Annotated in this window: 50 protein-coding genes and 2 pseudogenes; 17 read left to right on the forward strand and 35 right to left on the reverse strand. The window is 59.2% G+C overall.

What is annotated here, in order from left to right; translation table 11 throughout:
- Nucleotides 1-84: 84 nt before the first annotated feature.
- The 6 genes from QYH43_RS05485 to minC all read right to left on the reverse strand — a co-directional run bounded on the left by QYH43_RS05485 (nucleotide 85) and on the right by minC (nucleotide 5298).
- The gene (locus QYH43_RS05485) at nucleotides 85-1374 is read right to left on the reverse strand and encodes a M18 family aminopeptidase (RefSeq protein ID WP_301156597.1); all 1290 of its coding nucleotides are present in this window, start codon (nucleotides 1372-1374) and stop codon (nucleotides 85-87) included.
- An 86-nt stretch (nucleotides 1375-1460) separates the two neighbouring features.
- On the reverse strand, nucleotides 1461-2303 hold the full coding sequence (locus QYH43_RS05490) for a hypothetical protein (protein ID WP_095059361.1): 843 nt from the start codon (nucleotides 2301-2303) through the stop codon (nucleotides 1461-1463).
- A gap of 156 nt (nucleotides 2304-2459) precedes the next feature.
- Nucleotides 2460-3095 carry an RluA family pseudouridine synthase gene (locus QYH43_RS05495; protein WP_053156990.1) on the reverse strand — a complete coding sequence of 212 codons (636 nt, stop codon included), beginning with the start codon at nucleotides 3093-3095 and terminating at the stop codon, nucleotides 2460-2462.
- A 191-nt stretch (nucleotides 3096-3286) separates the two neighbouring features.
- On the reverse strand, nucleotides 3287-3541 hold the full coding sequence (gene minE, locus QYH43_RS05500; RefSeq protein ID WP_007974947.1) for a cell division topological specificity factor MinE: 255 nt from the start codon (nucleotides 3539-3541) through the stop codon (nucleotides 3287-3289).
- Nucleotides 3542-3544: 3 nt separating this feature from the next.
- Complete coding sequence (gene minD, locus QYH43_RS05505; RefSeq protein ID WP_090453967.1) at nucleotides 3545-4357, reverse strand: septum site-determining protein MinD; 813 nt, start codon at nucleotides 4355-4357, stop codon at nucleotides 3545-3547.
- Between the two features lie 203 nt (nucleotides 4358-4560).
- Nucleotides 4561-5298, reverse strand: coding sequence for a septum site-determining protein MinC (gene minC / locus QYH43_RS05510; RefSeq protein WP_301156598.1), 738 nt, complete (start codon nucleotides 5296-5298; stop codon nucleotides 4561-4563).
- 118 nt (nucleotides 5299-5416) lie between these two features.
- Between minC and QYH43_RS05515 the strand changes: the two genes are divergently transcribed.
- Together QYH43_RS05515 and QYH43_RS05520 are read left to right on the forward strand one after the other, a co-directional pair.
- The gene (locus tag QYH43_RS05515) at nucleotides 5417-6349 is read left to right on the forward strand and encodes a lipid A biosynthesis lauroyl acyltransferase (RefSeq protein WP_095059315.1); all 933 of its coding nucleotides are present in this window, start codon (nucleotides 5417-5419) and stop codon (nucleotides 6347-6349) included.
- 33 nt (nucleotides 6350-6382) lie between these two features.
- Nucleotides 6383-7537, forward strand: a complete 1155-nt coding sequence (locus tag QYH43_RS05520; protein WP_095059314.1) for a patatin-like phospholipase family protein — start codon at nucleotides 6383-6385, stop codon at nucleotides 7535-7537.
- 98 nt (nucleotides 7538-7635) lie between these two features.
- On the opposite strand, the gene QYH43_RS05525 is transcribed toward QYH43_RS05520, so the two are convergent.
- From QYH43_RS05525 to puuE, 8 genes are all read right to left on the reverse strand, one after another.
- A complete protein-coding gene (locus QYH43_RS05525; RefSeq protein WP_095059312.1) occupies nucleotides 7636-8421 on the reverse strand; it encodes an outer membrane protein OmpK in 786 nt (261 codons plus the stop codon).
- A gap of 377 nt (nucleotides 8422-8798) precedes the next feature.
- Nucleotides 8799-9584 (reverse strand): hypothetical protein, encoded by a 786-nt coding sequence (locus tag QYH43_RS05530; protein ID WP_095059357.1) that lies wholly within the window; start codon nucleotides 9582-9584, stop codon nucleotides 8799-8801.
- 156 nt (nucleotides 9585-9740) lie between these two features.
- The gene (locus tag QYH43_RS05535) at nucleotides 9741-11099 is read right to left on the reverse strand and encodes a nucleobase:cation symporter-2 family protein (RefSeq protein WP_095059309.1); all 1359 of its coding nucleotides are present in this window, start codon (nucleotides 11097-11099) and stop codon (nucleotides 9741-9743) included.
- A gap of 165 nt (nucleotides 11100-11264) precedes the next feature.
- Nucleotides 11265-12569 (reverse strand): urate hydroxylase PuuD, encoded by a 1305-nt coding sequence (locus QYH43_RS05540; RefSeq protein WP_095059307.1) that lies wholly within the window; start codon nucleotides 12567-12569, stop codon nucleotides 11265-11267.
- Between the two features lie 50 nt (nucleotides 12570-12619).
- On the reverse strand, nucleotides 12620-13123 hold the full coding sequence (locus QYH43_RS05545; RefSeq protein ID WP_095059305.1) for an ureidoglycolate lyase: 504 nt from the start codon (nucleotides 13121-13123) through the stop codon (nucleotides 12620-12622).
- A gap of 123 nt (nucleotides 13124-13246) precedes the next feature.
- The gene (alc, locus tag QYH43_RS05550; protein WP_095059303.1) at nucleotides 13247-14242 is read right to left on the reverse strand and encodes an allantoicase; all 996 of its coding nucleotides are present in this window, start codon (nucleotides 14240-14242) and stop codon (nucleotides 13247-13249) included.
- Nucleotides 14243-14328: 86 nt separating this feature from the next.
- Nucleotides 14329-14844: a 2-oxo-4-hydroxy-4-carboxy-5-ureidoimidazoline decarboxylase gene (gene uraD / locus QYH43_RS05555; RefSeq protein ID WP_095152555.1), complete on the reverse strand. Its 516-nt coding sequence runs from the start codon at nucleotides 14842-14844 to the stop codon at nucleotides 14329-14331.
- The gene (puuE, locus tag QYH43_RS05560; protein ID WP_095059299.1) at nucleotides 14841-15767 is read right to left on the reverse strand and encodes an allantoinase PuuE; all 927 of its coding nucleotides are present in this window, start codon (nucleotides 15765-15767) and stop codon (nucleotides 14841-14843) included. Before puuE ends, uraD begins: the two co-directional genes overlap by 4 nt.
- Nucleotides 15768-16201: 434 nt before the next feature.
- Here puuE and uraH point away from each other — a divergent pair, with 434 nt between their 5' ends.
- Nucleotides 16202-16555 carry a hydroxyisourate hydrolase gene (gene uraH / locus QYH43_RS05565; RefSeq protein ID WP_003223171.1) on the forward strand — a complete coding sequence of 118 codons (354 nt, stop codon included), beginning with the start codon at nucleotides 16202-16204 and terminating at the stop codon, nucleotides 16553-16555.
- A gap of 211 nt (nucleotides 16556-16766) precedes the next feature.
- Here uraH and QYH43_RS05570 read toward each other — a convergent pair whose 3' ends face one another.
- The 5 genes from QYH43_RS05570 to QYH43_RS05590 all read right to left on the reverse strand — a co-directional run bounded on the left by QYH43_RS05570 (nucleotide 16767) and on the right by QYH43_RS05590 (nucleotide 21466).
- Complete coding sequence (locus QYH43_RS05570) at nucleotides 16767-17393, reverse strand: LysE family translocator (protein WP_053157031.1); 627 nt, start codon at nucleotides 17391-17393, stop codon at nucleotides 16767-16769.
- Nucleotides 17394-17465: 72 nt separating this feature from the next.
- Complete coding sequence (locus tag QYH43_RS05575; protein ID WP_095059297.1) at nucleotides 17466-18815, reverse strand: NCS2 family permease; 1350 nt, start codon at nucleotides 18813-18815, stop codon at nucleotides 17466-17468.
- Between the two features lie 581 nt (nucleotides 18816-19396).
- Nucleotides 19397-19768 carry a glutathione S-transferase N-terminal domain-containing protein gene (locus tag QYH43_RS05580; protein ID WP_095059295.1) on the reverse strand — a complete coding sequence of 124 codons (372 nt, stop codon included), beginning with the start codon at nucleotides 19766-19768 and terminating at the stop codon, nucleotides 19397-19399.
- 104 nt (nucleotides 19769-19872) lie between these two features.
- Nucleotides 19873-20418: a GTP cyclohydrolase I FolE gene (gene folE, locus QYH43_RS05585; protein ID WP_095059293.1), complete on the reverse strand. Its 546-nt coding sequence runs from the start codon at nucleotides 20416-20418 to the stop codon at nucleotides 19873-19875.
- A gap of 22 nt (nucleotides 20419-20440) precedes the next feature.
- Entirely contained in the window at nucleotides 20441-21466 is a 1026-nt protein-coding gene (locus QYH43_RS05590) for a site-specific integrase (protein WP_301156599.1), read from the reverse strand.
- Nucleotides 21467-21557: 91 nt separating this feature from the next.
- On the opposite strand from QYH43_RS05590, the gene QYH43_RS05595 reads away from it, so the two are divergent.
- Nucleotides 21558-22592 carry a phage late control D family protein gene (locus tag QYH43_RS05595; protein WP_301156600.1) on the forward strand — a complete coding sequence of 345 codons (1035 nt, stop codon included), beginning with the start codon at nucleotides 21558-21560 and terminating at the stop codon, nucleotides 22590-22592.
- Between the two features lie 202 nt (nucleotides 22593-22794).
- Nucleotides 22795-23594: pseudogene (locus tag QYH43_RS05600) on the forward strand (DNA adenine methylase).
- Between the two features lie 246 nt (nucleotides 23595-23840).
- Here the strand turns inward: QYH43_RS05600 and xdhB are convergent.
- The 8 genes from xdhB to QYH43_RS05640 all read right to left on the reverse strand — a co-directional run bounded on the left by xdhB (nucleotide 23841) and on the right by QYH43_RS05640 (nucleotide 32487).
- On the reverse strand, nucleotides 23841-26165 hold the full coding sequence (xdhB, locus tag QYH43_RS05605) for a xanthine dehydrogenase molybdopterin binding subunit (protein WP_301156601.1): 2325 nt from the start codon (nucleotides 26163-26165) through the stop codon (nucleotides 23841-23843).
- Nucleotides 26162-27670: a xanthine dehydrogenase small subunit gene (xdhA, locus tag QYH43_RS05610; protein ID WP_301156602.1), complete on the reverse strand. Its 1509-nt coding sequence runs from the start codon at nucleotides 27668-27670 to the stop codon at nucleotides 26162-26164. The genes xdhB and xdhA overlap by 4 nt, the downstream gene beginning before the upstream one ends.
- 161 nt (nucleotides 27671-27831) lie before the next feature.
- On the reverse strand, nucleotides 27832-29301 hold the full coding sequence (locus tag QYH43_RS05615; protein ID WP_301156603.1) for a nucleobase:cation symporter-2 family protein: 1470 nt from the start codon (nucleotides 29299-29301) through the stop codon (nucleotides 27832-27834).
- Between the two features lie 390 nt (nucleotides 29302-29691).
- On the reverse strand, nucleotides 29692-29892 hold the full coding sequence (locus QYH43_RS05620; RefSeq protein ID WP_301156604.1) for a hypothetical protein: 201 nt from the start codon (nucleotides 29890-29892) through the stop codon (nucleotides 29692-29694).
- A 369-nt stretch (nucleotides 29893-30261) separates the two neighbouring features.
- Entirely contained in the window at nucleotides 30262-30540 is a 279-nt protein-coding gene (locus QYH43_RS05625) for a hypothetical protein (RefSeq protein WP_095059192.1), read from the reverse strand.
- A gap of 258 nt (nucleotides 30541-30798) precedes the next feature.
- On the reverse strand, nucleotides 30799-31356 hold the full coding sequence (locus QYH43_RS05630; protein WP_095059191.1) for a Smr/MutS family protein: 558 nt from the start codon (nucleotides 31354-31356) through the stop codon (nucleotides 30799-30801).
- An 88-nt stretch (nucleotides 31357-31444) separates the two neighbouring features.
- A complete protein-coding gene (locus tag QYH43_RS05635; RefSeq protein ID WP_095059189.1) occupies nucleotides 31445-31765 on the reverse strand; it encodes a hypothetical protein in 321 nt (106 codons plus the stop codon).
- A 131-nt stretch (nucleotides 31766-31896) separates the two neighbouring features.
- Complete coding sequence (locus QYH43_RS05640) at nucleotides 31897-32487, reverse strand: cysteine hydrolase family protein (RefSeq protein WP_095059188.1); 591 nt, start codon at nucleotides 32485-32487, stop codon at nucleotides 31897-31899.
- 239 nt (nucleotides 32488-32726) lie between these two features.
- Here QYH43_RS05640 and prmB point away from each other — a divergent pair, with 239 nt between their 5' ends.
- Complete coding sequence (prmB, locus tag QYH43_RS05645; protein ID WP_095059187.1) at nucleotides 32727-33635, forward strand: 50S ribosomal protein L3 N(5)-glutamine methyltransferase; 909 nt, start codon at nucleotides 32727-32729, stop codon at nucleotides 33633-33635.
- Nucleotides 33636-33701: 66 nt separating this feature from the next.
- Here prmB and QYH43_RS05650 read toward each other — a convergent pair.
- Nucleotides 33702-36369, reverse strand: a pseudogene (locus QYH43_RS05650) (autotransporter outer membrane beta-barrel domain-containing protein).
- A gap of 727 nt (nucleotides 36370-37096) precedes the next feature.
- Between QYH43_RS05650 and QYH43_RS05655 the strand changes: the two are divergent.
- The 3 genes from QYH43_RS05655 (at nucleotide 37097) to QYH43_RS05665 (ending at nucleotide 41248) form a co-directional block, all read left to right on the forward strand.
- Nucleotides 37097-37597 (forward strand): sigma-70 family RNA polymerase sigma factor, encoded by a 501-nt coding sequence (locus QYH43_RS05655; RefSeq protein ID WP_301156605.1) that lies wholly within the window; start codon nucleotides 37097-37099, stop codon nucleotides 37595-37597.
- Between the two features lie 145 nt (nucleotides 37598-37742).
- Nucleotides 37743-38726, forward strand: coding sequence for a FecR family protein (locus QYH43_RS05660; RefSeq protein ID WP_301156606.1), 984 nt, complete (start codon nucleotides 37743-37745; stop codon nucleotides 38724-38726).
- A gap of 98 nt (nucleotides 38727-38824) precedes the next feature.
- Nucleotides 38825-41248, forward strand: a complete 2424-nt coding sequence (locus QYH43_RS05665; protein ID WP_301156607.1) for a TonB-dependent receptor — start codon at nucleotides 38825-38827, stop codon at nucleotides 41246-41248.
- A 199-nt stretch (nucleotides 41249-41447) separates the two neighbouring features.
- On the opposite strand, the gene QYH43_RS05670 is transcribed toward QYH43_RS05665, so the two are convergent.
- A complete protein-coding gene (locus QYH43_RS05670; protein ID WP_301156608.1) occupies nucleotides 41448-42599 on the reverse strand; it encodes an MFS transporter in 1152 nt (383 codons plus the stop codon).
- Nucleotides 42600-42764: 165 nt separating this feature from the next.
- On the opposite strand from QYH43_RS05670, the gene QYH43_RS05675 reads away from it, so the two are divergent.
- Complete coding sequence (locus QYH43_RS05675) at nucleotides 42765-43751, forward strand: diaminopimelate epimerase (RefSeq protein WP_301156609.1); 987 nt, start codon at nucleotides 42765-42767, stop codon at nucleotides 43749-43751.
- 129 nt (nucleotides 43752-43880) lie between these two features.
- Here the strand turns inward: QYH43_RS05675 and codA are convergent, their stop codons facing one another.
- From codA to QYH43_RS05690, 3 genes are all read right to left on the reverse strand, one after another.
- Nucleotides 43881-45125, reverse strand: a complete 1245-nt coding sequence (gene codA / locus QYH43_RS05680) for a cytosine deaminase (RefSeq protein WP_095059177.1) — start codon at nucleotides 45123-45125, stop codon at nucleotides 43881-43883.
- A 201-nt stretch (nucleotides 45126-45326) separates the two neighbouring features.
- Entirely contained in the window at nucleotides 45327-45683 is a 357-nt protein-coding gene (queD, locus tag QYH43_RS05685) for a 6-carboxytetrahydropterin synthase QueD (protein WP_095059175.1), read from the reverse strand.
- 75 nt (nucleotides 45684-45758) lie between these two features.
- Nucleotides 45759-46838 (reverse strand): patatin-like phospholipase family protein, encoded by a 1080-nt coding sequence (locus QYH43_RS05690; RefSeq protein WP_301156610.1) that lies wholly within the window; start codon nucleotides 46836-46838, stop codon nucleotides 45759-45761.
- A gap of 153 nt (nucleotides 46839-46991) precedes the next feature.
- Between QYH43_RS05690 and QYH43_RS05695 the strand changes: the two genes are divergently transcribed.
- The 4 genes from QYH43_RS05695 to QYH43_RS05710 are packed head-to-tail and all read left to right on the forward strand — an operon-like array spanning nucleotide 46992 to nucleotide 49605.
- Complete coding sequence (locus QYH43_RS05695; protein ID WP_301156611.1) at nucleotides 46992-47300, forward strand: PepSY domain-containing protein; 309 nt, start codon at nucleotides 46992-46994, stop codon at nucleotides 47298-47300.
- Entirely contained in the window at nucleotides 47300-47620 is a 321-nt protein-coding gene (locus tag QYH43_RS05700; RefSeq protein WP_095059172.1) for a PepSY domain-containing protein, read from the forward strand. Before QYH43_RS05695 ends, QYH43_RS05700 begins: the two co-directional genes overlap by 1 nt.
- 3 nt (nucleotides 47621-47623) lie before the next feature.
- Entirely contained in the window at nucleotides 47624-48292 is a 669-nt protein-coding gene (locus QYH43_RS05705; protein ID WP_095059170.1) for a response regulator transcription factor, read from the forward strand.
- The gene (locus QYH43_RS05710; RefSeq protein ID WP_301156612.1) at nucleotides 48289-49605 is read left to right on the forward strand and encodes a sensor histidine kinase; all 1317 of its coding nucleotides are present in this window, start codon (nucleotides 48289-48291) and stop codon (nucleotides 49603-49605) included. The genes QYH43_RS05705 and QYH43_RS05710 overlap by 4 nt, the downstream gene beginning before the upstream one ends.
- A 128-nt stretch (nucleotides 49606-49733) precedes the next feature.
- Here QYH43_RS05710 and QYH43_RS05715 read toward each other — a convergent pair whose 3' ends face one another.
- Nucleotides 49734-51410, reverse strand: coding sequence for an MFS transporter (locus tag QYH43_RS05715; protein ID WP_095059167.1), 1677 nt, complete (start codon nucleotides 51408-51410; stop codon nucleotides 49734-49736).
- A gap of 326 nt (nucleotides 51411-51736) precedes the next feature.
- Entirely contained in the window at nucleotides 51737-53884 is a 2148-nt protein-coding gene (locus tag QYH43_RS05720) for a methyl-accepting chemotaxis protein (RefSeq protein ID WP_301156613.1), read from the reverse strand.
- Nucleotides 53885-54233: 349 nt separating this feature from the next.
- Between QYH43_RS05720 and QYH43_RS05725 the strand changes: the two genes are divergently transcribed.
- Nucleotides 54234-55550, forward strand: a complete 1317-nt coding sequence (locus QYH43_RS05725) for a Na+/H+ antiporter NhaC family protein (RefSeq protein ID WP_177408835.1) — start codon at nucleotides 54234-54236, stop codon at nucleotides 55548-55550.
- A 118-nt stretch (nucleotides 55551-55668) separates the two neighbouring features.
- Here the strand turns inward: QYH43_RS05725 and QYH43_RS05730 are convergent, their stop codons facing one another.
- Complete coding sequence (locus tag QYH43_RS05730) at nucleotides 55669-56601, reverse strand: LysR family transcriptional regulator (RefSeq protein ID WP_301156614.1); 933 nt, start codon at nucleotides 56599-56601, stop codon at nucleotides 55669-55671.
- A 112-nt stretch (nucleotides 56602-56713) separates the two neighbouring features.
- Between QYH43_RS05730 and QYH43_RS05735 the strand changes: the two genes are divergently transcribed.
- A complete protein-coding gene (locus tag QYH43_RS05735) occupies nucleotides 56714-57208 on the forward strand; it encodes a DMT family transporter (RefSeq protein WP_301156615.1) in 495 nt (164 codons plus the stop codon).
- On the forward strand, nucleotides 57208-57663 hold the full coding sequence (locus QYH43_RS05740) for a DMT family transporter (RefSeq protein WP_301156616.1): 456 nt from the start codon (nucleotides 57208-57210) through the stop codon (nucleotides 57661-57663). Before QYH43_RS05735 ends, QYH43_RS05740 begins: the two co-directional genes overlap by 1 nt.
- Nucleotides 57664-57671: the final 8 nt, after the last annotated feature.

Raw genomic sequence — 57671 nt, forward strand, 5'->3', positions numbered from 1 at the left:
GAACTCAAGGGCGCCGCGATTATTCAGGCAACCCCCGTCATCGTTCACGTCCATCGCGAGCTCGCTCGCTCCTACAGGGTATGGTTACGGCAACTCTCGGCAGGCGTAGAACGCGCTCAGCACTTTGACCAGGTGAGCCAGGTCGTGGCTGCCGCACAGTTCACGGATCGAGTGCATCGCAAACGTCGGCAAGCCGATATCCACGGTGCGTACGCCCAGGTGGCTGGCAGTGATTGGGCCGATGGTCGAGCCGCAACCCATGTCGCTGCGCACCACGAAGCTCTGCACCGGCACTTCTTCAGCCATGCACAGATGGCGGAAGAAACCGGCGGTTTCGCTGTTGGTGGCGTAGCGCTGGTTACTGTTGACCTTGATCACCGGGCCGGCGTTGAGTTTCGGGCCGTGGTTGGCGTCGTGCTTGTCGGCGTAATTAGGGTGCACACCGTGGGCGTTGTCGGCCGAGACCAGCAGGGATTTCTGAATGGTGCGTACGAATTCGTCACCTTCAGGCAACAGGCGACGCAGGGTTTGTTCGAGCATCGGGCCGTCGGCACCGCAGGCCGAGCACGAGCCGACTTCTTCGTGATCGTTGCAAACCAGCACGCAGGTTTCGTCGGTATCTGCCGTGAGCAGCGCTTGCAGGCCGGCGTAGCAGGACAACAGGTTGTCGAGGCGCGCACCGGCGATGAAGTCACCGTGCAAGCCAATGACCGCGGCGCTTTGGGTGTCGTAGAAACTCAGCTCGTAATCGAGCACCACGTCGGCGTTCAAACCGTGTTCGCGGGCAAGTTGATCCGTGAGCACGGCGCGGAAGTCCACGCGCTCGTCACCGGCAAATTGCGCGAGGATCGGTGGCAGCTCGGTCTGGGCATTGATCGGCCAACCCATGTTGGCTTCACGATTGAGGTGAATGGCCAGGTTCGGAATGATCGCGATGGGGGCCTTGAAATCGATCAACTGGCTCTCGACCTTGCCGTCACGGCGGAAGGTCACGCGGCCCGCCAGGGACAGGTCACGGTCGAACCACGGGGCCAACAGCGCACCGCCATACACTTCGACGCCCAGTTGCCAGAAACCCTGACGTTGCAGTTCCGGCTGTGGCTTGACCCGAAGGCAGGGACTGTCGGTGTGGGCGCCGACCAGGCGAATGCCGCCGTGCAGCGGCGAGTGACGGCCCATCTTGATCGCGACAATTGAAGAGTCGTTACGGGTGACGTAGTAGCGACCGTTGGTTTCGGTGTTCCACGGTTCGCGTTCGTCGAGGCGTTGATAGCCCGCCGCTTCGAGACGCTGAACCAGGCTGGCGGTGGCATGGAATGGGGTAGGGGAGGCCTTGAGGAAATCGATCAGGCCTTGGTTCAACTCTTCGCGCATAAGCAGCTCCAGACAGCAATGGCGCCAGTTTAACGCATTGGCCCCGCGCATTGGGCAAGTGCTTTCGCAATACCCGGGACCCTCTGTTAGCCGATGATCAGATTGCCATTAAGGAATATTTCGCGACGTTGTTTGCGGCCAATATGTTCATGCTTGCTCGCGTGGTAGACCTCGTCGAATTTCTGCCGCGATAGGTCCGGAAACTGTCGGATGTGCTCGTCTACAAGGCGATCGTAGTTCGCTTCGGTGATGAGTTTGTAGATGTCCCGGCGATAGAAGAAACCGAGCTGGAAGCCGAGTGTTTCGCTGAAATGATGGGTTTGGTCGGCGAAGCAGTTTTCAAAGTCGATGGCTTTTAGTGGTTGCTGCGGCATTTCGCCGATCATGATGTTGCCAGCCCAGAAATCCATGTGCGTGATGTTCTTTCGGGACAGGGACTGCAACAGCTCGAAGGCGTTCTGAATGAAGGTTTCAACGTCGCCCGGGTTGCGTTTTAGCCACTGCACGCCATCCACATAACCATCGAGCAGGTGCGTGAGAATGAAGTATTCCTGGGTCAATCCCAGTCGGTTTCTGGTGTACCCATAGCCTTGCAGCGGTGGCATTTGTATGCCTCGACGCTGCGCTTCATGGGTATTGATCAGCTCCTCCAGCGGCCAGTCGAATCGCCCATTGCGCTGCGGTTTACCCAGGCTTACCCGGAGTTTGGCCTTGAATGTGTCCAGCGGCTGGACCTTTGCAAACAATGGCGTTTTGCCCGAAACCAATGGTGCGCTTGCACGAGTGAGTTTTTGGGCGCGTCGTTTTTTGATGAGTTGTTCGAGGGCCTGACGTGCTTCGATGCTCAGCTGTTCACTCAGGTGAAGGGTCGTGCTGCCGAAAACAAAGGTCACGGGGTAGTCGCATTGGAGCGCTTTACTGCTGAGCACGGGGGCGGCCTGAATGATGTCGGAGTGCCACAATTTTACTTTTGTTTACATTTTTTTGACAATATTTTAACGCTGCTTTTATGTTGTGTTTTTTTGTAACTGAAAATGAAACGCCCTTCAAAGGAAGGGCGTTTTCAGGTGGGGCTCAGGTGTCACTCAAAAAGGTGCGGGACACTCGAAGCGTAAGCGTTCGCCACTTTGCGGGTGCGTGAAGCTGAGCATGCTTGCGTGCAGGCACAGGCGTGGCCAGGCCGCCAGCGCCTGCTCATGTGCATAGAGCCCGTCACCCAGCAGCGGATGGCCGATGGAAAGCATGTGCACGCGCAACTGGTGGGAGCGGCCAGTGATCGGGGTGAGCTCGACACGGCACCAGTCGCCGCACCGCTCCAGCACACGCCAGAACGTCAGGGCATGTTTGCCGAACTCATGATCGACCACGTGGCGTGGCTTGGTGGGCGGGTCGTAGCGCAGGGGCAGATCGATACTGCCGCTGTCCAGTTCCGGTTGACCCCAGCACAGGGCGGTGTAGGCCTTTTCGGTTTCACGATCGTGAAACTGCCGAGACAGCTCGCGATGGGTGTCCGGGTCACGGGCCAGCAAAATGATGCCGGAGGTTTCCCAGTCCAGTCGATGGACAATTCGTGCTTCCGGGTAGCCGTTTTCCTGCAGGCGGGTAATCAGGCAGTCCTTGTTGTCATCGGCCCGGCCAGGGACCGAGAGCAACAGGGTTGGCTTGTTCACCACCAGTACGGCAGCGTCCTCATGGAGGATGTGGATGTTGGACAGCGGCATTAAAACAGCCTCGTAACAAATGCCAACGGCGGCTCGATCATTTGACGCCCTGCCTGTAGGAGCTGGCTTGCCAGCGATGGCATCAATGCGTTGTAACAGTTACAACGCGCTGCTTGCATCGCCGGCAAGCCGGCTCCTACAAAAAAGGGGCGCCCAAATGATCGAGCCGCCGTGGCTCCTGTCGGATCGACTCAGCGATCTGGCAGGGTGATATTGAGTTCCAGAATCGAGCAGCTGCCCTGGCTTTCCAGAGCGACATGCACGTCATCGGACCCGATATTGACGTACTTGCGGATTACCTCGACCAGTTCCTTCTGCAAGGCCGGCAGGTAGTCCGGGGTACTGCGTTGGCCGCGTTCGTGCGCCACGATAATCTGTAGACGCTCTTTCGCTACCGACGCGGTGCTTTGCTTTTTGTTGGCACGAAAGAAGTCAAAAAGGTTCATTGCTTAGTTGCCTCCAAACAGGCGCTCGAAGAATCCCTTCTTCTGTACATCAAGGAATCGATGATCCACGGTCTTGCCCAGCAGGCGATCTACGGTGTCGCTGTAGGCCTGGCCGGCATCGCTCTGGTCGTCGAGAATCACTGGAACGCCCTGGTTGGATGCCTTGAGCACCGCCTGGGATTCAGGGATCACGCCGAGCAGGGTCACCGAGAGGATATCCTTGACGTCTTCTACGCCGAGCATTTCGCCTTTGCTCACACGTTCCGGGTGATAACGGGTAATCAGCAGGTGTTCCTTGATCGGGTCTTCGCCGCGTTCGGCGCGACGGGACTTGCTGGCCAGCAGGCCGAGCATGCGGTCGGAATCTCGAACCGAGGACACTTCCGGGTTGGTCACGACAATCGCTTCATCGGCGAAGTACATGGCCAGGTGGGCGCCTTTCTCGATGCCGGCCGGGGAGTCGCAGACCACGAACTCAAAGTCTTCCTTGAGTTGCATCAGGACTTTTTCCACGCCTTCGACGGTCAGCGCGTCTTTGTCGCGGGTCTGGCTGGCGGCCAGCACGTAGAGGTTTTCCAGGCGCTTGTCTTTGATCAGGGCCTGTTGCAGGTTGGCTTCGCCGTTGACCACGTTGACGAAGTCATACACTACGCGGCGCTCGCATCCCATGATCAGGTCAAGGTTACGCAAGCCCACGTCGAAGTCGACGATCACTGTTTTGTGGCCGCGCAGAGCGAGGCCGGTACCGATAGCGGCGCTGGTGGTGGTCTTACCCACACCACCCTTGCCGGATGTAACCACGAGAATCTTGGCCAAGGTGTTTCACCCCTAAGGAAAAAGGACTTTTTTAGCCCCTGAAAAACATCTCTTTAAAAACTACTGCAGTCGGACAGCCTTGGCTGGAATTCGGTTTTGAGCGATGCCTACCCCCGGTAAACACTGCTTTTGGCCTTTTTCCTACTTCGTTTGAGCCGTTTTCGCTACGTTTTCGAGATGCTTGGAAAATGCGGCAGTATCCGTTAAAGACGAATGATGTTCAACACATCGCCCGATAGGCTGACTTGCACGCCCGAACCCCACAGCGGGTCGCGGCGCAGGTCCTCGGAAACCTTGTAATGGCCTGCAATCGAGATCAATTCAGCGCTCATTTGCTGGCAGAAAATCCTTGCCTTCTTGTCACCCTTGACACCAGCCAGCACGCGACCACGCATCGGCCCGTATACATGGATGTTGCCATCGGCGAGAAGTTCCGCCCCCGGGCTGACCGAGGAGATCACCACCAGATCGCTGCCCTGGGCATAAATCTGCTGGCCACCGCGTACTGGCGAAGTGATGATTTTCGTCGGCTTGATGGTCGGCTCGGGCGGTTTTTCCGGTTTTTTCTTCGGTTCGCCTTCGATCAGGTCCAGGGGGCGTTCCCGGGCACCGGACGGTGGCAACACCGGCAAGTCGACCGCAATGGCGGCGGCGATGTCTTCGATGCGGCTGGCGCGGATCGCCAGGGTACGCAGGCCATGCTGGCGGCAAACGCGCATCAGCCCCGGCAGATCGACGGCACCTTCACTGGCCGGGAGTTTGTCCAGGGCCAGTACCAGCGGCGCGTTGCTGAAGAAGTTGGGTGCCTGGGCGACCTTGGCGGCCAGTTGCCGATCAAGGCTTTCGAGGTCGTTACGGGCCAGTTCCAGCACCGTAATGGCCAGCATGCTGCCCTTTAACTGGAACACGGGATCTTGGTCTAGCGGTTCGGTTTGGCTCATGGTCGGCATACAACGACTTGTCACTAAAAGTGCCGAGACTTATAACGAGAACGCCCGCAGGCCGCAAGCCGGGTCGAACGATGTAGAATGCGCGGCCATTGTCATTCCGGAAGCATTAATGGACCGCCCGCGTTTTCAAAAAGCATTTCTATCTCCACGTTTCTGGCCGCTGTGGTGTGGCTTGGGGCTGTTGTGGCTGATCGTCCAGTTGCCGTATCCGGCATTGCTGTGGACTGGTCGCGCCCTGGGTGCGTTGATGTATCGCGTGGCCGGCGACAGACGGCGCATTGCCAGGCGCAACCTGGAACTGTGTTTTCCTGAAATGACCGCTGCCGAGCGCAAACACCTGCTCAAGGAAAACTTCGCCTCGACCGGCATCGCTTTTTTTGAAATGGCGATGAGCTGGTGGTGGTCGCGCAAACGGCTGGCGAGCCTGGCACACATCGAAGGGCTGGAGCATTTGCAGCAGGCCCAGCGTGAGGGCCGGGGCGTGATTCTGATGGCACTGCATTTCACCACGCTGGAAATCGGCGCGGCGCTGCTCGGCCAGAAGCACACCATTGATGGCATGTACCGCGAGCACAAGAACCCGTTGTTCGATTACATCCAGCGTCAGGGTCGTGAACGGCACAACCTCGATTCGCTGGCGATTGAGCGTGAAGACGTGCGCGGCATGCTCAAGTTGCTGCGCTCGGGTCGGGCGATCTGGTACGCACCGGATCAGGACTACGGCGCCAAGCAAAGCATCTTCGTGCCGCTGTTCGGCATCCAGGCCGCCACCGTGACGGCCACCAGCAAGTTTGCGCGGCTGGGCAAGGCGCTGGTGGTGCCGTTCACCCAGGAGCGTCTGGCGGATGGCAGCGGTTATCGTCTGGTGATCCATGCGCCGCTCGAGGGCTTCCCCGGCGAAACCGAAGAGGCCGACTGCCTGCGCATCAACCAATGGATCGAAAGCGTCCTGCGCGAGCATCCCGAGCAATACCTGTGGGCGCATCGCCGCTTCAAAAGCCGTCCACCGGGTGAGCCCAAGTTGTACGCCAAGCGCGGTTGAGTAACCGTTTCCCAAGCACCATGGAGCGTTGCGATGAGTTCTGCTGAACCGGTTACAGGGTTGATTCTTTCCGGCGGCGGGGCTCGGGCGGCGTATCAGGTCGGGGTGCTGGCGGCAATCGCCGAATTGCTGCCGCCGGGAGCGCGCAATCCGTTTCCGGTGATCGTCGGCACCTCGGCGGGCGCGATCAACGCCGTCAGCCTCGCCAGTGGGGCGATGGACTTTCGGGGCGCCATCGAGCGCCTGACGGCCTTCTGGCAGGGTTTTCGCAGTCATCTGGTGCTGCGCAGTGACTGGCCCGGGGTGATCGGCCAGGCCAGTCGTTTTGTCAGCCACAGCTTGTTAGGCATCGGCGCTCAGGTGCCGGTGGCGTTGCTCAACAGTTCACCGCTGCGGGATTTGCTCAACGACAAATTGCACATGAACGGCATCGCCGAAGCCATTGCCCAGCAGCAGTTGCAGGCCGTGGCGGTGACGGCGTTCGGCTATGAGTCGGGTCAAGCGGTCACCTTCTATCAGGGCGGTGGAAAAATCGACGCCTGGCTGCGCCATCGGCGTGTTGGCGTTCCGACCCAGTTGTCCGTTGATCATTTGCTCGCCAGTTCGGCTATTCCGCTGTTGTTTGCCCCGGTGAAGATCGGCGCAGAGTATTTCGGCGATGGCGCGGTTCGCCAATCGGCACCGATCAGCCCGGCGTTGCATCTGGGCGCGAGCCGGGTGCTGGTGGTGGGTGTCAGCGGCAACCCCCGCGGCGTCGACCCCGAGCAACCCTTGCTGCGTACGTACACCGGTCAGCAGCCAACCCTGGCGCAAATCGGCGGGCACATGCTCAACAGTACCTTCATTGACAGCCTGGAAAGCGATATCGAACTGTTGCAACGCCTGAACCAGTTCAGTCACCTGATGCCCGACGGCACGCCGATCCGTGCGCTGGGTGTGGCGCCCGTGGAGGTACTGGTGATTTCACCTAGCCAGCCGATCGACGAGATTGCTGCGCGTCATCGCCAAGAGCTGCCGGCGGCGTTGCGTCTATTTTTGCGTGGGCCGGGTGCGACCAAGACCAGCGGGGCGGGGGTGCTGAGTTATCTGCTGTTCGAGGCGGGGTATTGCGGCGAGTTGATTGAGTTGGGGCGCAGGGATGCGCTCGCCAAGAAGGGCGAGTTGTGCCGGTTTCTGGGGTTGATTTAGGGGCGAGCAAGCTCGCGATGGACGTTAACGATGACGCTGGGAGCCTGACCCCCCGTGGCGTTCTCTAGTTCATCGCGAGCAGGCTCGCTCCTACAGGATCAGAAGTGAACCTTGACCAGGAAGCTGGTCACGCTCTGATCGGTCTTGAAGCCCTGGCTGTCTTCAATCCCGTACTTGTTTTTCCAGTAGTCATACTCGACACCGACGTACAGTTGCTTGGCACCCAGGTTCAGCGCCTTGCCCAGGTCATATTTGACCTGTGGGTTGAAGTGCAGGTTGGCGTGGTATTCGCCTTCGTCGTTCACATCGTTGTCGACGACCCAGTCCATGTAGCCGTCGATCAGGATGTTCGAATCTCCGACCGGGACGGTGTAGGACCAAACGGGTGTGACCTGCCAGACATCGTCACCCGGACGGCCGCCCTCGGTGTGACGGTTGTAGAAGTTCAACTGGAAGTAGTCGAAGCCAGGAATGGCCAGGTCGAAACCAGGACCTACCAGGTACGATTCGGTGTCGTCTTCGCCAAACTCATAAGTCATGGCCAGCAAGACGTCCTTGATTGGGCCGAACTCGAATTTCTGGTCGAAAATCTTGCCGAACGACAGGCGCGGCTGGAACTCACCGTAGTGGGTGTTTTCTCCGGCGTAGTAGTCTTCTTCGCCGTTGTAGAAGATCTTGTCGATGAAGAAGAAGTTGTCGCCGTATTTCCAGCCATCGGCGTGCTCGAAGGTCACCGTCTGCTGGATGCGCGGGTTGACCTGGAAGTCCTTGCCGTAAAGGTAGGTCAGACTGTTGTCCTGCCATTGCAGCCATTCGCCGGCCATGGCTTGGCCCCCGGCCAGCATCGACCCTGCCAGCATCAGGCTAGTGCACGTACGTTTCATTCGGTTGCTCCCAAAAAGTAGGTGGTTCCACGTTATTTTTTTATGGTCGGCGCTCTGGTGTGACGCCTGTTCTTGCAGCATTAAACGATCATCCATTCGGTCAGCTTTATTGCGCTGCGCAACAGCTGTGCCAAGGCTTTCAAAAAGCAAAAAAACTCCCGTTCGACGGCCCGGGAGCAGTCGATTGAGAGTGTTTTTGGGTTGCCTTGATACCGTCCAGGGCCGGGATAAGCTGGCTTTCTGGTCAGGATTTACATCCGGGCTTTTTTTTAAACCGGATTCGGGCGGCCGCGGAGAATACTGACTCCTCGGCCAGGTCTCAAGTGCTCCGCAATGGCGCGCCGATGACACGGTTTGGGCGCTATTGCGAGGCAGCATCAGAAATGCACCTTCACCAGCAAGCTGGTGGTGTTTTCATTCGTGTCGAAGTTCTGGGTGTTTTGGATGCCGTACTTGTCTTTCCAATAGCTGTACTCGGCGCCGACATACACCTGTTTCTCACGCCAGCCGAAGGCTTTGCCCAGGTCGTATTTGATTTGCGGGTTAACGTGGACGTTGGCGTGGTAGGTGCCGTTTGAGTTCTGGTCGTTATCCACGACCCAGTCGATGTAGCCATCGATCAACAAGTTCGATTTGCCCAATGGAAGGGTGTAGGACCAGGCGGGTGTGATCTGCCAGACATCATCGCCGGGGCGCGAACCCTCGGTCTGGCGGTTATAGAAGTTCAAGGTGAAGAAGTTGAAGCCTGGTACCGCGAGGTCGAAACCGGGGCCAATCAGGTAGGCCTCGGTGTCGTCTTCGCCGTTCTCGTAGGTCATGGCCAGCAGCACGTCCTTGATCGGGCCGAATTCGAAACGACGGTCGAAGATCTTGCCGAAAGAGAGGCGCGGGCTGAACTCGCCGTAATAGGCGTGGACGCCTTTGTTTCGGTCTTTCTCGCCGTTGTAGTAGGTGCTGTCGATGAACATGAAGTTATCGCCGTACTTCCAGCGGTCGGCGTGCTCGAAAGTTATCGTCTGCTGGATCGACGGGTTGACCGCGAAATCCTTGCCATACAGATAACTCAGGCTGTTGGTCTGCCACAGCAGTAGATCGCCGGCCATGGCTTGACTCGCGGCCAGCAGGCCAGCACTCAACAGCAGGTTGGTTTGTGTCCGTATCATCTGTTGCTCCCTCTTGTTTTTATTTTTCAGGCGCAGGCAAACCCTGACCTTGTAGGAGCCGGCTTGCTGGCGAAGGGTCCAGAACATCCAGCATCGATGTCGTCCGGTACATCGTCTTCGCCAGCAAGCCGGCTCCTACAGGGTTTGCGTTTTTTCTTAGTGCGAGTGGGCCTGGCAATCGTTGATGGCCGCGCGTTCTGCGCCGCCGAGGATGTTGAACAGCAGGTTCAGTGTCAGCGCACTGAGCGTGGCCATGGCGATACCGCTGTGGGTGATCGGGCTCATCCACAATGGCAGGTGGGCGAAAAACTCGGGGCGCACCACCGGGATCAGGCCCATGCCGATGCTCACCGCCACCAGCAATTGATTGCGACGGTCACCGATGTCCGCTTCCTGGAGAATCTTGATCCCGGTGGCGGCAACCATGCCGAACATCGCGATCGCTGCACCACCCAGCACCGCGGGTGGAATCGAGGCCACCAGGAACGCGGCTTTGGGCAGCAGGCTCAAGACGATCAGCAAGCCGCCGGCGACGATGGTCACCGAACGGCAACGCACGCCGGTCATCTGCACCAGGCCGATGTTCTGGGCGAAAGAGGAGTGGGTGAAGGTGTTGAAGAACCCGGCGAAGAACGAGGCGCCGGCGTCACACAGCAAGCCACGACGCAGCATGCGCGGGCAGACTTCCTGGCCGGTGATCTTGCCCAGCGCGAGGAACATCCCGGTGGACTCGACAAAAATGATCACCACCACGAGGCACATCGAGAGGATCGGCGCGAGTTCGAATTTCGGCATGCCGAAATGCAGCGGGGTGACGAATTGCAGCCATGGCGCTTGATCCATGCCGCTCAGGTCGACCATGCCGATCAGGCCGCAGAGCACGTAGCCCAGGCACATGCCGATCAGGACAGAGATGTTGACCCAGAAACCGCGCATGAAACGATGCACCAACAGAATGGTGCCCAGCACCAGTGCGGCAATGGCCAGATAAATGGGGGATCCGAATTGAGTGGCACTCGCACCGCCACCGGCCCAATTCACGGCCACGGGGAACAGCGACAAACCGATCGAGGTGATGACCGTGCCGGTCACCAGCGGTGGGAAGAAGCGTACGACTTTGGACATGAACGGCGCGATGATCATGCCGAAGAACCCGGCGGCAATGGTTGCGCCGAAGATCCCTTGCAGGCCGATCCCAGGCATGCCGGCCATGGCGACCATGCTGCCGACGGCGGCGAAGCTGGCGCCCATCATCACCGGCATGCGGATGCCCATGGGGCCGATACCGAGGGACTGGACGATGGTGGCGATCCCGGCGACCAGCAGGTCGGCGTTGATCAGAAAGGCGATTTCTTCACGACTCAGGCCAGCGGCCTGTCCGATGATCAGCGGCACCGCGATGGCGCCACCGTACATCAGCAGAACATGTTGCAAACCGACCAGGATCAGTTGCAAAAGGGGCAAACGCTGAATGGCGGGTGCGTCGGGGATGCGCGCTGCGGATAGCTCGGACATGCAACACCTCGGATCTTTTTTATTCTTTTGATTTTGTGCGTCAGGCAACCGCTGTGCGGTTGATCGCCAGCAAGCCGGCTCCTACAGGTTTTGGGTCGGTCGCTTCATTTGTGAACGACATAAATCCGTAGGAGCCGGCTTGCTGGCGATGCTTTTAACGATGAATCAGTTGGTCTGGGCTCCCTGCGCAATCCACGCACCGATCAGGTCACGTTCCTGCTGGGTCATCTGCGTGATGTTGCCCAGTGGCATGATCTGGCTGGTGACGGCTTGCGCCTGAATCCGGGCTGCGTTCTGGCGGATCTGCTCGGGGGTGTCGAACATCACACCGGCAGGGGCCGCACTGAACAGCGGGCTGGTTGGCTTGGCCGAATGGCAAACCGAGCAACGTTCCTGAATCACGCTGTGCACCTTGCCGAAACCGGGACCGGCGTTGGATGCCTGAGCCGGAGCGGTTGCAGGTGTCTCGGCAGGTTTGGCTTCAGCCGGTTTCAAGCCACCGCCCACTGCAGTTTCCGGCAATGGCTGGTACTCGATGGCAGCAGGGGCCTTGGCCACTTCAGGGGCGCTGGACATCGGCTTCGGACCGGACACGTAAGCCAGGCAGATCATGCCCACCGCTGCCACCGGCAGGGTCCAGGCAAACTTGTGGCTGTCGTGACGGGTGTTGAAGTAGTGACGCACCAACACGGCCAGTACCGCGATCCCGGCCAGGATCAACCAGTTGTACTGGCTGCCGTAGGTGCTCGGGAAGTGGTTGCTGATCATGATGAACAGCACGGGCAAGGTGAAGTAGTTGTTGTGACGCGAACGCAGCAGGCCTTTGGCCGGCAGGGCCGGATCCGGCGTGCGGTTCTCGGCAATCGCCGCCACCAGCGCGCGTTGCGCCGGCATGATGATGCGGAACACGTTGCCGACCATGATGGTGCCGATGATCGCGCCGACGTGCAGGTACGCACCCCGACCGCTGAACACTTTGCTGAAGCCGTAGGCCGCGGCGATGATCAGGACGAACAGGATTGCGCCAAGCAGGGCAGGGCGTTTGCCCAGGACCGAGTCGCACAGGAAGGAGTAGATGAACCAGCCGATGAACAGCGAGCCGATACCGATGGCCACGCCTTCAGGCCCGCTCAGGGTGCTGCCCGGAGCCAGCAGGTAGAGCGTCGGGTTGGAGTAGAACACCACGCACAGCAGCGCGATACCCGACAACCAGGTGAAGTAGGCTTCCCATTTGAACCAGTGCAGGTTGTCCGGCATGGTCGGTGGAGCCAGTTTGTATTTTTCCAGGTGGTAGATACCGCCGCCGTGGATCGCCCACAAATCACCGGCCAGACCGCTTTTCGGGTTGACCCGATTGAGGTTGTTTTCCAGCCAGACGAAATAGAACGACGCACCGATCCAGGCCACGCCAGTAATCATATGAACCCAGCGCACGCTCAGGTTCAGCCATTCCAACAGATGTGCTTCCACAGTCTTTACCTCTCGCCTGTCACTCTGTTGTCGAGTGATCAGACCTTCTCTTATTGGTGGGGGGCGAGGATCAAACGCTCATCCTCTTTGAAAAAATGCTCATCGCAGTTATTGCCTGTGCCACTGCGATCAACCACCAGGAAGTCATCCCGCTTTTCGATCGTCAGCACCGGGTGGTGCCAAACGCCGCGATGGTAATTGATGCCCTGCCTGCCGTTGGTGACGAAGGCGCGGACCAAGCCTGATACAGGTGCATCGCCAACGGGCGCGACCACGATCAGAAAGGGGTTGCCGAGCAGTGGAATGAAAGCCTGACTGCCCAGCGGATGGCGCTCCAGCATGCTGACGGTCAGCGGCATGTCCTGCGCGTCGGCGCGGAAGATGCTGATGATCGCGTTATCCTCTGGCTTGGCGGTTTCGACCGTGGCCAGTTTGTGGAAGCGCATGGTCGAACCGTTGTTGATCATGAAGTGATCGCTGCCGTCGGTTTCGATCACGTCACCGAAAGGGGCGAAGGCTTCTTTGGTCAGCGGTTCAATCGTTAATGTGCGCATGCTGTTCTACTTAATCTCAAATGTGTTGGTGTGCAGCTTTTGTAGGAGCCCGGCTTGCCGGCGATGGCGTCGGTAAAGGCGCCATCGCCAGCAAGCCGACTCCTACAGGTTTCCCATCAGCGCTTATTTAGCGACCTTGCCCAAAACGCGCAGGCGGCTCACACCACCATCCGGGAACACGTTCAGGCGGATGTGGGTGATCGGGCCCAGTGCCTTGATCTGCTCGGCGAAGGTGTGCTCAGCGTGCATTTCCAGTTTTTGTGCTGGCAACAGTTCACGCCAGAACAGCGACTGGGTTTCGATCTGGCTGTCGGTACCGCCCTTCACGAACGCGCCCTGGATCGAGCAGGTGTCCGGGTAGTTGCCTTTGAAGTGCAGGGTGTCGACGATGACTTTCTCGATCTCGCCCGGGTGACCCAGCGCGACGATGACCCAGTCATTGCCCGGTGTACGACGACGTGCAGTTTCCCAGCCGTCGCCCATGTTGATGCCACGGCCCGGGTTGAGGATGTTGCTCATGCGGCCGAAGTGTTCGTCGGAGCAGGCGAGGGCGCGGCCACCGTTGAGGGCTGCGGCCAGGTCGACTTGCTCATTGTCACCGACAGCGGACCAGTCGCGGAACGGAATGCCGTACACGCGCAGACGGGCCACGCCACCATCCGGGTAGATGTTGAAGCGCAGGTGGCTGAACGACTGGTCGTTGTTGATTTCGTGGAAGTGGTGGCTGTTGCCTTGCAGCTCGACGGCGGACAGCACTTCAGTCCACTGGGTGTTTTCATCAGGCTCGCCCGAGGCCAGGAAGCAGGCTTCCAGAGAGGCCGATGGCGGGAAGTTGCCGGTGAAGAATGAAGTGTCGATGTCGACGCCCTTGATCGAACCCGGTACGCCCAGGCGGATCACTGCGCTGTCGAAGCCTTCGAAGCGCTTGCGGCGCGATTCCCAGCCGTCCATCCACTTGCCGTTGTCATCGAACACGCCCTCCTTCCATACGGCCGGGGTCGGTTGGAACAGACGGTTGGCGTCTGCGAACCAGTCATCGGTGACCGAGATGATTTTGGTGCCCAGGCGGGCGTCGGCCAGGTTGACGAACTTCTCGAAAGGTACGGCGTAAGCTTTCATTCTTCTTGTCTGCCTTTAAATAAGTGGCTTGGGATGCTTGCAGTGCCCTGGGTGTTTTCGCGTTTTTAACACTCGGGCAAGGCTCGCTATAGGGTCAGTAAACGGAACAACGCAATCTTGTTGATCTCGGCCAGCGCGCATTTGAATTCGGTATCGACCGAGTTGTGAATGCGCGTTTCGAACGCTGCGAGGATCTGATGCCGGTTGCTGCCTTTTACCGCCATGATGAAGGGAAACTTGAACTTGGCTTTGTAGGCGTCGTTCAGCTCGGTGAAGCGTTGGAACTCTTCGGCCGTGCATTGGTGAATACCGGCGCCAGCCTGTTCATTGGTGCTGGCTTCGGTCAGTTGGCCCTGGACGGCGGCTTTGCCGGCCAGGTCCGGGTGAGCGACGACCAGCTCAAGCTGGCTTTCATGATCGGCGCTCAACAGGATGTCGCTCATGCGCTGGTGCAGGGTTTCGATCTGGTCGATCGAAGCGTCCTGGCCCAGGTCGAAGGCCTTCTCGGCCACCCATGGCGAATGTTCGTAGATGTCGGCGAAAGCGGCAACGAAGGCATCGCGGCTCAGGGTCGAAGGTTTAACGGTTTGAAAGGTGCTCATTGGGCGGCCCCTGTGTACGGGTGGGTTTCTTGCCAGTGACGTGCGATGTCGACGCGACGGCTGAACCACACCTGTTCATGACTTTTAGCGTATTCGATAAAGCGCTTGAGCGACGCCAGACGCGCCGGACGGCCGATCAGGCGGCAGTGCAGGCCGATCGAAAGCATTTTCGGGGCGTCGCGGCCTTCGGCGTACAGCACGTCGAACGCGTCTTTCAGGTATTCGAAGAAATCGTCGCCCTTGTTGAAACCCTGCACCTGGGTGAAGCGCATGTCGTTGGTGTCCAGCGTGTACGGGATCACCAGGTGCGGCTTGCCGGTCGGGTTGTTCGGTTCCCAGTAGGGCAGGTCGTCGTCGTAGGTGTCGCAGTCGTAGAGGAAACCGCCTTCTTCCATCACCAGGCGACGGGTGTTCGGGCCGGTGCGGCCGGTGTACCAGCCCAGTGGGCGTTCGCCGGTGATTTCGGTGAGGATACGGATCGCTTCGAGCATGTGCTCGCGTTCCTGGGCTTCGTCCATGTACTGGTAGTCGATCCAGCGATAGCCGTGGCTGCAGATCTCGTGGCCGGCATCGACCATGGCGCGGATCACGTCCGGGTGGCGCTGGGCAGCCATGGCCACGGCGAAGATGGTCAGAGGGATGTCGAATTCCTTGAACAGTTTCAGAATCCGCCAGACTCCGGTGCGGCTGCCATACTCGTAAAGGGATTCCATGCTCATGTTGCGCTCGCCTTGCAGCGGCTGAGCGGAAACCATTTCCGAGAGGAAGGCTTCAGACTCTTTGTCACCGTGCAGGATATTGCGCTCACCACCTTCTTCGTAATTGAGCACGAACGACAGGGCGATGCGGGCATTGCCCGGCCAGTGTGGATGCGGAGGGTTACTGCCGTAACCGACCAGGTCGCGTGGGTAGTCAGCGCTCACTGCAGTTTTCCTTCTTGTTCGGTGATATCGGTGGGTGTGACGCACCTTGGGTGGAGATGGCAGGCTGGCGTCACAGCGATGTGGTGATTGTATACAACTTTATATTCAATTTGTAAGCCTGAATTTTCGCATTTTTCACCAGCTGTCATCTTTTGCTGTTATTGGTGTGAGCCCGCACGAAATCTGCCCGATCCATCAGCTTTTGATTTGAAGGTTCACAATCTGCGGGCTTTAGCGCCAGATTGGCGAAAAATCCAGGGAGGGCGGAAGTGGTGTTAAAAATGTCGTTTTTATTGTGTACAATTTTTTTGAAAAATGTCTTAATCAGTCGCTCGCCGCAGCGTTTCGTGCTTCGAATCGATGCGGTCTCCTTTTCAACTGACTTCGGGAGGCGCGAAGTCTGACTGCTCCACGCAGGCAGGCGCGCAGAATCAATGGGACGTTTGACTACACACGTTTTGGACGCAGCACACGGTTGCCCGGGCAGCTCGATCAAGGTCGAGTTGTACCGCGTTGAAGGTTCGCACCTGGAATTGGTCGCCAGTGCGATAACCAATAGCGATGGTCGTGTCGATGCACCGCTGCTGCAAGGCGATGACTACCGCACCGGGGTCTATCAGGTTCAGTTTCACGCGGGCGATTACTACCGTGCCCGTGGTGTCCAGTTGCCGGAACCTGCTTTCCTGGACGTGGTGGTGCTGCGTTTCGGCATCTCTGCCGAGCAGGATCACTACCATGTGCCGCTGTTGATTTCGCCTTACAGCTACTCCACGTACCGCGGCAGCTGATCCCCCAAGCAGCTGCCACATCCTGGAAGCGACTGCGCATATAGCTTCTTTGGTTTTCGCCCGCTCACACTGCGGGCTTTTTTTCGTCCTTGAGAAAGTGGGTGTCTGGTCTGGCGCCTTCGCTGGCAAGCCAGCTCCTACAGTGTCCGGGTCGCACACAAAACATGTGAACACCTTTGAACCTGTGGGAGCTGGCTTGCCAGCGATGCTTTTAACGGCTCAACAGAGATGCAGCACCTGCACCGCTGAACAACCCCGCACTGATCCGGTTGAACCAGCTCTGCCCCTTGCCGCTGCGCAGATACCGCGCCGCGCCATGTGCACCTAGCCCATAGGCCAGCTTGCACGCCAGATCCAGCAGTGTCCAAGTGACGATCATCACCAGCAACTGCGGCAGGAACGGCTGTTCGGCACTCAAGAACTGCGGCAGGAACGCGGCAAAGAACAGAATGTCCTTCGGATTGCTCGCGCCCAGCATGAACGCCCGGCCGAACAGTGCGCGAAAACGCGGTACCGGCGCCGCCTGAGGGACTTCGGCGCCATGGGAGGGCAGGCGCGACTGCTGCCAGCTCTGCCACGCGAGATAGAACAGGTACAGCGCGCCAAGGATTTTCAGGGCGCTGAACAGCTGTTCCGACGCCAGCAGGAGGGCGCCCAGGCCCAGCGCCGAAGCGCTCAACAGGCAGATCGAGGCCGACACGCCGCCGAGAAACGCCGGGTAGGAACGGCGCAAGCCGTAATTGAGGCTGTTGCTGATCATCAGTAACGACAGCGGCCCCGGGATCAGGATCACTATCAGTGCAGCACCGCTGAACAACAACCAGGTTTCCAGACTCATCACTTTCCTCCATTTGCACAAAAGCCCCACCCGACGGGGTGAGGCTGTTTCCAAGCGTGTACTGCGGGTGGTTTACAGGAAGATGAACTTGGCGATGAAGATCGCGCAGAGCACCCACAGGCTGACAGAAATTTCCTTGTACTTGCCGGTACCGGCCTTCATCGCCACGTAGGTGATGAAGCCCAGCGCGATACCATCGGCGACCGAGAAGGTCAGTGGCATCATGATCGCGGTGACGATTGCCGGGATGCTGTCGGTGGCTTCGTCCCACTCGATGTGGGCCATGCCGCCCATCATCAGCATCGCTACGTAAATCAGAGCGCCAGCGGTTGCGTAGGCAGGGATCATGCCGGCCAGCGGAGCAAAGAACATGGCCGCAATGAATAGCACACCCACGGTCACAGCGGTAAGACCCGTCCGACCACCCGCCGCGACACCGGCCGCGCTTTCTACATAGCTGGTCACTGGCGGAACGCCGACCACCGCGCCAAACACGCTGGAAGCACTGTCGGCTTTCATTGCGCGGGAGAGGTTTTCGATCTTGCCGTCAGCGCCCACCAGGTTGGCGCGTTGGGCAACACCCATCAGGGTGCCGGCGGTGTCGAACATGTGTACGAAGAGGAATGCCAGGACCACGCTGACCATGCTTATGTTGAACACACCCGCAACGTTCATGGCCATCCAGGTCGGCGCCAGGCTAGGCGGCGCAGACATGATGCCCTCGTAGTGCACCAGGCCCAGACCCCAACCGGCCAGGGTCACAGTGATGATGCTGATGAGGATCGCGCCGAACACTTTGTGATAGCTGAGGATGGCGATCATCAGGAAGCAGACGGCGGCGAGCAGCGGGCCGGGTTCGCGCAGCGAGCCGAGCTTGATCAGGGTGGCCGGGCTGTCGACGACGATACCCGCGGTTTTCAGACCGATCAGGCCCAGGAACAGACCCACGCCGGCGCCCATGGCAAAGCGCAGGCTGACCGGGATGCTGTTGAGCAGCCATTCACGAATCCGCGAGAAGGTCAGGATCATGAACAACACGCCGGAAACGAATACCGCGCCAAGCGCGGTTTCCCAGTTGTAGCCCATGGTGCCCACCACGGTGTAGGTAAAGAAAGCGTTCAGCCCCATGCCCGGTGCCAGGCCAACCGGCCAGTTGGCGTACAGGCCCATCAGCAGGCAGCCCAGCGCTGCGGCGATGCAGGTGGCGACAAATGCCGCACCGTGATCGATGCCGGCGTCGGCCATGATGTTCGGGTTGACGAAGATGATGTAAGCCATTGTGATGAAGGTTGTCAGACCGGCAATCAGCTCGGTCTTCACCGTGGTGCCATGCAAGCTGAGTTTAAACAGACGTTCTAGCAAGCCATTGCGTGATGGCGGCGAAAGATCCAGCGTCGATGCTTCGGATTTGCGGCTTTCCACAGCGAGTACTCCTCAAGAGTTTTATTTTTATTTCCAGGGCCGGACCCATGAGGGTGGCAGCGGCCCTTTGAGGCACTTGCGAACTTGTTGACCGCTTGGTCAGGAACTCGCACGAAGTGGATTATGCTTTTGTATACAAAGAAAGCAAATAATGTTTTTGATTTTGTTTACGAAGTTTTCGTTGATAGCGGTATATCGCTCTTGCTGGCCTCATCGCTGGCAAGCCAGCTCCTACAGGGGAGGGTGGCGGTCACAAGTCTTGTGTGCGCCGCCACTTCGTAGGAGCCGGCTTGCTGGCGATGGCGCCCGCAAGGGCACCACAAAAACCTCGAACCGGCGCGTTTGGATGAAGGGCTTGGGCGATTGGCGGCGGTTGTGCGTCAGCCGCAGGCAGCCTGAAAACAATAAACCGGCGCAAGGGCCGGTTTATTTTTGTCTGGGTTTTATGGTGTCTGAACCGGCCTCATCGCCAGCAAGCCGACTCCTACAGGGGAGGGTGGCGGTCACAAGTCTTGTGTGCGCCGCCACTTCGTAGGAACCGGCTTGCTGGCGATGGCGCCCGCAAGGGCACCACAAAAACCTCAGGCTGCGGCGAACCGCTTGTCCAGGTAATCAATGATGACCTTGGACTCATACATCCAGGTCGTCTGGCCGTTTTCTTCGATACGCAGGCACGGCACCTTGATCTTGCCACCTTGCTCCAGCAGGGCCTGGCGATCCTGTTCGTTGTTCTTCGCATCACGCAATGCCACCGGCACGTTCAGGCGACGCAGGGTGCGGCGGGTTTTCACGCAGAACGGGCAGGCATGGAATTGATACAGCGTCAGCCCCTTGGCGGCGGATTCGACCTGAGCCTGAGCGGCGACGGGGCGTTTCATTTTGCCCGGGCGAGTGATGAAGTCGATGAAGATGATCAGTTGGCCAAGGCCGACACGAAGCGCTTTTACGAACACGTTGAAAGCCTCACGGTGCTAAGAAAGAAAGGCGCGCAGCTTACCTGATTTTTTGCAGACGAAAAAAAACCGGCGATGAATGCCGGTTTTCTTCGTGCAGCGAATTACTTGATGAGGCTGAGGAATTCGCTACGGGTCGCGGCGTTTTCGCGGAACTCACCGAGCATCACCGAGGTGATCATCGACGAGTTCTGCTTTTCCACACCGCGCATCATCATGCACATGTGCTGGGCCTCGATCACCACCGCAACGCCCAGGGCGCCGGTGACTTGCTGGACCGCGTCGGCGATCTGGCGGCTGAGGTTTTCCTGAATCTGCAGGCGGCGGGCGTACATGTCGACGATCCGCGCGACTTTCGACAAACCAAGGACCTTGCCGCTCGGAATGTAGGCAACATGGGCCTTGCCGATGAACGGCAGCAGGTGGTGTTCGCACAACGAGTACAACTCGATGTTCTTGACCAGCACCATTTCGCTGTTATCGGAACTGAACAAGGCACCGTTGGTGACTTCTTCCAGTGTTTGTTCATAGCCGCGGCAGAGGTACTGCATGGCTTTGGCGGCACGTTTTGGCGTGTCGAGCAAACCTTCGCGGGAGACGTCCTCGCCAAGTTGACCGAGTATCGCCGTGTAATTCTGTTCCAATGTCACAGAGCTTTATTCCGTATGGGTTCTAGAGGGGTACGGTTTCTGTCTGTACCAATTTTGTACCAATCAGGCTTTGCTCCAGCTTCCCGATTTCGCTCCAGTCTTCACTGGAGTTGATCCACCGGGCATAGGTCGACAGTAGCATTTGCACGCTGTGGCCGAGCTGATTTGCAATGAACCCAAGGTTCATGCCTGCCATTAAGCACATGGTAGCGTAAGTGTGCCGGCAGTTGTATTGCCGTCTGCCCCTGATCTTCAACGCAACCAGTGCTGCCTTGAAGTGTTTGTCAGTCACGCTAGCTTGCTGAATGAATTCAAAGTTCTTGGTGGGCGGGAACACAAATGGCGACTGTTTGTGCTGCCGACGACTCTGCTTCGCCCTTAACACTGCCACACCTTTGGCCATATTAATCGCATTTAAGGCCCTACTATTCAGCATGACCCGCCTTGACTCGCGGGTTTTTGTGCGCTCCTCGATCTTGTAGTCCGCCACGATTCTGCACACATTGGCGACTCGCCCCTCGGTGTCCACCTCATCCCAGCGCAATGCCGCTATCTCCCCAGGTCGCATGCCGGTGTAAAACGCGAACTCGAAATAGGCCGCGTATACAAGCATCGAGCCGGTCAGCACCTTATATAAGTGCCTAACGATCAAGTCAGCCTCAACCACCGTAAATGGATCCACCGGTTTTTTTGCCTTGACCGGCAACTCAATCGAGCCGACTGGGTTCCGTGTAATCAGCTCATCCCTCACCGCGCTTTCAAACATCGTGTGCAGCCGCTGTATCACCGAACGCTTTAGGGTTGACGATTTCCAAGGTGTTTCGCTGACGATTTTGCGGACCATCGCCGAACTGATCTGATCGATGGGCAACAATGCCAGATGGGGCATCCAATAGATGTTCAGGGAGATCCGGTAGTTTTTTCGGGTACCGCCCACTACTTCTCGGCTGTCTAGCCAGGTTTGTGCGTACCCACCGAACAGGGGAGTTGCGGAGTACGTGGAGTAGTTCGAATTCGGGAAAAGCTCGGCGTAACGCTGCTCGTCCATCACTCCATGCTTGATCAGGCTGCTTACTGTAGCGCGAAGATCTGCGGCTGCCTTGATGCCTTTTGGCGTTTGGGGATAGGGGATAATTACAATGCGTGACCCCTACAACATCGAGGCGGAACACGGCCTGCTCACCACCTTAATCAATGATCGGCTGGTCTCCTTGCAGCTGTCTGACCGGCCAGGCATGGAATCGGATACGTTCGAACTGCGCATTGATGACCGTGATGGGGCGGTGTCGCTGCCGGTCCGTGGCGCAAGCATCGAGGTCTATCTGGGGGATGCCGGCGCCGACCTGACGCGCATGGGCCGTTACACCGTGGACGAGGTCGCGGTCTCCGGTCCACCGGACACGCTGGTGATCAGCGGCAAGGCCAGCGACATGCGCGGCAGCGGCAAAACCACCCGCAGCGGCAGTTGGGAGGACGTCAGCCTGGCGCAGATCGTCGGCGACGTGGCCGCCCGCAATGGCTGGCAGCCATCGTGTCCGGTCGACATCCGCGTGCCGCGCATGGATCAGCTCAATGAGTCGGACTTCAACTTCATCACCCGCTTGGCCAAGAAACACGACTGCACCGCCAAGGTGGCCGACGGCAAGCTGCTGGTCCTGCCGCGGCAGGGCGGGCAGAGTGCGAGCGGCCGGGCCTTGAGTGTCATCACCCTGCAGCGCGCCGACGTCACCCGCTGGCAGTTTCGCTTGAGCGACCGCAGCACCCATCAAGGTGTCAGCACCCAGTACCAGGACCCGGCCAGCGGGGAATTACAGATTTCGTACCTGGACAACCCCAACGTGCCGGAGGGCATGCCGCCGGTGCACACCGACCGCCATCTTTACCCGGACAAAAGCGCGGCCGACGAAGCGGCGAAGGCCCGCCTGGCGGCGTTCAATCGTTCGACTGCTTCGGTGCGCCTTGATCTGCCCGGACGAACTGACCTGTTTGCCGAAAGCATGATCGAGGCGCAGGGCTTCAAGCGTGGGCTCGATGGCGAGTACCTGGTGGAATTGGTGGATCACACCTACACCCCGTCCGGGTGGACGGTGTCGGTGGAGTGCAACGGCGGCAAGGAGGGCAAGGCCAAGGCCTCGGGCAAGCCGCCGAATGTGGTGCTCGACGTGCCGGTTTGATTACCCAGGCATGTGAGTCGTCCCAGCTTAAACAGATTTCAAATTCGAAATAAAAGGAGCGGCCAGACTGGATGCGTCAACATCCCGCCTGGCCGCCGTCCCCGCAGATGATCCCTGCAAGTCCCGCCAAGGCTCCTGCTCTGTGCACAAAGCGGAGCGAGCCTAGCACCTGTTTATTTATACAGTAAAGGTCTTGCTATCTATGTCTTCACCCATCATCCCTTGGATGGGCGGCAAACGCCGCCTGGCCGATCGCCTTATTCCGCTGTTCCCTCCGCACGAATGCTACGTCGAAGTCTTTGCCGGCGGCGCCGCGCTGTACTTCATGCGGCCCCAGGCAGCGCCGGTAGAAGTGCTCAATGACATCAACGGCGACCTGGTGACGCTGTACCGCGTGGTGCAGAACCATCTTGAAGAGTTCGTGCGCCAGTTCAAGTGGGCGCTCAGCTCGCGCCAGGTGTTCGAGTGGCAGAAGATGACCCGCCCGGAAACCCTCACCGACATCCAGCGCGCCGCCCGCTTTTTCTACCTGCAGCACCATGCCTTTGCCGGCAAGGTCACCGGGCAGACCTTCGGTACCGCCACCACAGGTCCGGCCATCAACCTGCTGCGCATCGAAGAAAACCTCTCGGCCGCCTGGCAGCGCCTGTCCGGCACCTACGTGGAAAACTTGCCCTGGCTCGACTGTGCCGAACGTTACGACCGCGCTCATACCTTCCACTACATGGACCCGCCGTACTGGCAGACCGCCGGGTATGGGGTGGATTTTCCGTTTGAAAACTATGAACGCATGGCCGACTTCATGCGCCGCTGCAAGGGCAGGGTGATGGTCAGCATCAATGATCACCCGGACATCCGCCGGGTATTTGAGGGCTTTCACTTTGAGACACTGGATATTCGTTACACCACGACCAACCAGAGGCAAGGCAAGGCAAGGCCGAGGTCAGTGGCGAACTGGTGATCATGAACTGGGAGCCAGCGGCGCTGGGAGGACTGTTTTGAAATGAGCGTTTTCGATCGGTTGAATCCATAACTGTAGCGACCTGCAATCGAAAACCCGCCGACCTGCAATCATCGCGTTTTTCGACCGACATTAATTGTGTCTATCCGGACCCGCAAACCGGGATTAATTGCGAATGACCTACATTCATCCGGGCCGACCTGCAATCCAACGCGGCCGACCAACATTATGTTGGTCGGCCGCGTTGGATTGCAGGTCGGCGGGTTTTCGATTGCAGGTCGTTACAACTATTTGCCTCGAATTGCGGTGATCGCCTTCAGGATTCGCTCGCTGGTCGCAGGGCCGTTCAATGGCGGATTCAGTTTGTACTGCGCCACACTGGCAATCGCGTCGCGAATCGCAAAGAACACCGAGAAAGCCAGTAACATAGGCGGCTCGCCTACCGCCTTCGAACGGAAGATGGTGTCCTCAGCGTTGCGGTTGTTGAACAGTTTGACGTGAAAGTCATCAGGGCAATCATTGACCGCCGGGATCTTGTAGGTCGAAGGCGCATGGGTCATTAGTTTTCCGGCTTTGTTCCACCACAGTTCCTCCATCGTCAACCAGCCCATGGCCTGGATGAAGGCACCTTCTACCTGGCCAATATCGAGCGCCGGATTGATGGATTTGCCAGCGTCATGCAGCAGGTCCACGCGCAGTAACTTCCACTCACCGGTCAGGCTGTCGATTTGCACCTCGGAGACGGCAGCGCCATAGCTGAAGTAGAAGAACGGTCTGCCTTTTAGTGTCTCTCGGTCCCAGTTCAATTTAGGGGTGGCGTAGAAACCATCGGACCAGAGCTGTACGCGACTCTCATACGCCGTTCTCACCAGGTCAGGCCAACTGAGCCGATGCTCATTCAAGCTCGCCTGATTGTTGGAATAGCCCACGTCATCGAGCGTGCCGCCGAATCGATCCACCAACATCTGTGACAAGCGGACTTTGATTTGGCGCGCAGCATCCTGGGCGGCCTTGCCATTCAGGTCAGTGCCGCTTGAGGCTGCAGTGGCTGAGGTGTTGGGCACCTTGCTGGTGTCCGTTGCGGTGGAGCGCACCCAACTCAGATCGATACCCAACTCATTGGCGACAATCTGGGCGATCTTGGTATTGAGGCCTTGCCCCATCTCTGTGCCGCCATGATTCACAAGCACCGAGCCGTCCGTGTAGATATGAACCAGAGCTCCGGCCTGATTGAAGTGGACGACGTTGAAAGAGATGCCGAATTTGAGCGGCGTCAGGGCAAGGCCTTTTTTGAGAACTTCATTGTCTCGATTGAAGGCCAGGACAGCCTCGCGCCGAGCCCGGTAGTCGCTTGTTTGCTCCAACTCAGCCACCAACTCGTGGATGACGTTGTCTTCCACCGTCATGCCGTAGGGGGTAACGTTGCGCTCGAGCTTGCCATAGAAGTTGCGCTTGCGAACGTCCAGCGGGTCTAAACCCAGTTCACGAGCGATGTCATCGATGATGTACTCGATGGCAATTGCACCCTGCGGACCGCCAAACCCCCGAAAGGCGGTGTTGGACTGAGTGTTGGTTTTGCCTGCCATGGATCGAATGTCCACGTCACTGAGGAAGTAGGCATTGTCAAAGTGGCACAAGGCGCGGGTCGCCACTGGGCCGGACAAGTCAGTCGAAAAACCTCCCCGCGAGCACATCTCTACAGTCACACCTCGAATCAAGCCGTCGGACTCGAAACCTGCCTCGTATTCGTAGTTGAAACAGTGACGCTTACCGGTGATCAACATGTCGTCATCACGGTCCAAGCGCACCTTGACCGGGCGCTTCAGCCGCGCGGCGGCCAAAGCAGCCACGCAGGCAAAAAGACCGGATTGCGACTCCTTGCCGCCGAATGCCCCGCCCATGCGACGAATCTCCACTTTAACCTGATGTTTTGGCAGATTCAGGCAGTGGGAAATCAGGTTTTGCATCTCCGTCGGGTGCTGAGTGGAGCACAGCACATGCATGCCGTTGTCTTCTTTGGGCATGGCATAGGATATTTGCCCCTCCAGGTAAAACTGCTCTTGGCCACCGATGGAGAATTCGCCCTTGAGTGTGTGCCTTGCACCTCCTATCGCTTGTTCGGCTTCGCCACGGCGCAGGTGCAGCGGCGGGAACAGGAAGGCGCCCTGTTGCTTCGCTTCCTCAGGGGTCAGTATTGCGGGTAACGCCTCGTACTCTATCTTGCCCAGTCGAGCCGCACGGCGTGCGGCGTGATAGGTATCGGCGATGACGGTAAAGATTGGCTGGCCGATGTACTGCACCAGACCATCGGCAAGTATTGGATCGTCGTGGACGATGGGGCCGCAGTCGTTGGCTCCCGGGATATCATCTGCAGTCAAGACCGCGACCACACCCGGCGCTGCAAGCACATCACTCAAATCCATCGACAAAATTCGTGCATGGGCCTGCTGGCTCAAGCCCAGTGCTGCATACAGTGTGCCCTGCAACTCGGGGATGTCGTCGATGTAAGTCGCTTCGCCGGTGACATGCAGATGAGCTGACTCATGAGTAAAGGAGCGTCCGGCGGCGCCTTGTTTCAATTGTTCATTAGGTAGGCTGGCAGGCTTGTTCATGGTTGCTCCTGGGGCACATCAAAGACCCGAATACTTTCCGTGGGCAATGGCTGATGCAGGCGGGTTTCAAGATAGAAGCGATAGAGCAGGTTCTTCGCGCACTGCTGCCTGTATTGTGCGCTGGCACGCATATCAGTGAGAGGCTGGTAATCCTCATCAAGCGTGACTTGGGCTTGTTCCAGCGTATCCTCGGTCCAGGGCTTACCGATCAGATGTTTCTCACAATTGCTGGCTCTTTTGACCGTTGCTGCCATACCGCCGTATGCCACACGACAATCAACGACATGCCCTGCGTCGAGACGAACGGAAAATGCCGCACAGACAGCCGAAATGTCCGAGTCAAAACGCTTGGACAATTTGTAAGTACGCATCTGCCAGCCCGCTTCGGGCAGTGGAATCAAGAGTGCTTCAACAAGTTCGTCGGCGTGCATGTCTTTCTGCATATAGCCAGTGTACAAATCCTCAAGTGCAATGGTCCGACTTCCGGCAGTGCTATGCATAACGACTCTGGCTCCCAACGCAACCAGCGCCGGCATCGAATCGCCGATGGGCGAGCCATTGGCGACGTTGCCGCCCAAGGTGCCAGCATTGCGGATAGGCTTGGAAGCGAAACGTTCCCAGAGCTCCTTGAGTTGCGGATAGAGCGCGACGATTGCGCCAAAGCTGTCGGTCAGCGATACACCGGAACCAATGCGTAAAAACTGCTGGTCGCGCTCGATTCGCTTCAGCTCTGTCACCTTGCCGATGAAAATGATGTCACCGATATCGCGAAACTGCTTGGTCGTCCACAAGCCAATATCGGTACACCCCGCCAACAGGAGCGCGCCGGGGTATTCGGCACGAAGCCTGACCAATTCTTGCAAATTGCACGGAGCAAAAAAACGTCGGCCCTGATGTTCGTAAACGAGCGTCTCGTTGCGCTTCAGCGCCTCCAGCTTCGATTGCAAGGCCTCGCGTTCGAACTTTACAGGCACCAAGTCGAACATTTGCTCACCGGCATCCAGGATCGGTCGGTAACCGGTGCAACGGCACAGGTTACCGGTCAACGTCGAACGTATACTCTCTCGCCCCGGACGCTCGCCACATTGCTCATGTTCAAGATAAAGACTCCACAGGGACATGACGAACCCGGGCGTACAAAACCCACACTGCGATCCATGACAATCGACCATTGCTTGCTGCACTGGGTGTAACGTCTCTGCATCCTGGCGCAGGTGCTCAACGGTAAACACTGCCTTGCCGTCCAGTGTGGGCATGAACTGGATGCAGGCGTTTACTGTGCGCATCTGCAGTTCACCGTCCAACAATTCACCCACTACGACCGTGCAGGCGCCACAGTCTCCTTCGGCACAACCTTCTTTGGTGCCGGTGAGGCAGCGATCTTCACGCAAGTGATTGAGCAGGCTGCGAGTGGTGTCGACATGCTCAAGCGATTCCACTTCACCGTTGAGCACGAATTGGATAACCCCCTGCCTGGGGGAGTTATCATATTGGGTGTTTTGCATGAAGGTTTCCTCAAGGTCAAACGCTAGCAAATAAGTCTGCATTGATAATCAGGGTTAACTGGTCTTCGGGGCGTTGCCGTGCGGCGCTGAGAGTCAGCGGCACGATGATGCAGCCGAATACATCACCAGCGTGCTGTGCGTCCAAGCCAGACTTGGCCAGATTAGTGTTCCAACTCGACTACCGGAATTTCCTTGCCGTCGCGGCCATGCAGCTTGCCATCGCTAAAGTAATCGCCTTCGCGCAACGCCGCCAGATCCTTATAGCGCAGCACCCGCTCGGTACCTGCCGCAAATACTGACTGATCCTCGGAGTTACCGGCCGTGAGGTGGTTGAAGGTCAGGTTCAACGCGATGGCCATGATCGCCGACGAGCTGATGCCCGAGTGGAAAATCGTCGCGAACCAGCTTGGGAATTGGTCGTAGAAGTTCGGTGCGGCGATAGGGATCATGCCGAAACCGATGGAGGTGGCGACGATGATCAGGTTGACGTTGTTGCGGTAGTCAACCTTGGACAGCGTACGAATGCCACTGGCCGCTACGGTGCCGAACAGCACAATACCGGCGCCGCCGAGGACAGACGTCGGTACCGCCGCGATGACCCGGCCCATGAAGGGCAGCAAGCCGAGGATCACCAGAAACAAACCGCCCGTGGCGACCACAAAGCGGCTCTTAATTCCGGTCACCGCCACCAGCCCGACGTTCTGGGCGAAGGCGCTTTGGGTGAACGAGCCGAAGATCGGCGCAATCATGCTCGACAGCATGTCGGCGCGCAGGCCGTTGCCCAGCCGTTTGGAGTCGACTTTGGTGCCGATGATTTCACCGACGGCGAGGATGTCCGCCGAGGTTTCCACCAGCGTCACCATGACCACGATGCACATCGACAGGATGGCGGCGAAGTGGAAGGTCGGCATACCGAAATGGAACGGCGTCGGGAAGCCGAACATCGGACCTTGAGTGACTGACGAGAAGTCCGCCATGCCAAGGAACACCGCGATGATCGTGCCGATGACCATTGCCAGCAGAATCGATAATCGGGAGATGCTCGCGCTGCCTATCTTGCTCAGCAGCAGCACCAGCATCAGCGTCACAGCCGCCAAGCCAATGTTCTGCATACTGCCGAAGTCTGGAGCGTGGCTATTGCCGCCCATGGCCCAGCGTGCAGCCACGGGCATCAGAGTCAGGCCGATGGTGGTGATCACAATGCCCGTGACCAGCGGCGGGAAGAACTTGGTAATGCGCGAGAACACTGGCGTGATCAACAAGCCAATCAACGATGCGGCAATCACCGCCCCGAGAATCGACTGAAATCCGCCTTCCCCGCCACTGCTGACAATCGCCACCATGGTCGCGACGCCGGAGAACGACACGCCCTGTACCAGCGGCAACTGACAACCGAAAAACGGTAAACCAAGGGTCTGGAGTAACGTCGCCAGCCCCCCTGCAAACAATGAAGCAGCAATCAACAAACCGATGTCCGCCGGCGATAGCCCGGCTGCCTGACCAATGATCAATGGCACCGCGACGATGCCGCCATACATGGTCAGAACATGTTGCAGGCCATAAGCCATATTCGCGCCGATCCCAAGGTTTTTATCCTCGGGCCGTTGGTGTGAAACATGGGGTTTTTTCATGAGTGGGGGGCTCCCTGATTTTTGTTATGTCCACACTGTATGCAGGGTGTTGGGTAATTGTCTATGAGAATGTATACAAAAAGACACAATTTAATGGCGGGGTCGGTCATTTGGTTGTACTCAGGGGCCGCCGAAAACTACTGTCAGTCGACCAAAATGGCTTGTCCCGCGCTTGTCCCGCTCTTGCATGATTTTTGGGCGTGTGTGCGACTAGTGCTGGGATGAATAGGCATATTTTTAGTGGAAAGGGACTTGCCTGGTGTTCGATCACACTTCATAGGCCGCTAGATAGAGGCTGGAAAAGTGATTGGCGAAGGGCTTCAGGCGAAGAGGGGAGATGCGCCTGAGTCGAACAGCACGCGGTGCGTATTTTGCTGGTCCGCAGCACGCCTAATTGAGTACAGCGAGGCTCATTTTGATAAATTCTTCGTTATTGTCGATCGTTTGCAGGGCGCCGCGAACGTTGTCGGCTACCTCCGCTGATCCTCTTTGCTCAACCCAAAGCGTCAGCTCCATGATCGCGGCTTCGAGCGCAAGTTGGTTTTCGTTGATCTTGAACAGCAGGGAAGGGAGCAGGTCTGAATTTGGCATAGCAACTCCTCCGTGGAGGCGTGAGCGTAGCATCTGGAAAAATAGTGCACGAAGGGATTGTGTTCGGTCGGCAGGACGCCGAGGGACGGCAGGACTATCAGCGTGAAAGCCTGTAGGGACTTTTGCGGGGAAAGGTGAAACCCAGCTGAACCACGTAGAGCGTCGATTGCAGTGGGCGCTCACGTAAAGTGCTGTTCTTAAAAGCTTTTTAGCGCCACGGCAAGCATGGGGTGCTAGGGGAGGAAGTTCGCTTTGATAGTAGTCATTCGCTCGTCATTGAGCGACTGACGATAGGAGCTTGACCTAGCGAAGGATGTCCCGTATCCGGCAATTCAATATGTGCCCAGAAACGCCCCCAACTGCGAATACTTAAGACTTCAGGTCGAACAGATAACCGGCGATATCCTCACCACGTTGCGCGAACTCTTCGATATCGCTTTCGAATGCCCCTACGTCCCCTGGGCGGTGATCTTTCAAGCATGCGGCGATTGCTTTCCGAAAGTCGTCCGAGCTTATTTGTACGCCAAGGTCATCAAATGCCGCTTTCAACGCACGGTGGAAGCGCTGGTCGTCCATCGGATGACCAGTATGCCAAGTGTCCACACGTAACCAAGGTTTTAGCAGGAGCGACAGCTTTTCAATATCCATATTTGCCTCAACGTTAAATCACCCGATGGCGATCGGAAGTCCGTACCAATTTTTGTACCACTGACCGTGTAAAGTAGGTTAAAACCGGGTATTCCAAAGTAAGGAAGTGCCCGGTTTCATTGGCCCTTAGTACTTTGCCTTACCCCTTTAGAATCGCCGTGTAATTCTGTTCCAGGGACATGAAACTACCTGTGGGATTTTACGCAAAGGGCAAGGGTACGGTGGCGGACACGGCGCTGCAAGCGTGGCGCATCAGGTTTACTCGTCGCGACCTTCCATCATGGTTCGTTTGAGCATCACATAAACCGCACCGGCACCGCCATGTTTAGCCTGGCACGAGGTGAAACCGAGCACCTGCGGATGCTGACGCAGCCACGTGTTGACGTGGCTTTTGATCATCGGGCGCTTGCCGTCCAGACGCACGGCTTTACCGTGGGTGACGCGCACGCAGCGAATTTCGAATTTGGTGGCTTCGGCGAGGAACGCCCAGAGGGTTTCCCGGGCCTTTTCCACGTTCATGCCGTGCAAGTCGAGGCTGCCTTCGAACGGAATCTGTCCGATCTTGAGCTTGCGCATCTGGCTTTCCTGCACGCCGTCACGTGCCCACATCAGCTCGTCTTCAGGGCCGACGTCGATGACAAACTGATCGGACAGCCCGTCAACGGTGGTGGCATCGGTGCGCACGGTGGCCGCCTGGCGCAGCTTGGCGATCTGCGCACGGTCAGCTTTGGGTTTACCGGTTTCGGCGCGATCGTGCTTGATCGGCTTGACGCCTTGGATCGCGCTTTTGAACAGGGAAAAATCGTCGTCTTGCATGTCAGCCTCCGCGAAGGGCGGCCAGTTTACCCAACTCGGAGCGAGTCGGGCGCGACAAAACGCGTGATGTTCGACTGCGACCCAGGTTTCAGTCGTGTTTTTTCATCAGGTGCGGAGACATGTTCAAGCCCAGCGACTGTCGCGCGCGGCGACGGCAACGGCGCCACAGCCAGACGCCGATGTACAGGACAACCAGGCCGATCGCCAGAACTGCCGCCGCACCGGCACGGTTGCTGTTCAGCTCGCCCAGGCCTGGAACCTGGCCCAACAGGCTGGCAATGCCGGCCATAGTGAGCAGCACACCGCACATCGCCAGCAACGCCGCGAACGTCGCAGCGATTCGAAAACGCCAGTTTCTTTGGCCTTTGGGCCGTAAGCGGCGAGCGTCAAAACCATCGGATAACTTCATTCCGACCTTCCTCAATGGGTATCGGCCCTTCGACCGGGAGATGACCGGGATGTTCCTGAGGCTATGACAATTACGGCGAATGAGAGGTTTTTGCAGATGAGCGGTGGTGTAGACCGCTCATTGAGCGGTGTTCAGATCAACTCGCAGGTCGGTGCGAGGGTGGCGAAGTTGTCCGCCATGATCGCCATCTCAGTCTGGTGAACGTGCTCGGCACTCAGGATGCCGCCCTTGTAAGGCAGGTCGCGAGTGGCGCAGGCGTCTTCCACCAGGGTGCAGCGGAAACCCAGGTTTTTCGCCGCACGCACCGTCGTGCTGACACTCGAATGGCTCATGAAACCGCAGACGATCAGGTCAAGGGCACCCAGGTCTTCCAGGCGCTTGGCCAGTTCGGTGCCATGGAACGCGCTCGGCAGCAGTTTGCCGATGACGGTTTCATCGCCCTCAGGCTCCAGGCCTGCAATGAACTCACCGCCGACGCCTTGCGGGTTGAACATGCCGCCGAGCGTGCCGAGGTGGCGTATGTGCACGATGGGACGGCCGGCAGCGCGGGCTGCGGTGAGCAATTGCTTGATGTTCGCAACCGCTTCATCCATGCCACTGAGGGCGAGGGGGCCGCTCAGGTATTCTTTCTGGGCATCGATGATGAGGAGGGTAGCGTGGCTCAGGTTGGCTGCTGCGTAACCGCGGCCGCTGAGTTGAAACATCGTTTTTGGAACAGACATTCTGGGGCTCCTTCGAGTGGGGCTTTTGCGACATTCTCCTCTGGCTGAGCGCTTCTGTGAATCGCTACCATCGTAAGCACCGTCGTTATTGGCGTGCAGCCTTGTCAAGTGCTGCGTTTTGTTCAATACCAACCTGAAAAAAGAGATTAGTCCTACATTCGCACCGGCGTTTCTCCTGCGTCGTCGTGGCGACGATTGGCTGATAGAATCGTCCGTCGATTTTTCTGGAGTTTACCGTCGTGATCACTTCCCGCCTTCGTACCCTGCGTGACCATATCCGTTGGGCCGTCAGCCGCTTCCATGGGGAGGATCTGTTTTTCGGCCATGGGACCGACAATGCCTGGGACGAAGCCCGCCAACTGGTGTTGGGTGCATTGCACTTGCCGTGGGAAATCGCCGACAGCTATCTCGACTGCAACCTGGAAGAAGACGAACGGGTTCACCTGCAACAATTGCTCAAGCGTCGCATCGAAGAGCGCGTGCCGACCGCTTACCTGTTGGGTGAGGCCTGGTTCTGCGGCATGTCGTTCATTGTCGATGAGCGCGTGCTGATCCCGCGTTCGCCGATTGGCGAACTGATCGAAAACCGCTTTACACCGTGGCTGGGTACCGAGCCTGCGCGGATTCTCGACCTGTGCACGGGCTCCGGCTGCATCGGCATCGCCTGCGCCTACGAGTTCCAGAAGGCCGAAGTGGTGCTCGCCGACCTGTCGTTCGAAGCGCTGGAAGTAGCCAATCAAAACATCGAGCGCCATGGCGTCGATGAGCGCGTGTACACCGTACAGGGCGATGGCTTCGACGGTTTGCCGGGCCAGCGTTTCGACCTGATCGTGTCGAACCCGCCTTATGTGGATGCCGAAGATTTTGCCGACATGCCGGATGAATACCAGCACGAGCCGGAACTGGGTCTGGCCTGCGGTGATGACGGCTTGAACCTGGTGCGACGCATGCTCGCCGAAGCAGCGGATCATCTGACCGAGAAGGGTTTGCTGATTGTCGAAGTCGGCAACAGCCAGGTACACGTCGAATCGTTGTACCCGGAAGTCGATTTCGCCTGGCTCGAGTTCGAGCGCGGTGGGCATGGCGTGTTTATGTTGAGCGCGGAGCAGTGCCGCGATCATCAGGCGTTGTTCGCTTCACGCGTTTAACCGCTAAGCGGGCGCACCGAATAGCCCGGTGGGAGCGAGCAGACTCGCTCCCACCGGTTTTTCACCTTACCAACTCATGCGCAGACCCACGGTGCCCGTCGTACCGCTCAGGTCATTGCGGTCCAGATTGAAGCTGTATCCGACGTTGCCATAGACGCTGATATCCGACGTCAGTTTGGCTGCAATCCCCGCATCGATGTCAGCGGATGAAGACTTGTGTTCGGTCTTGATCCGGTCCACATCGTCGTAGGTGACGGTGTCGTAACCACCGAACGTACGCCAGAGGTTGGCCCTCACATACGGTTCCAGCGGGATGTTGTCGGCCTGGTAACGCCCCTTGAAACGGGTACCGAGGCGGCCCGTCCAGTAGTCCTGCGAGTCGAAGGACACGTCGGAAATACCGTCGTTCTGATCATCCAGATCGATCTGTTGGTTGATCACCTGTACCTGGGGTTCCGCAACCCAGTTTTCCGAGATGCGAATGGGGTAACCCGCTTCAGCCGACAGGGTCACGGCATCGCCCTTGGTGTCCATTTTTACCCCGCGCTCGGAACTGTTGTCGCCATCCAGGCGTGACCACATCGCCACGGTATCCACATACCAGCCGGTGGGATCTATCAGGGTCCAGTAGGCCCCGAAGTGATCGCCATCGAGTTTCACCCGGCCCGAGCGGCGGTCCTGAAAGCCTTCGGCAAAACCATCGACATCCCCTTGCAGATGGGTGTGGCCGACGAACAGCCCAGCGCGCTGCAATTGCCCGCCGCTGGTCTGTGAGCCGTACAGGTCATGACCGATCTGGAAGCCCTGAAGTGAGCCATCGAAGCTTGGCGACACGGTGCCGGTCCAGTTTTTCTGCAGGTTGCTGCCATAGGCCCGGCCCCAGCCTGCGGGAACGCTGCCGGTTTCGCCCAGCAGGCTTTGTTCACCCTGGCGTTCATGGAAGGTGCCCAGCGCTTGCAAAACCATCAGTTGCGCAGCGGGAACAACCACGGAATACACCGGCACCTCCACGCGATACAGCGGAATCGGGTCTGCGCCTGCTACTGCCTTAGGGATTGGCGGTGTGGTGGCGGCGGGCGTTGGCGACGTCACTGCGGAGATCTGCGTAGGGGGCGGTTCGGTCGGCTCGGTGGGGACAACTGGGCGTGCGGTCGGTGGTTCGACCGGTGGCTCATCCGGATCCACCACCGACGCCGGTTGCTCAATGGGTGGCGGGGCAGGCGGTACGGGCGGCGGTGGTGTCACTGCGGGCGGTACCGTGGGAGGTGGCACGGCCACCACCGAGGATCGCAGGTACCAGTTGTTCTCCGAGCCGGCCGTGACGCCACCCTTGAACAGGTAGTACTCGTAGGCTCCCGCCGAAAGCGACCCTTTCAAGGCAAAGGCATCGCTGCTGCTGGTGGCGCCATTTTGCGCCTGTACCACTTCGATGCCGTTTTGCCGGGTCAACCCGCCAAGTCCGCCCAGGTTGGTAATGCCCAATTGGGTATGGCCGCTGATGGTGCCCTGGGATACCCGAAGTTTGTCGCTGGCCGAACTGTCGTCGCCGAGCACCGTTTGCAGCCGTAATTGCCCGCCGTTGCCGACATAGTTGCCATGAACCGTCAGCGAGTCGCTCGCACTGTTGCTGCCGGTGGTCATGTCGATCGTGCCCGCGTTGTTCAGAGTTGCCCATTGACCCGCGGTAAAGGGACGCAGGTTGCCTTGGGTCACGGCCAGGGTGCTGCTGCCATCAATCGAAAACACGCCGGTTGCGGTCGCGCTGTCACCGAGGAAAAAATCCCCGGCCAGGTCGAAGCGTGAGTTGTTAGTGAGGCTCACGCTTTCCCAACCGATGTATCGGGACGGCGTGGCCGAGGTGGTGTTGGCGAAGGTCAACTGATCGTTACCCAGGCCGCCGTCGATGGACGGTGTCGGTGCCAGCAGGGTTTCATTCAGGCCACCGATCAGCGCGGTGTCGTCACCATCGCCCATGAGTACCGCTGAGTTGATCCGGCCGCCGTTCGTCCACGTGAACTGGTCATTGCCGACGCTGGTGCGGATCTCACCATTGATCACACCCCCCCGAGACGGTGATGTTGTCGTCGCCGCCGCTGGTGCTGATGTTGCCGCCAATGGTGCCGCCCGAGACGATAATGGTGTCCTTGTCGAACCCTGTGACCAGGTTGCCGTCAATCGTACCGCCAGACATGTCGAAAATATTGGTGTACAGCTTCATGTCGACGCGACCGATTCTACCGGCGGTCATCTTCGCGATATCGCCGTCGACAAACGAGTCGACGATTCTGCCCCCTGTCATCAGGAAGGTATCGCGTCCACCCCCTTGGGCCAGGGACTGGATCTGCCCGCCGGTCATGACGAAATCATCGGTACCTTCATCTTGTATCACCGCGCCGTTGATCTGCCCGGCGGATATTTGAAACGAGTCCGCACCATTACGTTGATCTAGCCTGCCGGTGATGAGGCCGGAGTCCATCACTACGCGGTCAATGCCATCGCCGAAGATGACATTGCCGTCGACGGTGCCGGTTCCATTGGCCGGGAAGGTCAATGTGTTGTTGCCGTCGGTGTCGGTGAGTGAACCACTGGTGCCGCTGTCACAGGTGTAGGAAGTGTCACCGACCCCGCTCACCAAGTTACATGCGGCCTGTGCTTGTTGTAATGCCAAGCTTAATATTGACAATGCTCCTGCCTGGAGCACCCCGATTTTCCTTAATCGAATGGCAAGGTTCATAAGATCTCTTGGTTCTGAAGTTATTATTGATTGTGGGGGAACTGACTTCGAGTTTATGTGTAGCTCATGGATATTAAATCCACAAGTTATTGGGTTTTTTTGGGGCGCGCGTGAACAAACTCGTGTTTGGGGGGGCAATGTTTCAAACAATCGATGCCCGCTGCACACTCTCGATCCGCGACAAAATCGTATATCAACAGTCTTGTACAAATCTGAGCTGATGTATCGATAAATGCCGGTCCATTTGCGCGGCGTAATTGCAGAGACCGGCGCTACCCGCAAGGCGCTATGGGCCTTGCTGGGGTAATACTCGACTCTGCCGCGATGTGTTAATACTGGCCAGCTCAAGCCAAACTTTTCGCGCCAAAAACTTATTTCTTGTTCAATATCAAATCAAACAAGAACCGACACCTGAATATTTCGGGTTTAATTTCATGCTCAGATAAGGGGCGAATCAGATCGGTATGCAGTCCGTTTGGACCCTGTGCAATATCGGATATTATTCTTTGAACTTTAGATAGTGTCTCAGAGCCATCATCGCATATACATCCAAAGTTCGAAAAAAGCTCTTTCCCGCCTTCATCAGCGTGGCGCAAGAGGATCTGCTCGCGTTGATCGAACGTTTGCTGGCCGGTTATCCGCTGCCTGCCGTGAGTGCTGCGCAGGGCATTGCTTCTGGTTAATAGGAAGCATTATTATTCGCGCTCTATCTTCACAGCACACCGCAATGACCCCCAAGCTGCCCCGCAGACACGGCTTTTTCGAGCATTACGAAGAGTTGGTTGGCACCTGGACCCGTCGCCTGAGAAATCGTCAGCAGGCCGAGGACCTGGCCCACGACACCTTCGTGCGGGTGCTCGAGTCGGATTCGGCGAAGGTGGAGCAACCACGGGCCTATCTGCACCAGACCGCACGCAATATTGCGGTGGACGGTTATCGGCGTGAGGACCGGCGGAGCGCCATGGAAACCGAGGCGATTGATCTCAGTGAGTCGTCCACCGGCGACCCGGAGCATTTCATGCAGGCTGTCCAGCTTGCCGACTCCATCGAACGGGCGCTCACCGAGTTACCGGTCAACTGCCGCAAGGTGTTTGTCTGGCAGAAGATCGAAGGCCTGACCCAGGCCGAAATCGCCGAACGCCTGGGACTGTCCAAGAACATGGTGGAAAAGTATATGATCCGCACGCTGCGGCATCTGCGCGACCGCCTGGACGGGTTGCAGTCATGATGTGCAGTTGCTTGTGTAGGAGCTGGCGAAGCCTGCGATCTTTTGGCGGCTTTGAGGCCTCTGAAGATCAAAGGATCGCAGCCTTCGGCAGCTCCTGCGCCAGAATTCGGCGTGAATTCCCATCCCCAGCCAAACAGGAACTTCCATGATGGATACTCGTGATTGCGCGTGTGGGCAAACAGCGGTTCGCGATGATGCGGCGCAGTGGTTTGTGCGGTTGCAGGAACCGGTCGTCGATGTCGAGGTGCGTCGCCAGTTCCAGGTCTGGCTGGATGAACATCCTCAACACCGAAAAGAACTCGATGTGCTCCAGGGGTTGTGGACGGCCGCCGACCTGGTGCCGGCCGCGCGATTGCGGGCTTTGTGTGAAGCGCCACCGGAGCGCCACCCGCGCCGTCCGGTGTTGCGTTACGCGGTGGCGGCCAGTGTGTTGGCCGTGGCCCTCGGGCTGGGTTTGTTCAGTGGGTTGAATCACCCTGCACCGTATACCGCCGAGTTTTCCACAGCCCTGGGTGAGCGACGTCATGTGGCATTGCCCGATGGCTCGGTGGTCGACCTGGACAGCCGCAGCCGGATTCAGGTGCGCTTTGAAAACGATCTTCGCAGCGTCGAGCTGACCGAGGGCGAGGCGATGTTCAGCGTCGAACACGACACCAGCCGGCCGTTTGTGGTCGAGGCCGGCAGCGGCAAGGTCACGGTCACCGGTACGCGCTTCGATGTGCGCCGAGGCAGCCGCGATACCCGGGTGGTGGTGGAGCAGGGCACCGTCAAGGTTCAGGGGCGCGAAGCCGCCGACAGTGATTTCATCAACCTCACCGCCGGCCTTGGCACTCATGTCGACGCCCAAGGCAAGGTCGCTGACGCGTATGCGGTCAACCCGGCCGAGATGACGGCCTGGCGCAACGGCAAACTGGTGTTCAACAACGCCAGCCTGGCCGACGTCGCCGAGCAGGTCTCGCGCTACCGCGAGAAGCCACTGAAAGTTGGCAACGCAGCGGTGGGCAATCTGCGCCTGACCAGCGTGTTCAAATCCGATAACACCGATGCGCTGCTCAAGGCCTTGCCGAACATCCTGCCGGTGGCCGTGCGCACCCTCGATGACGGCAGCCAGGAAATAATTTCAAAATAAAATTCAGGTTTTTTTCGAGTTCGTCGTCTTCCTGTTCAACTGCAACTGGTTTGCATTAACAGGCGCACACTCTTGCGATCCACAGGACTACGTTCGACGTGAAGAAATCCACCGCTAAAAATAACAAATCCACCTGGTTGCCCCTGGCCCTTGCGCTGGTCGTCAACGTTGCGCTGCCTCAGGCCCACGCAGGCGAAGCGATCCACATTCCGGCGCAACCCCTGGGACAGGCCTTGAGCCAATTGGGCCAGCAGACTTCGCTTCAGGTGTTCTTCAGCCCCGATCTGGTGGCCGGGAAGCAGGCACCCGCGGTGGACGGCAATATCTCCCCGGAAGAAGCGCTGCGTCAGTTGCTGCAAGGCAGCGGCTTGCAATACCAGATCGATGAAGGTTCGGTGACCTTGATGTCAGCACCGTCCTCGGCGGCCAACGGTCCGCTGGAACTGGGCGTGACCGACATCAAGGTGGTCGGCAACTGGCTCGGCGATGCGGATGCTGCCGTGGTGCAAAACCATCCGGGCGCGCGGACCGTGATTCGCCGCGAAGCCATGGTCGAACAGGGCGCGATGAACGTCGGTGATGTGCTCAAACGCGTCCCCGGCGTGCAAGTGCAGGACGCCAACGGCACCGGTGGCAGCGACATTTCCCTGAACGTTGGTGTGCGCGGCCTGACGTCGCGCCTGTCGCCACGCTCCACTGTGCTGATTGACGGCGTGCCCGCCGCGTTCGCGCCTTACGGTCAGCCGCAGCTGTCCATGGCACCGATTTCCTCGGGCAACCTCGACAGCATCGACGTGGTACGCGGTGCCGGCTCCGTGCGCTACGGGCCACAGAACGTCGGCGGCGTGATCAACTTCGTGACCCGAGCGATTCCGGAGAAAGCCTCCGCTGAAATCGGCACCACCCTGGAAACCTCCCAGCACGGTGGCTGGAAGCACATCGACACGGCCTTCATGGGCGGCACCGCCGACAACGGCATGGGCGTGGCGCTGTTGTATTCCGGTGTGAACGGTAACGGCTACCGTGAAAGCAACAACGGCAACGACATCGACGACGTGATCCTCAAGACCCATTGGGCGCCGACCGATTACGACGACTTCAGCCTCAATTTTCACTACTACGACGCCAATGCCGATATGCCCGGCGGCTTGACCCAGGCGCAATACGACGCCGATCCGTTCCAGTCCGTGCGCGACTACGACAGCTTCAGCGGCCGCCGCAAGGATGTGTCGTTCAAGTGGATCCGGCAGATCGACGATCGCACCCAGGCTGAAGTGCTGACGTACTACACCGACAGTTTTCGCGGCAGCACCATCGCCTCCCGTGACATGAAGACCCTCAGTTCTTATCCGCGCACCTATTACACATTCGGCATTGAACCTCGGGTGTCGCACGTTTTCGATGTGGGCCCGACCACCCAGGAAGTCAGCGTCGGTTATCGCTATCTGAAAGAGGCCATGCACGAGGAGGCCAGCCGTGTGGCGCTGGTCAACAATGAGCCCGTCGTGCGTCCGGGAGCGGACGGCCATGTCTATCAGGACCGAACCGGGGGCACCGAGGCCAATTCGGTCTACATCGACAACAAGATCGACGTAGGCAACTGGACGGTCACCCCAGGCATTCGCTTCGAGCACATCAGCACCGATTGGCATGAGCGTCCGGTACTCGACACCGCCGGTAAACCGGTGCAGGAAAAAAAGCGCAGCATCGAAAGCAACGAGCCGCTGCCGGCCCTGAGCGTGATGTACCACATGTCCGATGCCTGGAAACTGTTCGCCAACTACGAAACCTCGTTTGGCGCCCTGCAGTATTTCCAGCTGGGGCAGGGCGGTATTGGCGACAACACGGCCAACGGCCTGGAGCCGGAAAAGGCCAAGACCTACGAAATCGGTACGCGCTACAACGATGACGTCTGGGGCGGTGAAGTGACGCTGTTCTACATCGACTTCGATGACGAACTGCAATACATCAGCAACGACGTGGGCTGGACCAACCTCGGCGCGACCAAGCACCAGGGTATCGAAGCGTCCGTGCACTACGACATGGCCGCGCTGAACCCGATGCTGGACGGCCTGACCGCCAATGCCGGGTTCACCTATACCCGCGCCACTTACGAAGGCGATATCCCGGGCTTCAAGGGGCGTGACTTGCCGTTTTATTCCCGGCAGGTGGCCACCGCAGGCCTGCGCTACGACATCAATCGCTGGACCTACAACCTTGATGCGTTCGCCCAGTCCAAGCAGCGTTCGCCGGGCACCGGCGTGAACGCCGACGGCAGCTTCAACGGCAACTACATCACAGAAGGCACGGCTGACGGTCAATACGGCGACATCCCGGGATACGTGCTCTGGAACGCGCGGGCCGGCTATGACTTCGGTCCGCAGGTGTCCAACCTGAAGCTCGGCGCGGGTGTGAAAAACATCTTCGACAAGCAGTACTTCACCCGCTCCAGCGACAACAACTCGGGGATGTACGTTGGCGCACCGCGCACGTTTTTTGTGCAGGCCAGTGTCGGATTCTAAAAGCCTTCGCCAGCTCCCTCAGGTGTGCACAGTTCCCTGTGGGAGTGGGCTTGCCCGCGAAGACGGCTTAACAGTCGACGAAGATGTTGCCTGATATACCGCTTTCGCTGGCAAGCCAGCTCCAGGGGGCTTCGGTGAATGCGCTGTTTGTCTTCGTCATCGATCATCAATGTAGGAGCGGGCTTGCCGGCGAAGCTTTTCAGACTTTCAACACCTTCCCGCCGACGGCCACCGCCACCAGCAACACCGCCATCAAGGCAAAGGCAAAACTCAAGCTGCTGCCATGGGCGATAAAACCGATCAATGCCGGGCCCGCCAGAATCCCTGCATAACCCAGCGTAGTAATGGCCGGAACCGCAATGCTCTCGGGCATCACAGTCTGTTTGCCCACGGCCGTATACAGCACCGGCACAATGTTCGAGCAACCGGCGCCGAGCAACGCATAACCCACCAGCGCAGCTTCCCAGCTCGGCGTGAAGGTGGCCAGCAGCAATCCCGCCGCCGCCACCAAACCGCCGAATACCATCACCCGCGTTGCGCCCAGGCGTCGCACGATCTTGTCACCGGTCAAGCGGCCCGCCGTCATGGTCAGGGCAAACGCCGCGTAACCCAGCCCTGCATACGCTGTGTCGATACCGCGCTCCTGCGCCAGGAACACCGCACTCCAGTCCAGCGCCGCGCCTTCGGCGAGAAACACGATGAAGCACATCCCGCCGATAAACAGCACGATGCCGTGGGGAACGGCAAACGCCGGCTCCGAACTTTCGCTGCCGTAGGGCAGCATGTGCGGCACGGCTTTGGCCAGTGCAATCAGCAGCACCACGTTCACCACCAGTGTTGCATTCAGCGGTGAAAGGCCAAGGCCGAGCAGTGCACTGACACCCGCCGCCCCGGCGATCCCGCCGAGGCTGAACAAGCCATGGAACCCCGACATCATGTTCTTGCCGCTGGCGCGTTCGACGATCACCGCTTGCAGATTGACCGTCGAATCCAGCGTGCCGAGGCCTGCGCCAAACATGAACAGCGCCGCGATCAATGCCGGAATCGACGACACCGTCGCCAACAGCGGCAGGGCGGAGCAGATCAGCAATGTCCCGGCGGTCGCGATCCGTCGGCAACCGAAGCGCGTCGCCAGGATGCCGGCCAGCGGCATCGCCAGCATCGAGCCCACGCCAAGGCATAACAACAAAAGCCCCAGGGTGCCTTCATCCAGTGCGGCCCGGGCCTTGGCATAAGGCACCAGCGGCGCCCACGCGGCGATGCCGAACCCGGCGATGAAAAATGCGATGCGCGTGGACATTTGTTCCAGGCGTCCGGGAACGAATGTGGTCTGGGAGTTGAGGCTGGTCATATCAATCCTTGGCAAAAAAACGTCGCGTTTCCAAGGGACAGGGATTAAACGCTGAGGTTCGCTCCGTGTCCGGTTGGTTGCGCGGTGATGCAGGGCGACATCGTTGCACAGCCGCTGCCAGTTTCGCGATATGTTGGGCCCATCCAATGACACGCGGAGGACACCATGGCGCAACGTTACGATGCACGGGGCAATATCTACATCGTGGTGGCGCCTGATGCGTTGCGCCGCCAGGGAATCAATCTGCCCGAACACGCCAGCGACGCAGCGCAACATCGCGAGACCTGGGCGCTGGCAGCCATCGAGGCGTTTTGTACCTGGGCCCCCGGCACGCAACCGCCCGGCGCCAAGGACCATCGCAGTGACGGTTTGCTGGTCGGGCCTTTTCAGACCGCGTCACCCTTCGATCTGCTGATCGTCAACACCGACGGCACCTTTGCCGAGCGCAGTGGCAACGGGCTGACGATTTTTTCCCAGGCCCTCAGCGATCAAGGGTTGTTGGACGAAACCGGTGTGCTCAGGGTTCATCACGACAAGGCGGATACGCCTTCACCCGGCCAGACGTCGGTGAAAGCCGCAGTGGTCGATGGCGTGAAGGGCTTCTGGCTCGACTTGGGCCGACCAGGATTCGGGCCGGCAGCGGTAAGCGCTCACGGGGTTGAACCAACGATGTTGAACGGTCGCGAGCTCAGCCACGTCAGTCAATTGTCGGCATTGAACGACGCCTGGTCGCGCAGTCAGTTCGCGCGGGTCGGCAATCCCCATTGCGTCACCCTCGTGGACAGCGCCGTGGCATTGCCGAGCAATGAGCTGATGCGAGAAGCGGCGTTGGGCGAAGGGTTGACCCGTATCGCCTACGCCATGCCGTCCGGAGCGGGTAAGCCGTGTCCGGCGGGCATCAATCTGCAATGGGCGATGCGGCTGTCCGAGGGGCATATCGAGGCGCGGGTGTTCGAGCGCGGCGAAGGGCCGACCGCTTCTTCGGGCACCAGCGCCACAGCGGTGGCGTGTGCGGCCTGGCGGGTGGGCTGGGTCAGCGCTGGCGAGGTCAAGGTGACGATGCCGGGCGGTACGGCGCCGATTTTGCTGGAAGAGGAAGGGGGAGAGTTGAGTCGGGTGAGCTTGTTTGGTACGGCTCGAATGAGTGATTGATCTTTAGATCCCTATCGCGAGCAAGCTTGCTCCTACAGGTTTGCGAACGACACAAATCCACTGTAGGAGCGAGCTTGCTCCGGGCGGCGATCCGGCGATGGGGCCAACCCAGTCAATGCAAAGCTCAGCTCAGCTCAGACCACTGAACTCCACCACCGGCATCGTCCGCTTCATCAACACCTTGCCGTCGCGCACTGAATACAGCGGCAACCCCTGGCTGCGGATCACTTCATAGTCGCTGTCCGCCGACAAAATCAGCAGGTTCGCCGGTCGCCCGCGCTCCAACCCGTAGCGGTCACCCAGGGCCATGGCCTTGGCGCTGTTGTCGGTGATCAGGTCCAGCGCGCTTTGCAGGTTGCGGTACCCAAGCATGTGGCAGATGTGCAACCCCGCCTCGAGCACCCGCAGAATGTTGCCGTTGCCCAGCGGATACCACGGATCGACGATCGAGTCCTGGCCGAAACACACGTTCATCCCCGCTTCCAGCAGCTCGTTGACCCGCGTCACGCCCCGGCGTTTCGGGAAGTTATCAAAGCGACCTTGCAGGTGAATGCTTTCGGTGGGGCAGGAGACAAAACTGATCCCCGAATGCCCAAGCAGGCGAAACAGCTTGGCGCAGTAGGCGTTGTCGTAAGAGCCCATGGCCGTGGTGTGACTGGCGGTGACCCGCGAACCCATGTCGCGGCTGCGGGCTTCTTCGGCCAGCACTTCGAGAAAACGTGAATGAGGGTCGTCGGTTTCGTCGCAATGCACATCCACCAGGCAACCAGTGCGCTCGGCCAGGTCCATGAGGAACTTCACCGAACTGACGCCCTGATCGCGGGTGTACTCGAAGTGCGGAATGCCACCCACCACGTCCGCGCCCATGCGGATCGCTTCCTCCATCAGTTCACGGCCATTGCGGTACGACTCGATGCCTTCCTGGGGGAACGCGACGATTTGCATGTCCACCAGGTGACGGCTTTCCTCGCGCACTTCGAGCATGGCTTTGAGGGCCGTCAGTTGCGGGTCGGTCACGTCGACGTGGGTGCGAATATGCTGGATGCCGTGGGCGGCGAGGCTCTGGATGGTTTTCCGGGCGCGGGTCTTGGTGTCTTCCTCGGTGATCGTCACCTTGCGCTCGCCCCAGCACTCGATGCCTTCGAACAACGTACCACTCATGTTCCAGCGCGGCTCGCCGGCGGTCAGGGTCGCATCGAGGTGAATGTGCGGCTCGACAAACGGCGGCACCACGAGGTTGCCGCCGGCGTCCAGATCGTCCGGCCCCAGGGTCGGGGCTTCGGTCTGGCGGGCGATGTTGCTGATCAGTCCGTTCTCGAGGTGCAACTCATGCAGGCCTTCCTGGTTGCGCAGACGGGCGTTGATGATGTGCATGAGGTGAGTCCTTTTGGAGATCGTGTAGTCGATACGTTAGCCCGACTGCGGCATTCCCCGCCAGTGACATTGATCAGCGTAAAACGACTGTGGGAGCGAGCCGGTTCGCGATAGCCGTTTGTCTGTCACATTGATGTTGAATGTGCCGACGCTATCGCGAGCAGGCTCGCTCCCACAGGGATTTACATTTGTTTTGCCGTGTTACTCGCCGCGATAGATGCAACCGCTGGTGCATGTCTCGTGGATACGGATCGCGCTGAGTTCCGGCAACAACGGCTTGAGTTCGGTCCAGATGAATTTGGCCAGCACTTCGCTGGTCGGGTTTTCCAGGCCGGGGATGTCGTTCAGGTAGTTATGGTCCAGACGCTCGTACAGCGGCTTGAAGATCGCCTTGATCTCCGAGAAGTCGCGAATCCAGCCGGTGTGCGGATCAAGATCGCCGCTCAGGTGAATCGCCACTTTGAACGAGTGACCGTGCAGGCGCCCGCACTTGTGGCCGTCCGGTACGTGGGGCAGGCGGTGGGCGGATTCGAAAGTAAATTCCTTGAAAATTTCCACAGTGTTTTCAGCTCTGTTCAGGTGGCGTTCGCCGCAGCGATTCGGGCAGGCGGCGAGTTTACCAGTTTGTCCTGACTAAAGGGTCAGCAAGCGTTCGCCAAGGCGACCGTTGGCGGCCAGTTCAAGGAACTCGTCACCCAGGCGACGGCTTTCATCCATCGTCGCACGCCAGTATTTCTGCCGGCCCGGCGCATCGCCCATGAAGCGTTTGAAGTCATTACGGTCCGGTAACTTGCCGTAGGGCAGGCGCGCCAGGTATTCCTTCGACGGTGCCAGCAACAGCACATTCTGCAGGCGTTCCGGGCAGGCGCGGCGCCATGGCAGGGTTTTGTCGAACCAGCCGGGGATCACCCGGTCGGTGAAGTGCGGATAGAGCACGATGTCATTGCCGCTGTAGGGCAGGTCGAGGTGATAGTCCAGCAGACCGCCGTCACGGAAAGTGCCAACGCCGGCACCCGGCAGGTCGCGCACGCCTTCCATCACCATCGGGATCGAGCCTGAGGCCAGCAAGGCCTGGCGCAGGTTGCCGGTGTTGAGGGCGACGAAGCGTGAGGGGAAGTCGTTCAAGGCATCGACCGGCGGTGCCCGTCGCGGGTCATGGATGATCAAACGTTCGAAGTGACGCGCCAGGCGTGCGCGACCGCGCAGGTTGTCAGCGATCACTGAGGACAGTCCCAGACCCAGCCGCCCGCGATGATCGTCCGCGAGCCAACCGTGGCTTTTGACCACCATGATGTTCAAGCGGTAATCGGTGTTGTCGAGGATCGAGGCATCGCGGCCGTCAAGCAGGTCATCGAGCATGCGCTGCGAGCTCTGGCTGATCTGCGCCATGGTCACGCCTTTGGCGAAGTTCTGCTCGGTGTACAACTGCCCGAGGCGCCGGATGCCTTCGGCGGCGTCCGGCAGGCAGGCACTGGCGAAGCGCCAGGACCCCACCGAGGCGCCGATCAGCGAACGTTCCCGGGGCGCCGATGGCAGCCATTCGCCAAACAGTGCCAGGTCCAGACCTTGAATCCCCAGTGCTTTCGGCCCACCCGCCGCGCCGGGCAGGGTGCCGACGTCGGCGGCGTTCAGGCCGTTTTCACGGATACGCGCCAAAGCACGCGGTCCGGCCTTGATCGTCAGGGAAGGAAACTTGATGTGGATGGCGGTCATACCGGTCTCTGTGTCTGGCAAGCGGGGGATTATAAACACCATAATCCCTGTAGGGATTTGCGGTGCGGCCAATAATGGCCATTCAGTTTCAATTAAGTTCATCCAGTTAACGTGGCTCGCGTACGCAACACCGAAAAGAATACGGAGACACCCATGAAAACCCTGACTGCCCTGTTCACCGCGTCCATCATCGGCTTGGCCGCCAGTGTTGCCCACGCCTGTGACCTTGGCCCTGATGAAGCCCTGAGACTGCGTGACGCTGGTACCATTGTGTCTTTCGAGAAACTCAACGCCACCGCACTGGCCAGACATCCCGGCTCGACCGTGACGGAAACCGAACTGGAAGAATCGTACGGCAAGTACATCTACCAGGTGGAACTGCGCGATCCGCAGGGCATTCACTGGGATCTGGAATTAGACGCGGTCAGCGGGCAGATACTCAAGGATCATCAGGATTCGTAATGAAGGTGTTTTTTTCAAACCGATGTTCCGGCGCTCGAATCGCCCTGGTGCTTCTGGCATTTTGCTCGGTGGTGATGGCCCGCGACCTGGATCAGGACGAAGCCCTGCGCCTGCGTCAACAGGGTGTGATCATGCCGCTGGAGCAATTGCTGCAGCAGGCACTGGACCGCTACCCCGACGCGAAACTGCTGGAAGCCGAGCTTGAACAGAAGCACGACGTCTACATTTATGAAGTCGAGTTGCTGACCGCCGAAGGCGTGGTCCGCGAACTGGACTTCAGCGCCACCACCGGCCAACTGATCAAAGACAAGGAAGATTGACCGATGCGTTTGCTCCTGGTGGAAGACCACGTCCCCCTCGCGGACGAACTGTTGGCCGGCCTCAACCGTCAGGGCTATGCCGTGGACTGGTTGGCCGACGGGCGCGATGCGGTGCATCAGGGCAGCACCGAGCCGTATGACCTGATCATCCTCGACCTCGGTTTGCCGGGGATGCCGGGGCTGGACGTACTGGCGCAATGGCGAGCGGGCGGCCTGGCGACCCCGGTGCTGATTTTGACCGCACGCGGTTCCTGGGCTGAACGCATCGAAGGGCTCAAGGCCGGTGCCGACGATTACCTGACCAAACCGTTCCATCCCGAAGAGCTGCATTTGCGCATTCAGGCGCTGTTGCGCCGCTCCCACGGGCAGGTCAATCAACCGACCCTCCAGGCTGCCGGGCTGCATCTGGACGAAGGTCGTCAATGCGTAGTCCGCGACGGCGCCGACATTCAACTGACAGCTGCGGAATTTCGCTTGCTGCGTTATTTCATGCTGCACCCCGAGCAGATCCTCTCCAAAAGCCATCTCGCCGAGCACCTTTACGACGGCGAAACCGAGCGCGATTCCAATGTGCTGGAAGTCCACGTTAACCACTTGCGGCGCAAACTCGGCAAAAGCGTGATCGAAACCCGTCGTGGCCAAGGTTATCTGTTCGGCGGGCAAGCCCGGTGAGGTCGATCCAGCGCCGCTTGAGTCTGGGTTTGATCAGCGTGATGGTGATCGTCGGCCTGGTGCTGGCGCAATCGAGTTTGTGGCTGTTCGAAATGGGTTTGCAGCGCTACCTCGAAGCCGGGCTGCGCAACGACAGCGAGAGCCTGCTGCTGGCGCTGGTGCGAGGCCCGCAAGGCTTGCAGCTGGACGAGCGGCACCTGTCGCCGGCCTATCAGCGGCCATTCTCCGGGCATTATTTCCGCATCGACTTTGCCGACAACCATTGGCGCTCTCGTTCGTTGTGGGACCAGGAACTGCCGCAACTCGATCAGCCGGGCCTGCACAGCAATCTGCAACTGGGGCCCGAAGGGCAGCAACTGTTGGTGTTGCGCACGGACTATCGGCGCCTCGGTCAATCGATTTCCATCAGCGTCGCGCAGGATTACACGCCCGTGCGCGAGAGCTTCCGGCGTATGCAGCAACTGGGTCTGGCGCTCGGACTGGCGGGCTTGCTGCTGATTTTGCTGCTGCAGCGCATCACCGTGCGCCGCGCCTTGCGACCGCTGGAAAAGGCCCGCGAGCAAATCGCGCAGTTGCAGCAGGGCCAGCGTTCGCAACTCGATGATCAAGTGCCGGTGGAGCTGGAACCGCTGGTGGCGCAGATCAACCATTTGCTGGCGCACACCGAAGACAGTCTCAAGCGCTCGCGCAATGCCTTGGGCAATCTCGGTCATGCCCTGAAGACGCCGCTGGCGGTGTTGTTGAGCCTGGCCTCAAGCGAACAACTCGATGCGCACCCGCAACTGCGTAAAGTCCTCAAGCAGCAACTGGAGCAAGTCCAGCAGCGGCTCAATCGCGAGCTCAATCGGGCGCGGCTGTCCGGCGATGCACTGCCGGGGGCGTTGTTTGATTGCGACGCTGAACTGCCGGGATTGCTCGCAACCTTGAACATGATCCACGGCGAACATCTGGCGTTGAGTTATCGCGCACCGGCCGGTTTGCAGTTGCCGTGGGATCGCGAAGACCTGCTGGAGTTGCTCGGCAACTTGCTGGACAACGCCTGCAAATGGGCGGATGCCGAAGTGCGGCTGAGCGTTGTCGAGACGGTCGAGGCGTTCGAACTCAGCGTTGAAGACGATGGCCCGGGCATTCCCGAAAATCGCCGCGATCAGGTGTTCAGTCGCGGCACGCGGCTGGACGAGCAAACCGACGGGCATGGGTTGGGGTTGGGCATCGTGCGCGACATCGTTGACACCTGGGGTGGCCGGTTGTCGCTGCTGGAGAGCGAGTGGGGCGGGTTGAAGGTGGCTATCGAGCTGCCAAAACGCGGCTGAAGCCACACCACAAAAACCTGTAGGAGCGAGCTTGCTCGCGATGGCGGTCTGACCGTCACTTCAATGTCGAATGTGCCGACGCTATCGCGAGCAAGCTTGCTCCTACAGTGAACAGTGTTGTGTCTGGCTCAGGTGTGATGAATCTCCCGATCCTTGGTTTCGGGCATGAAGAAAATCCCCAGCACGGCCGTCATCACCGCGATGACGATTGGGTACCACAGCCCGTAGTAGATATCCCCCGTGGCCGCCACCATGGCGAACGCCACTGTCGGCAGGAACCCACCGAACCAGCCGTTACCGATGTGATAAGGCAGAGACATCGAGGTGTAGCGGATGCGCGCCGGAAACAGTTCCACCAGCCACGCGGCAATCGGCCCGTAGACCATGGTCACGTAGATCACCAGGATGGTCAGGAGCAGCAGCACCATCGGATAGTTGGTCTTGGCCGGGTCGGCCTTCTCTGGGTAACCGGCGTCCTTTAGGGCCTTGGCGAGGTTCGCGGTGAAGGCATCGTTCTGGGCCTTGAAGTCGGCGGCCGGCATGCCGGTGCCCTCGAAGCTCTGGATCACGTTCTCGCCAATGCGCACTTGTGCCACGGTGCCCGGCTCGGCCTTCACGTTCTTGTAGGGGATGGCCCGTTTGGCCAACACGGTCTTGGCCAGGTCGCAGGAACTGGTGAATTTGGCCTTGCCCACCGGGTCGAACTGGAACGAGCACTGATCGGGATTGGCGACCACCGTGACCGGGTTCTTCTCCTGCGCGATGAACACGTCGGGGTTACCGTACTGAGTCAACGCATGGAAGATCGGGAAGTAGGTCAGGGCCGCGATGATGCACCCGGCCATGATGATGCCCTTGCGCCCGATGCGGTCGGACAGGCTGCCGAAGATGACGAAGAACGGCGTGCCGATCAGCAGCGAGCCGGCAATCAGCAAGTTCGCGGTCTGCGGGTCGATCTTCAGCGTCTGCAACAGGAAGAACAGCGCATAGAACTGCCCGGTGTACCAGACAACGGCCTGGCCGGCGGTGCCGCCGAGCAGGGCCATGATCACGATCTTCAGGTTATCCCAGCGTGCGAAGGATTCGGTCAGCGGCGCCTTCGACGACTTGCCTTCGGCCTTCATTTTCAGGAACACCGGCGATTCGTTGAGCTGCAAGCGGATGTACACCGAGACAATCAGCAGCAGGATCGACAGCAGGAAAGGGATACGCCAGCCCCAGGCTTCGAAGGCTTCAGTGCCCAACACGGTGCGGCAGGTGAGGATCACCAATAGGGACAGAAACAGGCCGAGGGTCGCAGTGGTCTGAATCCATGAGGTGAAAAAGCCCCGTTTGCCTTTGGGCGCATGTTCGGCCACGTAGGTCGCCGCGCCGCCGTACTCACCGCCCAACGCCAGACCTTGCAGCAAGCGCAGGGTAATCAGAATGACCGGTGCCGCCACGCCAATGGTCGCGTAGCCCGGCAGCAAGCCCACCACAGCCGTGGAAACACCCATGATCACGATCGTGATGAGGAAGGTGTGTTTGCGCCCGATCATGTCGCCCAGTCGCCCGAACACAATTGCCCCGAAAGGCCGGACGGCAAAGCCTGCGGCGAAGGCGAGCAATGCAAAGATGAAGGAAGTGGTCTCGTTGACGCCGGCGAAGAAGTGCTTGGCAATGATCGCGGCGAGGGAACCGTACAGGTAAAAGTCGTACCACTCGAACACGGTGCCCAACGACGAGGCGAAGATGACCTTGCGCTCCTCCTTGGTGATCCCGCGATTGGGTGTGCTGCCCGTGGTTGTATTGTCGATTGCCGCCATGAGTGTTCTCCGTAGTGCTTGTTTTAGGCCGGAGTACCTCTCAATTGTTGCCGCACCCTGGCCCTGGGGCTGATGTCATCGGATTACGGATTGCGCGAAGCCTGCATGCAGGTGGACGCCTGGCATCGCTGCAAGGTTCCTTGAAGCTTAATCAGGTTTTGGTAGATATCCACTCGCCATCATTGAGTGCGGACACAAAACCTGTAGGAGCGAGCTTGCTCGCGAAAATCGTCAACGACGACGCGGGGAATCTGATTCCCCGCGGCGCCCAAGGGTTTTTCGCGAGCAAGCTCGCTCCTACAGTAGTTAACGTTGCAGTAGCAGGCTTAAACGCGGAACTGATCCATCAAGCTCTGCTGCTGATTGGCCAAGCTGTTGAGTGACTGGCTGACCCGCGCCGATTCGTTGGCCTGGCCCGACAGCGACTCGGTTACGTCACGAATGGTCGCGACGTTATTGTTGATCTCCTCGGCCACCGCGCTTTGCTCTTCGGCGGCGCTGGCGATCTGCATGTTCATGTCGTTGATCACCGTGACCGCATCGCCGATCTGGCGCAGTGCCGTCACGGCCTGGCCGACTTGCTCGACGCTGCCCTGGGCCTGGCGATGGCTGTTGCTCATCGAACCCACCACCTCTTGGGTGCCGGTTTGCAGTTGTTCGATCACCACGCGGGTTTCTTCTACGGATTCCTGGGTTCGCCGCGCCAGATTGCGTACTTCGTCGGCCACCACGGCGAATCCGCGTCCGGCTTCACCGGCCCGGGCCGCCTCGATCGCGGCGTTGAGCGCCAGCAGGTTGGTCTGTTCGGCGATGGCGCGGATCACTTCCAGCACTGAACCGATTTTTTCGCTGTTGGCCGCCAGGCCTTCGACTTGAACCATTGCCGCGCTCATGTCGGCGGCGAGGTTGTCGATGCTGGCGGTCGTGCGGTCGATCACGGTCAACCCCTGGCGGGTCGCCTGATCGGCATCGCGTGCGGCGTGGGCCGCTTGCGCGGCACTGCGGGCGACGTCCTGGGCGGTGGCGCTCATTTCGTGGGACGCGGTGGCCACCTGATCCACCTGACGGTATTGCTGCTCCATGCCGGCGCTGGTCTGGGTGGCGATGGCGGAGGACTGGTCCGCGGTGCTGCGGGCGTCCTGCACCGAGCGTTTGACGTCTGCAATGATCGGTTGCAGCTTGTCGAGGAAGCGGTTGAACCAGCCAGCCAACTGGCCCAGTTCGTCCTTTTTGTCATAGGCCAGGCGCCGGGTCAGGTCACCTTCGCCGCTGGCGATGTCTTCGAGCATGTGTGCCACACCGAGGATCGGTTTGGTCACGCTGCGGGCCATCAACCACACCAGCAACAAGCCGATCAGCGCCGCAAGCGCGCCAAGGCCGAGTTCCATCAGGGTGCCGGCGGTGTTGCTTTCATCCAGTTGTTTTTTCAGCGCTTCGGCGGGTCCGACCAGGACCTTCTCCGGTACATCGAGCAGCACCCCCCAGGACTTTCCGCCCGGAATCGGCTGGAACGGCGCCAGCACTTTGAGCTGTTGATTGCTGTGCAGGCTGGTGGTCGCGCTGCTGGTGGCGAGCAGGCGCAGCAACTCGGTACCGCTGGTCTTGTCGACGGCATCCAGGCGCTGACTGAGTTTGCTGGTGTCAGGGCTGTAGCCGGCCAGCAAACCGGCCGGGCTGATGATGCTGACGTTGGTCTGGCCGTCGTAAAGTTTTCTGCTCGCGCCCTGACTGAGGGTTTGCAGGCTGTTGAGGTTGATGTCCACCGACAGCGAGGCAATCACCTTGCCGTTGACCATCAGCGGGAAAACGATGCTGGTCATCAGCACGTTCTGGCCGTCGATCTCATAGAAGTACGGTTCGATCACGCACGGTTTGAGCGTTGTGCGAGGGCAGGTGAACCAGGCGTTGGCCGGTTCACCGCTGGGGCCGGTGCGGGTGTCGGCCATGTCCGACTCCGGCAGGGCCATGGAGGTCACTTTGCCCGGCGTCGGTTGCGACCAGTACAGGGCAAAACGGCCCTTGTCGTTGCTGCCCAGATCCGCCTGACCGGAGAACAACTCGTCCTTGCCATCCAGCCCATTGGGTTCGAACACCAGCGACAGGCCGAGCAGTTCCGGGTTGGCTTGCAGGGCCGACTTGACCTGACGGGTCAGGTCTTCGCGCAGGTCGAAGGCATCGAGAAAGCGCTTCTCGGCCTGGTCGCGCAGAAACAGCACCTGGCGTGAAAAGCCATGACCGTACTGATACGCGTCCATGAACTGCTGGCGAATGCCCAGCGCCTGATTTTCGCCCTGGGACTCGATCCGCGCCTGAGCCGATACGTTCAGCATCTCCATGCTCGAGGCTTTCACCAGCGCGGAGCTGTGCTCCATGCGATACAGCGAAAGACCCACCAGCAGGGTCACGACACCGGCCAGGCAGAGCCCGGCCAGCAGGGTGATTTTCCATTGAATGGAAAGTTGTCTGAGTGACATGGAGGCGTCCTTTATTCGATAAATATCTGAGACTTTGCACTGTAACGGCCGTCATTCGGCTTTCTTTATCCAACCATTCAAATAAGCCTTGTTACAGATATTGTGGCGAGGGAGCGTGCTCCCGCTGGGGCGCGAAGCGGCCCTTCCTGCGCCTCAATTACGACTGTTGCACAGCCGAGCGGGAGCAAGCTCCCTCGCCACAGGGTAATCAGTCTGAGCTCTACTGCTTTGACAGCGGAGCCGCTGTGCGGCAAAGTGCGCGCCCTCTAATAAAACCCATATTTCAATCCGCTGGCGGCTTACACAGACTGCCGGCCGGACTCTTTTCGCTTGCTCAGAGGTAACGATGATTAATGCAGTAATTGCCGCGGTTGGCGTCATGCTGGTCCTCAGCCTGTCCCGCGTGCATGTGGTGATCGCGCTGATCGTCGGCGCGCTGGTGGGTGGCCTGACCGGCGGCCTGGGCATCGAGGCGACCCTCAAGGCGTTCAACAGTGGCCTGGGCGGCGGCGCGACGGTTGCGTTGTCCTATGCCTTGCTCGGAGCGTTCGCCGTGGCGATTGCCAAGTCTGGCCTGGCCCACGCTTTGGCGGACAAAGCCCTGGCGATGGTTGACCGTCAGCACGCGACCGGCGGCGGTCAGGTCAAGTGGCTGTTGATCGGTTTGCTCTGGGTGGTGGCCATTGCCTCGCAGAACATCCTGCCGATACATATCGCCTTTATCCCGTTGCTGGTACCGCCACTTTTATATGTGCTGACCAAGCTGCAACTGGATCGTCGACTGATCGCCTGCGTCATGACGTTCGGTCTGATCACGCCGTACATGTTCCTGCCGGTGGGCTTCGGCAACATCTTCCTCAATGAAATCCTGCTGGCCAACGTTGCCCGCAGCGGCGTGGACATCAGTGGGGTCAACGTAACCCACGCCATGGGCATTCCGGCCCTGGGCATGGTGGCGGGCCTGTTGATCGCGTTCATCAGCTACCGCAAGAAGCGCGTCTATGACCTGGCGAAAATCGAGCAAGTCGAGCAGGTCGCGGTGCAATACAACCCGTTGAGCCTGATTGTCGCCGGCGTGGCCATCGCCGCGGCGTTCATCATTCAGTTGCTGCTGGACTCGATGATCATCGGCGCGCTGGCCGGGTTCCTGATTTTCTCGGCTTCGGGCATCGTCAAATGGCGTGACACCGACGATCTGTTCACCGAAGGCATGAAGATGATGGCGATGATCGGTTTCATCATGATCGCCGCTTCGGGGTTTGCCGAAGTGATGAAAGCCACCGGCGAGGTGCAAACGCTGGTCGAGTCGTCGGCGTCGTACATCGATCACAGCAAAGGCATCGGTGCCTTGTTGATGTTGCTGGTGGGTTTGCTGGTGACCATGGGCATCGGTTCGTCATTCTCCACCGTGCCGATTCTGGCGGCGATCTTTGTGCCGCTGTGCGTGCAACTGGGCTTCAGTCCGTTGGCGATTGTCTGCATCGTTGGAACCGCCGGCGCGTTGGGTGATGCCGGTTCGCCTGCTTCGGACTCGACCCTCGGCCCGACTTCCGGCCTGAACATCGACGGTCAGCACCATCACATCTGGGACACCGTGGTCCCGACGTTCCTGCACTACAACCTGCCATTGCTGGTGTTCGGCTGGGTGGCCGCGATGGTCCTGTAAACCGGTTCCCCCTTGTAGGAGCGAGCTTGCTCGCGATGGCGGTGAAACCGTCAGCAGCTAATTCGCTGACAGACCGCCATCGCGAGCAAGCTCGCTCCTACAGGTATGTGCATAGCCGTCAGGGTCTGTCCCAATACGGCACGTCACCAAAACACTCCACAAAGAAATCGATCACCGTCCTGACCTTCACCGACAAACGCCGGCTGCCTGGCCAGAGCACGGCGATCTGTTGCGGCTCCAGACTGTTGGACACCTGATAATCCTCCAGCACCGGTACCAACGTGCCGTCGCGTACCGCCTCGCCGATCAACCATGACGGAAACATCACCAGCCCCAGGCCTTGCTCGGCGGCTTGGGTCAGTGTGTCGGCGTGGTTACCGGTGATCGGGCCTTTTACCGAATAAGCGGTCCACTCCTGAGCCTGGCGGAAAAACCAGCGCTGCTGACCGGTCGCGCCTTTGTACGCCAGGCAGTGGTGAGCGACGAGTTCGGCGGGATGTTGTGGCGTGCCATGCCGTTTGAGGTACGCGGGGCTCGCCGCCACCTGAAAGCGATGAGGGGCCAGAATCCGCGCCTGCATGCTTGAGTCGTGCAACGGACCGATGCGAAACAGCAGGTCGGCGCCTTCTTGCAGCGGGTCGACGTAGTGGTCGGTCTGCTGGATATCCAGCTGCAGTTTCGGGTAGCGCTCGCACAACCGGCCCAGCCACGGGCTCAGGTGCCGTTGACCGAACACCACTGGCGCATTGATGCGCACCAGTCCACTGGGTTCGCTTTGCTGTTCCTGCAACGCCTGTTCGGCTTCCTCCAATTGCACCAGCACCAGGCGCGCATGCTGACCGAGCACGCGCCCCGCTTCGGTGGGTGTGACGGCGCGGGTGTGACGGTAGAGCAATTGCTGGTTCAGGGCCTGCTCCATCAACTGGATTTGCCGGGAGATCGAAGAGGGCGCCAGGCCCTCGCGGCGAGCCACTTCGGAAAAGCTGCCATGATCGAGCACCGCGACGAACAGCCGAAGTGCCTTGAATCCCAGTTCATTGAGGCCGTGCATAAGAAATCCTACTGTGCGAGTTGCGCAAAAGTGTTGTCAGGATGCTCCCATTTATCGCACAGCTTCGCCAATCGATAATGCGCGCCATTGTTCACTTTCACAGGAATTTCCCATGCAGTCTTCTTCAACCCTGGAGGTGGGTGCGGTGCCGGCAACGGCCGTCAGCCCCGGTCTGCGCTTGCTGCTGTTGCCACTGGTGATTCTCGCCGGAATGGGTTTGTCCGTAGAGGCCGGTTTGCTCGGGCCATTGGGTGGGCAGGTCGGGCATCTGTGGGCAACGTTGAGCATTTTCGGTGTCGGTTCGGCGATTCTGTTTTTGCTGTTGTTGTTCAGCGGTCCACAACGCGGTCCTGCCTTCAGTCAGTTGCCGCGCTGGCAATTGATCGGCGGATTCCTGGGGCCGATGTACGTGGTGGTGCTGACCCTGGCCACACCGCATATCGGCATTGCAATGACCATGATCGCCATCCTTTCCGGGCAGGTCGGCAAGAGTGTGTTGATCGACCACTTCGGCTGGTTCGGTGCCACCCGGAAAAAGATCAACGCTGAGCGTTGGCTGGCCTTGCTGCTGATCGTCGCGGCACTTGTCTTGATCGCACGGGGCTGATGATGAATCTGATAATTCTGTTGTCCGTGGTGGTTGCGGCCGGTGCGGTGTTGAGTGTGCAGGCGGCGATCAATGGTCGTCTCGGTGAAACCGTGGGCGTCTTGCGCAGCAGTTTGTTGACCTTTGTGGTGGGCGCCGTGAGCACCGGGTTGCTGGTTCTGTTTTTTGAACCGGCCCATGCGGTAAGCCTGTTGGATGTACCGAAATGGCAACTCGGCGGGGCGCTGTTCGGCGTGGTTTACATGGTGGTGATGGTCGCAGCTATCCCGCGAGTGGGGACTGCGGTGGCGACCGTCGCGGTGATCGTCGGGCAGATGGGGATGGGCATGCTGATCGACCAGTTTGGCTGGCTGGGCAATCCGGCGATCGAGTTATCCAGTTGCCGGCTGCTTGCGATGGTCTGTCTGGGCCTGGCCCTGGTGTTCATGTATCGCAGCAGTGTGCGACAGGGGTGACTTAGCGC

The organism is Pseudomonas sp. C32 (genome assembly GCF_030417915.1).
GTDB lineage: Bacteria > Pseudomonadota > Gammaproteobacteria > Pseudomonadales > Pseudomonadaceae > Aquipseudomonas.

What these genes read in the sequence shown, in the direction of transcription:
- QYH43_RS05485 (WP_301156597.1), bottom strand. Translation starts at nt 1,374, where the DNA reads ATGCGCGAAGAGTTGAACCAAGGCCTGATCGATTTCCTCAAGGCCTCC.
- QYH43_RS05495 (WP_053156990.1), bottom strand. Translation starts at nt 3,095, where the DNA reads ATGCCGCTGTCCAACATCCACATCCTCCATGAGGACGCTGCCGTACTG.
- minE (WP_007974947.1), bottom strand. Translation starts at nt 3,541, where the DNA reads ATGAACCTTTTTGACTTCTTTCGTGCCAACAAAAAGCAAAGCACCGCG.
- minC (WP_301156598.1), bottom strand. Translation starts at nt 5,298, where the DNA reads ATGAGCCAAACCGAACCGCTAGACCAAGATCCCGTGTTCCAGTTAAAG.
- QYH43_RS05515 (WP_095059315.1), top strand. Translation starts at nt 5,417, where the DNA reads ATGGACCGCCCGCGTTTTCAAAAAGCATTTCTATCTCCACGTTTCTGG.
- QYH43_RS05520 (WP_095059314.1), top strand. Translation starts at nt 6,383, where the DNA reads ATGAGTTCTGCTGAACCGGTTACAGGGTTGATTCTTTCCGGCGGCGGG.
- QYH43_RS05525 (WP_095059312.1), bottom strand. Translation starts at nt 8,421, where the DNA reads ATGAAACGTACGTGCACTAGCCTGATGCTGGCAGGGTCGATGCTGGCC.
- QYH43_RS05530 (WP_095059357.1), bottom strand. Translation starts at nt 9,584, where the DNA reads ATGATACGGACACAAACCAACCTGCTGTTGAGTGCTGGCCTGCTGGCC.
- QYH43_RS05535 (WP_095059309.1), bottom strand. Translation starts at nt 11,099, where the DNA reads ATGTCCGAGCTATCCGCAGCGCGCATCCCCGACGCACCCGCCATTCAG.
- QYH43_RS05545 (WP_095059305.1), bottom strand. Translation starts at nt 13,123, where the DNA reads ATGCGCACATTAACGATTGAACCGCTGACCAAAGAAGCCTTCGCCCCT.
- alc (WP_095059303.1), bottom strand. Translation starts at nt 14,242, where the DNA reads ATGAAAGCTTACGCCGTACCTTTCGAGAAGTTCGTCAACCTGGCCGAC.
- uraD (WP_095152555.1), bottom strand. Translation starts at nt 14,844, where the DNA reads ATGAGCACCTTTCAAACCGTTAAACCTTCGACCCTGAGCCGCGATGCC.
- uraH (WP_003223171.1), top strand. Translation starts at nt 16,202, where the DNA reads ATGGGACGTTTGACTACACACGTTTTGGACGCAGCACACGGTTGCCCG.
- QYH43_RS05570 (WP_053157031.1), bottom strand. Translation starts at nt 17,393, where the DNA reads ATGAGTCTGGAAACCTGGTTGTTGTTCAGCGGTGCTGCACTGATAGTG.
- QYH43_RS05590 (WP_301156599.1), bottom strand. Translation starts at nt 21,466, where the DNA reads ATGGACGAGCAGCGTTACGCCGAGCTTTTCCCGAATTCGAACTACTCC.
- QYH43_RS05595 (WP_301156600.1), top strand. Translation starts at nt 21,558, where the DNA reads ATGCGTGACCCCTACAACATCGAGGCGGAACACGGCCTGCTCACCACC.
- xdhB (WP_301156601.1), bottom strand. Translation starts at nt 26,165, where the DNA reads ATGAACAAGCCTGCCAGCCTACCTAATGAACAATTGAAACAAGGCGCC.
- xdhA (WP_301156602.1), bottom strand. Translation starts at nt 27,670, where the DNA reads ATGCAAAACACCCAATATGATAACTCCCCCAGGCAGGGGGTTATCCAA.
- QYH43_RS05615 (WP_301156603.1), bottom strand. Translation starts at nt 29,301, where the DNA reads ATGAAAAAACCCCATGTTTCACACCAACGGCCCGAGGATAAAAACCTT.
- QYH43_RS05620 (WP_301156604.1), bottom strand. Translation starts at nt 29,892, where the DNA reads ATGCCAAATTCAGACCTGCTCCCTTCCCTGCTGTTCAAGATCAACGAA.
- QYH43_RS05625 (WP_095059192.1), bottom strand. Translation starts at nt 30,540, where the DNA reads ATGGATATTGAAAAGCTGTCGCTCCTGCTAAAACCTTGGTTACGTGTG.
- QYH43_RS05630 (WP_095059191.1), bottom strand. Translation starts at nt 31,356, where the DNA reads ATGCAAGACGACGATTTTTCCCTGTTCAAAAGCGCGATCCAAGGCGTC.
- QYH43_RS05635 (WP_095059189.1), bottom strand. Translation starts at nt 31,765, where the DNA reads ATGAAGTTATCCGATGGTTTTGACGCTCGCCGCTTACGGCCCAAAGGC.
- QYH43_RS05640 (WP_095059188.1), bottom strand. Translation starts at nt 32,487, where the DNA reads ATGTCTGTTCCAAAAACGATGTTTCAACTCAGCGGCCGCGGTTACGCA.
- QYH43_RS05655 (WP_301156605.1), top strand. Translation starts at nt 37,097, where the DNA reads ATGACCCCCAAGCTGCCCCGCAGACACGGCTTTTTCGAGCATTACGAA.
- QYH43_RS05660 (WP_301156606.1), top strand. Translation starts at nt 37,743, where the DNA reads ATGATGGATACTCGTGATTGCGCGTGTGGGCAAACAGCGGTTCGCGAT.
- QYH43_RS05670 (WP_301156608.1), bottom strand. Translation starts at nt 42,599, where the DNA reads ATGACCAGCCTCAACTCCCAGACCACATTCGTTCCCGGACGCCTGGAA.
- QYH43_RS05675 (WP_301156609.1), top strand. Translation starts at nt 42,765, where the DNA reads ATGGCGCAACGTTACGATGCACGGGGCAATATCTACATCGTGGTGGCG.
- codA (WP_095059177.1), bottom strand. Translation starts at nt 45,125, where the DNA reads ATGCACATCATCAACGCCCGTCTGCGCAACCAGGAAGGCCTGCATGAG.
- QYH43_RS05690 (WP_301156610.1), bottom strand. Translation starts at nt 46,838, where the DNA reads ATGACCGCCATCCACATCAAGTTTCCTTCCCTGACGATCAAGGCCGGA.
- QYH43_RS05695 (WP_301156611.1), top strand. Translation starts at nt 46,992, where the DNA reads ATGAAAACCCTGACTGCCCTGTTCACCGCGTCCATCATCGGCTTGGCC.
- QYH43_RS05700 (WP_095059172.1), top strand. Translation starts at nt 47,300, where the DNA reads ATGAAGGTGTTTTTTTCAAACCGATGTTCCGGCGCTCGAATCGCCCTG.
- QYH43_RS05705 (WP_095059170.1), top strand. Translation starts at nt 47,624, where the DNA reads ATGCGTTTGCTCCTGGTGGAAGACCACGTCCCCCTCGCGGACGAACTG.
- QYH43_RS05715 (WP_095059167.1), bottom strand. Translation starts at nt 51,410, where the DNA reads ATGGCGGCAATCGACAATACAACCACGGGCAGCACACCCAATCGCGGG.
- QYH43_RS05720 (WP_301156613.1), bottom strand. Translation starts at nt 53,884, where the DNA reads ATGTCACTCAGACAACTTTCCATTCAATGGAAAATCACCCTGCTGGCC.
- QYH43_RS05730 (WP_301156614.1), bottom strand. Translation starts at nt 56,601, where the DNA reads ATGCACGGCCTCAATGAACTGGGATTCAAGGCACTTCGGCTGTTCGTC.
- QYH43_RS05735 (WP_301156615.1), top strand. Translation starts at nt 56,714, where the DNA reads ATGCAGTCTTCTTCAACCCTGGAGGTGGGTGCGGTGCCGGCAACGGCC.
- QYH43_RS05740 (WP_301156616.1), top strand. Translation starts at nt 57,208, where the DNA reads ATGATGAATCTGATAATTCTGTTGTCCGTGGTGGTTGCGGCCGGTGCG.